Genomic DNA, 57,671 nt, shown 5'->3' on the forward strand with positions numbered 1-57,671 from the left:
TCGAAGACGTACTGAAAAACATGTGTGTTGAACGCCGCATCAGCCTGCATGTACCGCACTTCTCGGTGCTGTCGAAAATCATTCCCAGCACTGACCTGCTGGCGGTGCTGCCGGCACAAATTGCCCGGTTGTTCATCCACGAGGGCGACCTGAAGATGCTCGAACTGCCATTCCCGGTGGCCGAGTTCGCTGTGTCCCTGAACTGGCACCCCAACAGCGACAGTTCCGCCGCCCTGCGCTGGTTCTGCGACACAATCACCGACGCGATCATCAGCGGCCAGGGCCTGCCCTCTAATTAGACGTCGACTGCGTTTGCAATCGCTGGGGCTGTCCGCTGCTCCCCCTTTGACCGAAGCCGAGATGTGCAATTGTCATATCGAGCCGGATAGGGGGCGCTGAGCGGCGGTGGCAGGCTTACGTTGGTTTTTGGTTCCATTGCTCCAAACCCCACCACCATCAAGGCCAGGCTCAATAAGCTGTTTCGCCAGCGAACATCTGTCAGTTTTTGTGCACTGCCTAGTGCGAACGCAAGCCTGTAACATGTCCCGAGATTGCCGCCCGTATCGGAGCTCCCACCTTGCCCGTCCTCGATGAAATCGACCGCCAATTGATCGCCGCCCTGCAGATCAACGCCCGTGAAAGCGTGGCCATGCTTGCCCGGCAGCTTGGTATCGCACGCACCACCGTGACCTCACGCCTGGCACGCCTGGAGAAAACCCAGGTGATTACCGGATACGGCGTGCGCCTGGGCCAGCGGGTGGTGGATGGCGGCTTGCAGGCTTATGTGGGAATTACCGTGCAAGCGCGCTCGGGCAAGGAAGTGCTGCGCAGGTTGAGCGCCATGGCGCAGGTCCAGCAGTTGTGTGCAGTGAGCGGGGAGTTCGATTACGTGGCTTGGTTGCGCACCGATTCGCCGGAGCAGCTTGACCAGTTGCTGGATCAAATCGGCAGCGTCGACGGCGTGGAGAAAACCACCACGTCGATCATCCTCAGCAACAAATTGGATCGTGGACAGCCAATCTGACCAACCAATTCGTCATTTTGACTAAAAACAATTCAATACGACGACACTTTGCGTCTTATTAACGAGCGCAACGCTCCCTAAACTGGCTGCCATCTTTTCCTATACTCAACGGGACGTGCCCCGCCGAGTTGCCAGCCAGGTCAGCCATGAACGCATTCAACAAAAACAATCGCCACCCTGCAGACGGTAAAAAACCCATCACTATCTTCGGCCCGGATTTTCCGTTCGCCTTTGATGACTGGATCGAACACCCTGCCGGACTGGGCAGTATCCCGACCGCCAATCATGGTGCTGAAGTGGCAATCGTCGGCGCGGGGATTGCTGGTTTGGTCGCCGCTTATGAGCTGATGAAGCTTGGCTTGAAGCCCGTGGTGTACGAAGCCTCGAAAATGGGCGGTCGCTTGCGCTCCCAAGCGTTTGAGGGCGCCGAGGGCGTCATCGCCGAGTTGGGTGGTATGCGCTTTCCGGTGTCGTCCACCGCGTTCTACCACTATGTGGACAAGCTGGGCCTGGAAACCAAACCCTTCCCTAACCCGCTGACCCCGGCTTCCGGCAGTACCGTGATCGACCTGGAAGGCCAGACCCACTACGCACAAAAACTCTCCGACTTGCCGGTGCTGTTCCAGGAAGTCGCCGACGCCTGGGCCGATGCCCTGGAGGCCGGCTCGCAGTTCGGCGATATCCAGCAAGCCATCCGCGACCGCGATGTGCCACGCCTCAAGGAACTGTGGAACAAGCTGGTACCGCTGTGGGACGACCGCACCTTCTATGACTTCGTTGCCACCTCCAAGGCCTTCGCCAAGCTATCGTTCCTGCACCGCGAAGTGTTCGGGCAGGTCGGCTTCGGCACCGGTGGCTGGGACTCGGACTTCCCCAACTCCATGCTGGAAATCTTCCGCGTGGTCATGACCAATTGCGACGACCATCAACACTTGGTGGTGGGCGGTGTGGCGCAGGTGCCCATGGGCATCTGGCGTCATGTGCCAGAGCGCTGCGCCCACTGGCCGGCAGGCACCAGCCTCAGCTCGCTTCACCGAGGTGCGCCACGGGCCGGCGTGAAGCGTATTGCCCACGCTGCTGATGGTCGTTTTGCCGTTACGGATAACTACGGCGACACCCGCGAATACGCCGCTGTGCTCACCACTTGCCAAAGCTGGTTGCTGACCACTCAGATCGAATGCGATGAAACCCTGTTCTCGCAAAAGATGTGGATGGCCCTCGACCGCACACGCTACATGCAGTCGTCGAAAACCTTCGTGATGGTCGACCGTCCGTTCTGGAAAGACAAAGACCCGGAAACCGGCCGCGACCTGATGAGCATGACCCTCACCGATCGCCTGACCCGTGGCACTTACCTGTTCGACAATGGCGACGACAAGCCGGGCGTGATCTGCCTGTCGTATTCATGGATGAGCGATGCGTTGAAAATGCTGCCGCAGCCCATCGACAAGCGCGTGAAGCTGGCCCTTGATGCTTTGAAGAAGATCTACCCGAAAGTCGACATCAAGGCACGCATCATCGGCGACCCGATCACCGTGTCCTGGGAAGCCGACCCGCATTTCCTCGGAGCCTTCAAAGGTGCGTTGCCCGGCCACTATCGCTACAACCAGCGGATGTATGCGCACTTCATGCAGAAGGATATGCCCGCCGAACAACGTGGGATTTTTATCGCCGGCGACGACGTGTCCTGGACACCGGCCTGGGTGGAAGGTGCGGTACAGACCTCGCTGAACGCAGTGTGGGGCATCATGACCCACTTCGGCGGCAGCACTCATCCGGAAAACCCAGGCCCGGGCGATGTGTTTGACGAAATCGGGCCGATTGCCCTGGCGGATTGAGGAGTTGAGCATGCGCGTTGCCTTGTACCAATGCCCACCACTGCCACTGGACGTGTCCGGTAATCTAAAGCGCCTGCACCACTTGGCACATGAGGCGACGGACGCCGATGTGCTGGTGCTGCCGGAGATGTTCCTCAGCGGCTACAACATCGGCGTCGAAGCCGTCGGTGCGCTGGCCGAAGCTCAGGACGGGCCGTCGGCACAGGTCATTGCGGCGCTGGCAAAAAGCGTCGGACTGGCGATTCTGTACGGCTATCCGGAGCGCGCCGAGGACGGGCAGATCTACAACGCCGTGCAATTGATCGACGCCAACGGCCAACGCGTGTGCAACTACCGCAAGACTCACCTGTTCGGTGATCTGGACCACTCGATGTTCAGCGCCGGGGAAGATGATTTCCCACTGGTGGAGTTGAATGGCTGGAAGCTGGGGTTCCTGATCTGCTACGACTTGGAGTTTCCGGAAAATACCCGGCGGCTGGCCCTGGCCGGTGCCGAGCTGATCCTGGTGCCCACCGCCAATATGGCGCCGTTCGACTTTGTCGCCGACGTCACCGTGCGGGCGCGAGCCTTCGAAAACCAGTGCTATGTGGCCTATGCCAACTATTGCGGGCATGAAGACGAGATCCACTACTGCGGGCAAAGCAGCATTGCCGCACCGAATGGCCAGCGGATCGCCCAGGCGGGCCTGGATGAGGCGTTGATTGTCGGCACGCTGGATCGGCAGGCGATCATCGATGCCCGTGCCGCCAACCACTATCTTCAAGACCGTCGCCCCGAACTGTACAACACGCTGAATAAACCCTGATCCGACCGGTTTGTTAACATGGGCACATCCTACGTTTCGGAAGTGCCCATGCCTGCGCCGGCTCACCCTCATCACCTTCAACTGACCCTGGCCAACGGCCTGTGCGTTTCCCTGCGCCACGCGCCACGCTTGAAGCGTTGTGCTGCTGCCTTGCGGGTAGCTGCCGGTAGTCATGACGTGCCATTGGCGTGGCCGGGGTTGGCACATTTTCTTGAGCACTTGTTGTTTCTGGGCACCACATGCTTTCCTGCCAGCGAAGGCTTGATGGCCTATGTGCAGCGTCATGGCGGGCAGGTCAACGCCAGCACTCGCGAGCGCACCACGGACTTCTTTTTTGAACTGCCTGTTTCGACCTTTACCGACGGGCTTGAGCGACTGGCCGATATGTTGGCTCATCCGCGCCTGGCAATTGAAGATCAACTGCGCGAACGCGAAGTGCTGCACGCGGAGTTTATTGCCTGGTCCCAGGATGCCAAGGCACAACAGCAGGTCGCGCTGATGCAAGGCTTGGCGCCTGATCATCCGCTACGAGGCTTTCATGCAGGCAATCGTGACAGCCTGCCGGTGGAGCGTGAGGCCTTTCAGCAGGCATTGCGGGAATTCCATACCAGGTTCTATCAGAGCGGGCAGATGACATTGAGCATTGCCGGCCCGCAGCCGCTGGAAGCACTCGAAATCCTGGCGCGACGCTTCAGCGATCAACTGATCTCGGGGGCTTGGCATCCCCAAGTCGCTCCGCCTGCGCTGATGCCTGGCCAGACAAGGCGCCATCAACATACTGCCAATGGCCACCTGCATCACATCATTGCTTGCGATGCACCACGCGAAGCCCTGGGTTTTCTCTGCACCTGGCTCAACAGCTCGGCACCGGGCGGGTTGCTGGATGAGTTGAAAACCCGAAAGCTGGCCAACGCACTGCATGCCTCTGTGCTTTATCAGTTCGCGGGACAGGCACTGCTGGATATCGACTTGACCCTCGACGCCGAAGGCGACTCGGCGGCCCAGATCGAGGCGTTGCTGCACGACTGGCTGAGCTTTTTCGCGCACAGTGACTGGACTTCGTTGCGCGAAGAGTTCGCCCTGCTGACGGAACGCCAGCTCCAGGTCCAAGGTGCCCTTGCCTTGGCCCGGCATGAAAGCGAGGAACTCACGGAACAGAGCGTCGCAAGCTTGAAGGCATTGCTTGACTCACTGCACCTGAAACCCGCTCAACACACTTGGCGACTGCCCCCCAACAACCCCTTCCTGCGTCCGCCCGTCAAAGAAGAACGCGCCGGCCTGATTCGCGGCCAGACCAGCGCCCACCGAGGCTTGCGCACCTTTGCCCAGGACCGCTCGCGAGGACGACGCGAAGTCTCGGCGCTGACCTTCAGCAAAGCCTTGGCGGATGACACCGATGAAGGCGCGCTGTATTTGCATTGGCGATTTGATTCAAGCGTACCTGTCGGTCTAGAAAACGCGTTGCAGGCGTTGCGGGAGAACGCCCATCAGGCGGGTGTCGAGTTGTCGTTCGAAACCTTCGCCAATGATTGGCGGGTGAAAATGGTCGGCCTTCACGAGCCGATGCCGGCCGTGCTCGAAGCCTTGGCGCGCGACCTGAGCCTGCCCGTAGAACCCTTGGCTCCCAGCAACGCAGCGCCGATGATCGCCATCCGAGAACTGCTCAAGGCGCTGCCGGCCTGCTGTACGGGTACTTGCTCCGAGACCCGCGAGACGCCAGCGTCGTGGGCCACCGCACGTTGGCAAGGGTTGGGCGTGGGTTTGCCTGCTGCGTGCGAAGCCGCCATCAAAACCGCCGCCGCCCGCTTGCCCGGGCAGTCGGCAAACATCGAGCGCCAAACCCAGGCCATCGGCAGCCAACACCTCTGGCATGAGGTGAAAATCGACTCCAGCGAAGCCGCCTTGCTATTGCTTTGCCCAACGCCAACGCAATCACTGGCGGATGAGGCGGCATGGCGCCTGCTCGGGCACCTGCTCCAGGGGCCGTTCTACCAACACCTGCGCGTCGAACAACAAATCGGCTACGCCGTGTTCAGTGGCATCCGACAGATCAACGGGCAAACCGGGCTGCTGTTTGGGGTGCAGTCCCCCAGTGTTTCCCTCGCTGGAATCGTCGATCACCTGCAAGCCTTCCTGAAGCAGCTACCGTCGTTGATCGAGCATAGCGCCGACCTGGGCGGCCAGAAGCTGGCTCAGCAATTCACGGCATTACCGGTCGCACAGGTCGCCGACCTGCTCTGGCATGCCCAGTTGGCCGGCCATCCATCGGATTATCTGGAACAGCTTCAAATACTGATCCAAACCTGCACGCGCGAGGACTTACTGCACGCCGCCGAGCAGCTCAACAACGCCACAGGCGGCTGGCGCTGTGTAGCCAACGGCTCACGCATCAACGACTCCTGGCAAACGGCGGACTGATCATTGCCAACCCTGCAACAGGCTTTTTCCTTCGAGACAGCGCTAACTTGAAAAGAATTGCGTAATATTCATACGCAGTACCTGAACATCTCCGATAGGAGGTGGACTATATGTATTACTTGGTAGTGAACGCCCATCCCTTGGTAGGAGTATGAATATGACCTGGTCCAAACCTGCTTACACTGATCTGCGCATCGGTTTCGAAGTCACCATGTACTTCGCCAGCCGTTAATCCGCTGGGTAATACAACGCCTCGGTTCGCCCGGGGCGTTTTTGTTTTGAGCTTTGCTTGATGGAGCGACCATGTTTGTCCAGATTCTAGGTTCCGCCGCCGGCGGTGGCTTCCCGCAGTGGAACTGCAACTGCGTGAACTGCGCGGGTTTTCGTGACGGCAGCCTAAATGCCCAGGCACGCACCCAGTCGTCCATCGCGATCTCCGACGATGGCGTGAATTGGGTGCTGTGCAATGCCTCGCCGGATATCCGCGCGCAACTGCAAGGCTTCGCGCCAATGCAGCCTGGCCGCGCCCTGCGTGATACGGGCATCAGCGCAATTATCCTGATGGACAGCCAGATCGACCACACCACTGGCCTGCTGAGCCTGCGCGAAGGCTGCCCGCACCAGGTGTGGTGCACCGACATGGTCCATGAAGACCTCAGCACCGGCTTCCCGCTGTTCACCATGCTCACCCACTGGAACGGCGGCCTGGCCTGGAATCGCATCGAGTTGGACACTAGTTTCACCATACCCGCCTGCCCCAACCTGCGTTTCACACCGCTGCCACTGCGCAGCGCGGCGCCGCCTTACTCGCCGCATCGCTTCGACCCGCACCCGGGTGACAACATCGGCCTGATCGTCGAAGACCTGCGCACCGGCGGAAAACTGTTCTACGCACCTGGCCTGGGTAAGGTCGACGCACCGCTGCTGGAGATCATGGCCGGCAGCGACTGCCTGTTGGTGGACGGCACGATGTGGGATGACGATGAAATGCAGCGCCGTGGCGTCGGCACGCGCACGGGTCGCGAGATGGGCCACCTGGCGCAGAACGGCCCCGGCGGCATGCTCGAAGTGCTGGAACAGCTGCCCGAGCAACGTAAGGTACTTATCCACATCAACAACACCAACCCGATCCTCGATGAAGACTCCCCCGAGCGGGCCGAGTTGGTGCGACGCAATGTCGAAGTGGCTTACGACGGCATGAGTATCGAATTGTAGGAGCAACCGAAATGACTGACACGCCGTTGACCACCGCTGAATTCGAAGCCGCCCTGCGGGCCAAGGGCGCCTTCTACCATATCCATCACCCGTATCACGTGGCGATGTACGAAGGCCGCGCCACCCGTGAGCAGATCCAGGGCTGGGTCGCCAACCGTTTCTACTATCAGGTGAACATCCCCCTGAAAGACGCCGCGATCCTGGCCAACTGCCCGGACCGCGAAATCCGCCGCGAGTGGATCCAGCGTCTGCTCGACCACGACGGCGCTCCGGGTGAAGATGGCGGCATCGAAGCCTGGCTGCGCCTGGGCCAAGCCGTCGGCCTGGACCCAGACCAACTGCGTTCCCAGGAACTGGTGTTGCCCGGCGTGCGGTTTGCGGTGGATGCCTACGTCAACTTCGCCCGTCGTGCCAGTTGGCAGGAAGCGGCCAGCAGTTCGCTGACCGAGCTGTTCGCGCCGCAGATCCACCAGTCGCGCCTCGACAGCTGGCCACAGCATTACCCGTGGATCGACCCGGCTGGCTACGAGTATTTCCGCACCCGCCTGGGCCAGGCCCGTCGCGACGTGGAACACGGTTTGGCGATCACCCTCCAGCATTACACCACCCGCGAGGGCCAGGAGCGCATGCTGGAAATTCTCCAGTTCAAACTGGATATTTTGTGGAGCATGCTGGACGCCATGAGCATGGCCTATGAACTCAACCGCCCGCCCTATCACAGCGTGACCGAGCAACGGGTGTGGCATAAAGGGATCACCCTATGAGCTTTGATCGCAGCAAGAAACCCACCTGGCGCCAGGGCTATCGCTACCAGTACGAGCCCGCACAAAAGGGCCATGTGCTGCTCTATCCCGAAGGCATGATCAAGCTCAACGATAGCGCCGCCTTGATCGGTGGCTTGATCAACGGCGAGCGTGATGTGGCCGCGATCATCGCCGAGCTGGATAAACAATTCCCCGGCGTGCCTGAGCTTGGTGAAGACATCGAGCAATTCATGGAGGTCGCCCGTGCTGAGCACTGGATCACCCTTGCCTGAAAAAACCGCGGTCGGCCTGCCACTGTGGCTGCTCGCCGAACTGACTTACCGTTGCCCGTTGCAGTGCCCGTATTGCTCCAACCCGCTGGATTTCGCCGAGCAAGGCAAGGAGCTGAGCACCGAGCAGTGGATCAAGGTGTTTCGCGAAGCGCGGGAAATGGGCGCCGCACAACTGGGGTTTTCCGGCGGTGAACCGCTGGTGCGCCAGGACCTGGCAGAGCTGATCGCCGAAGCTCGCAAGCTTGGGTTCTACACCAACCTGATCACCTCCGGCATCGGTCTCACCGAACAGAAGATCAGCGACTTCAAGAAGGCCGGCCTGGACCATATCCAGATCAGCTTCCAAGCCAGCGACGAACAGGTGAACAACCTGCTGGCCGGCTCGAAAAAAGCCTTCGCGCAAAAATTGGAAATGGCCCGGGCAGTGAAAGCCCACGGCTACCCGATGGTGCTGAACTTTGTCACCCATCGGCACAATATCGACAAGATCGACCGCATCATCGAGCTGTGCATCGCGTTGGAAGCCGACTTCGTGGAGCTCGCCACCTGCCAGTTCTACGGTTGGGCGCAACTCAATCGTGTGGGGCTGTTGCCGACCCGGGAGCAGTTGGTGCGCGCCGAGCGCATCACCAACGAATACCGCGCCAAACTGGAAGCCGAAGGCCACCCGTGCAAGCTGATCTTCGTTACTCCGGATTACTACGAAGAGCGCCCAAAGGCGTGCATGAACGGCTGGGGCAGCATCTTTCTGACAGTGACACCAGACGGCACCGCCCTGCCCTGCCATGGCGCCCGACAGATGCCGGTGCAATTTCCCAATGTGCGCGACCACAGCATGCAGCACATCTGGTACGACTCATTTGGCTTCAACCGTTTTCGCGGCTATGACTGGATGCCCGAACCGTGCCGCTCATGCGATGAAAAGGAAAAGGACTTCGGCGGCTGTCGCTGCCAGGCGTTCATGCTCACAGGGGATGCCAGCAACGCCGACCCGGTGTGCAGCAAGTCCGAGCAGCACGGCATTATCCTTCAAGCCCGGGAAGAAGCCGAACACGCCACCCAGACCATCGAGCAACTGGCCTTTCGCAACGAACGCAACTCCCGGCTCATCGCAAAAGGCTGACGGACTCAGCGCTTGGCGATGATGTATACCGCGTGGATGATGCCCGGGAAGTAACCACACAAGGTCAGCAGGATGTTCAGCCAGAACGCGCCGGCGAACCCCACTTGCAGGAAAACACCCAGTGGCGGCAACAGAATGGCGATGATGATACGAATGAAGTCCATGGGGTCAGCTCCAGAAAGTCGGCTCGTGTGAGCCGTGTAGCTAATCGACCTTGGGGGTTCGTGAGGGTTCAGTGGGATCTGGCATTGGGCCACTGTCAGGCGAGAATCTCCAAGCCGTGCTTCTTCACGATGCTCAGCAATTTGAGCGCCATGCCGCTGGGTTGTTTCTCGCCAGATTCCCACTTTTTCACTGTGGACGCGCTGGTGTTCAGGTAGCGGGCGAACACAGGTTGGCTCACATGGCTGCTTTCACGAAGCTGTTTGATCTGTTCGGCTGGAATTTGCGCCGGGACCGTTGCAAGGCACATCTCGTCGAACTCACGTAGAGTGGTTTTGCTGATTGCACCTATCGAGTACAACGCCTGTGCCGATTTATGAACAGATTCCAGCGCTTCACTTTCATACTTTTTGGTCATGATGTATCTCCACAAGCTCCTTGAGATCCAGTAGTTGCTGGACTTGTGCCTCGTTTAAAGCTTCATAGCTCTTTGCAATCGCCCGAAACGCAATCAAATCCTTTTGACTGATATTGCTTTGGTCCTGCTTCGCGAATAGAAACTGATAAACCCAGTAATGCCTGCCTTTGGCCAGAACAATGGAGCGATGCCTGTTCTGATTAAGACGTTTCTTCCAAACACCTCCCCCCAAATTGTCGGCCTGGCCGTTCAGCATCTCACCAAACGCCGCCCTCAACTCCGAGTCGCAGATCCAGGCCTTGCTGGCTGAATGGGTAAAATCCCGAGTTTTGAACAGTCGAAGCCTCATGGATATCCCTTCCCACAAACATACCACTTGGTGGTATAGATTAGAAATGAGGGCATGCAAAAACTCTTCGCCTCCCCCGTCGGCAGTCCTTGCCGGCGCCCGCTAAAAAGCCATTGTTTTCACTGATGCTCAATCAACAATGTCAGTCCAAAAATTTCGCAGACAAAAAAACGCCCCCAGCCAAAAGAATCAAGCTGGAGGCGCCGCGTATGCCGCGAGACGGTTCAGGAATGAGGGTTTAAACGGCGATGCCCTTGCGGCATTGCAGTTGTGCGGTGCGCACGCGGGAGAAGGCACGGGCCAGACGCAGGAGCATTTCGTCGATATTGCTTTTGCTCACCGTCAGGGCCGGGGTGAAACGCAGGCAATTGGGCTGCGGGGCGGTAAGGATCAAGCCTTCGTGCAGGGCTGCCTTTACCACGGCATCCGCCGAATCATCCGACAATGTCAGTCCCCACATCAGTCCCTGACCGCGTAATTGACCGTGGTCATAGCGGTAGGCCAGCCGAGCGAGCCCTTCGCCGAGATAAAGACCGGACTCATGCACATGCGCCAGGAAACCGTGCTCCAGCACAGTATCGAGCACCGCCAGTCCGGCGGATGCCATCAGCGCGCTGCCATGATGGGTGCCCTCCAACTCGCCGACGTCGAAGCAGCAGGCTTTGCCGCGCGCCAGCAGCGCCGCCAATGGCACGCCGCCGCCCAGGCCTTTGCCGAGGGTGATGATGTCGGCACGCACGCCGTATTGCTGTTCGGCGAGCAGAGTGCCGCAGCGACCGATACCGGTTTGCACCTCATCGAGAATCAACAGAATGCCCAGCTCACGGCACAGGCGCTCCACGCCTTTGAGGTAATGCTCGGTGGCCGCGATCACACCGGCTTGGGCCTGAATCGGTTCGAGCATGATGGCGACAGTCTGAGCATCCACTGCCGCATGCAGGGCCGGCAGGTCGTTGAAGGGGACATGGCTGAAGCCCGGCAATGACGGCTCGAAGCGGTTGCCGCCAGTCCCCGTCGAGGCCGCCATGGCCGCGAAACTGTGGCCATGGCGACCATTGCTGGCGGTAATGATGTGATAGGCGCCACCACGATGCAGCTGGCCCCATTTGCGCGCCAATTTGATTGCAGCTTCGCAGGCCTCCGAACCGCTGTTGAGCAGGTACCCCTGGTCACTGCCAGTACGCTGGCACAGGCGATCGACGAGGTTGAGCTGGGTGCGGTTGTACAGACCAATACCCGGATTGATCAGCGCTTGAGTCTGATCGGCCAGTGCCTGGATCAGTACCTGCGGGCTGTGGCCGAGGCTGTTGGCCCCGTTGCCTTGACTGAAATCCAGATAGGCCCGGTCATCGCTGTCCCACAGCCAGGAACCCTGGCCGCGTACGAATACCTGCGGCGGGCGCGCAACGGTGGGCATCAGGCATTCGCTGGAAGGATTATTGCCGGTAGCGTCCAGAATCAGATCGTCCAGGCTCGGCGCGGGGCGACGGAACAGGTTCACAGCTCACCTCCAATAGCAACCGGACCTTGGTCGGTGCAGCGAGCCAACACTGCATGAAGGTTTTTTGTCTTGCCTATGCAAACGCTATCAACATAAACACTGTTCATTGCCCGATTCGGCCCTGTAAGCCCTGCGAATAGGCGCTAGACTAGGCGCCTCAGGGGCCAACGGCCATTTCGATTTTCCAGCTTTTTCGATAAGTAAGTCTTATGGATTTCAAGCAACTGCGTTATTTCGTCGCGGTGTATGAGGAAGGCCATGTAGGCCGTGCCGCAGAGCGACTATCGATCTCTCAGCCGGCGTTGTCGCAACAGATTCGCCAGTTGGAACAGAACCTGGATGTGAGCCTGTTCGAACGCAGCAGCAAGCGCCTGTTACCCACCCTTGCCGCTCATACGTTGTACAACCATGCCTTGCCGTTGATCGATGGCATGCAACAAGCTGTCGAAGCCCTGGGCAACTTCAAGGGTCAGGCGATGCGCACCTTGGCCATTGGCGTGCTGCAGACGGTGCACACCAGCCTGGTGCCGCAAATGCTGGAGCGTGTGCGCAAGGCGCAGCCCCACTTGGTGGTGCAAATCTACGAATTGACCGGGCTTGAGATTGAACGTCGCCTGCTCAACGGGTCGCTGGACATTGGCATCAGCTACCTGCCGCCACGCCAGCCGGGGCTACATGGCGCACTGTTGTATGAAGATGAATTGAAGGTGGTCATCCCCGACGACCATCCCCTGCGCGAATTCAAGAAAGTCTCGCTGAAGCAAGCCGCGGAGTTACCGATGTTGCTGTTGGGCGAAGAGTTTCAGGTGCGGCAGATCTGGCAGGGCCAACTGTCCAACCTCGGGCGACGTCCGCAAGTACAGGCAGAGCTCAACACCATGGCGGGCATTCTTGACAGCTTGCCCCACACCAAACTGGCCACGGTGCTGCCGGGACGCTCACAGGACGAACACAACAGCAAGGCGTTGCTGTGGAAACCCTTGAGTGAGCCCAGAGTCCCATTGAAAGTGGGGTTGGTGTGCCGTGATCTACAGCGCCAGCAGGCGACCGTGGCCTTGTTGCGCACGTTACTGGAAGACGTGATGAATGCCCCGCAGGCCAGCGCCTGACTTTTTCGCGGGCAAAAGAAAACCCCGCCGAAGCGGGGCTTTGCAGACTGTTTCCCTGACATCCATTTCACTCCGCCGTCCTGGCAGAATCCTACGTGTCCGTGTTGTTGCTTTGCGCTTCCTGCGCGACGTCCATGTGAAGTAGATTATCCGTGGATCCAATATGGCGATAGAGGACGAATAGCAGCACGTCATGTAAGAGAATGCTTACACGCCCTCATCCCCCTTAGAACAGTGCCTCATCCAGCAAAAACAGCGATTCGCTACCGGCTTTAACCGACGCACTCAGCGAGTGGATGCGTGGCAACAAGCGCGCGAAGTAGAAGCGTGCGGTGCCCAGTTTGCTGGCGTAGAAGTCTTCGTCAGCCTCCTTGCCCAACGCGGCCTTGGCCATGCGCGCCCACATATAGGCATAAGCCATGTAGCCAAAGGCGTGCAGGTATTCCACCGAGGCCGCACCGATTTCATTCGGGTTGGTCTTGGCGCGATCCAACACCCAAGCGGTCAATTCATCCAGGTTATCCACCGCTGCGCTGAGTGGGAGGGTGAACTCGGCCAGGTCGACATCTGTGGTGGCGATGAACTGGCGGATTTCTTCGGCGAACAGGGTGTAGTACTTGCCACCACTGCCCACGATCTTGCGCCCCATCAAGTCCAGCGCCTGAATGCCGTTGGTACCTTCGTAGATCTGGGTGATACGCACATCGCGCACTAGTTGTTCCTGGCCCCATTCACGGATGTAGCCATGGCCGCCGAACACTTGCTGCCCAAGTACGGTGGTTTCCAGGCCCAGGTCGGTGAGGAATGCCTTGGCCACCGGGGTCAACAGCGCCACCAGGTTATCGGCGCGCTCGCGGGTAGCGGCATCTTCGCTGAACTTGGAGATATCCAATTGCGTCGCCACGTAAGTGGAGAACGCACGGCCGCCTTCGTTTGCAGCCTTCATGGTCAGCAGCATACGGCGCACGTCCGGATGCACGATGATCGGGTCAGCCACTTTGTCCTTGGCTTGGGCACCGGTCGGTGCGCGGCTTTGCAGGCGGTCGCGCGCGTATTCAATTGCGTTCTGGTAAGAGCGCTCACCGGACGCCAAGCCCTGGATGCCAACCCCCAGGCGCTCGTAGTTCATCATGGTGAACATCGCCGCCAGACCACGGTTAGGCTCGCCCACCAGGAAGCCGACGGCTTCGTCGAAGTTCATCACGCACGTAGCGGATGCCTGAATACCCATCTTGTGTTCGATCGAACCGCAGCTCACCGGGTTACGTGCGCCCAGGCTGCCGTCGGCATTGACCATGAACTTCGGCACCAGGAACAGCGAAATGCCCTTTGGACCTGCCGGCGCATCCGGCAGCTTGGCCAGCACCAAGTGGATGATGTTTTCGGTGAGGTCATGTTCGCCACCGGTGATAAAGATCTTGGTACCACTGACCTTGTAGGAACCGTCCACCTGAGGCTCGGCCTTGGTGCGGATCATGCCCAGGTCGGTGCCCGCATGGGCTTCGGTCAGGCACATGGAGCCGGCCCACTCACCGGAGTACATCTTGGGCAGATAAGTGGCCTTGAGCTCTTCGCTGGCGTGGGTATTGATCGACACGCAGGCGCCGGAGGTCAACATCGGGTAAAGGCCAAACGCCAGGCTCGACGAGTTGATCATTTCCTCAACTTGCGCCGATACAGCTTTGGGCATGCCCATGCCGCCAAAGAGCGGATCACCACCTACGCCCACCCAACCGCCTTCGGCGTAGGTTTTGTAGGCTTGGGGGAAGCCATCCGGCGTGCTGACTGCGGTATCCACCCAGCGACAGCCTTGCTCATCGCCATTGCGGCTGAGCGGGGCGACGGATTTGGCGGTGACCTTGCCGGCCTCTTCGAGAATGGCCTCAACGGTCTCGGCATCCACGGTGTCCGCCAATGCCGGCAATTGGGCCCATGTGTTGGCGACCTCAAAAACTTCGTTGAGGACGAAGCGCATATCACGCAACGGCGCTTTGTAATCAGCCATGGCAAACCTCGTGAGAACGTGAAAAGTGATTCGATAGGATCGGATTTACAGACTCCGAGTGTACCCGAACAACTTTTCAGACACATAGGGTCAACTTGTGACCGTTTGGTATTTTAAAGTCACTGCAGCGCAAATGCCTCCGCAGGCAGACTCATCAGGCACTCGCTGCCGGCTTCCACAGCGGCGTGATGAGTGGCCGTACGCGGCAGCAAACGCTTGAAATAGAACTCGCAGGTCGCCAGTTTGGCCTTGCCGAACTCGGCGTCGTCTTGCCCTTGCGCTGCGATCGCCATGCGCAGCCACAGATAAGCCAGGATGATGTAGCCGCTGTACATCAAGTAATCCATGGCCGCCGCGCCCACTTCGTCGGGGTTTTTCATCGCCGCCATGCCGACCTTCATCGTCAGCTCGCCCCATTGCTGGTTCAGTTGGTTGAGCTGCTCCACATGGGCCTTGAGTTGAGGATGCTCTGCATTCGCCGCGCAGAACTTATGCACGATCTTGGTAAACCCACGCAACAACTTGCCTTGGCTGCCGAGTACCTTACGACCCAGCAAGTCGAGGGCCTGGATGCCGTTGGTGCCTTCATAGATCGGCGCGATCCGCGCATCACGCGCCAGTTGCTCCATGCCCCATTCGCGAATGTAGCCGTGGCCGCCGAACACCTGCAAACCGTGATTGGTCACCTCCAGCCCGGTTTCGGTCATGAAGGCCTTGCAGATCGGGGTGAGAAAGGCCAGCAGGTCTTCAGCTTCCTGGCGCTGGGCGGCATCGCTGCCCAGGTGCGCGGTGTCGAGCAATTGCGCGGTGAAATAGGTCAGCGCTCGATTGCCTTCGTTGAACGCCTTCATGGTCAATAGCATGCGCCGCACGTCGGGATGCACAATGATCGGGTCGGCAACTTTGTCCGGAGCCTTGGCACCGGTCAGCGAGCGCATTTGCAAACGGTCGTTGGCGTATTTGATCGCACCCTGGAAACTCGCTTCGCCATTACACAATCCCTGCATGCCCGTGCCCAGGCGCGCGTGATTCATCATGGTGAACATGCAGTTGAGGCCTTTGTTCGCCTCGCCAATCAAGAAGCCCTTGGCGCCATCGAAGTTCAGCACACAGGTGGCCGAGCCCTTGATTCCCATCTTGTGCTCGATGGAACCACAGTGCACGGCATTGCGCTCACCCGAGTCCGCATGGAACTTGGGCACGATAAACAACGAGATGCCTTTGGTGCCTGCTGGCGCATCCGGCAGCTTGGCCAATACCAAATGGATGATGTTTGCGCTCATATCGTGCTCGCCGGCCGAGATGAAGATCTTGCTGCCGGTGACTGCATAACTGCCATCCGCCTGGGGCACGGCGCGGGTTTTGATCAGGCCCAGGTCGGTGCCGCAATGGGCCTCGGTCAGGCACATGGTGCCGGTCCACTCGCCGGCAGTGAGCTTGTTCAGGTAAGTGGCTTTCTGTTCCTCGGTGCCGTGGGCGTGGATTGCCGACATGGCGCCGTGGGTCAGCCCGGGGTACATGCCCCAAGAGGTATTGCTGGAGCCGATCATTTCGCTCAGTACCAGGCCCAATGAATGGGGCAAGCCCTGACCACCGTAGGCCGGGTCCGCCGCTACGCCGTGCCAGCCACCTTCCACGTACTGGGCGAAGGCTTCCTTGAAGCCTTTGGGGGTGGTGACCACGCCATTGTCGAAATAGCAGCCTTCTTCATCACCGTTGCGGTTGAGCGGTGCGAGCACGTTTTCGCAGAATTTCGCGCCTTCTTCGAGAATCGCGCTGACCATGTCCGGCGTGGCGTCCGTAGCGCCCAGCGCCGCGTAGTGACCGTGGAAATCGAACACGTTGTCGATCAGAAAGCGCATGTCGCGCAGGGGAGCTTTGTAGTCAGGCATGGCAATGTCTCCGGCAGCAGATGGTTTCAACCTACTGCCGGCCACGGCCCCGAACAATCACTGTAGAACCGCTGAATACACCGCCATCACTCAACCGGCAGCGCTCTCCATGCGCACCGCTCCACGCCGGGTCTGCCCGGCCGCAACCACGCAGTTACGCCCGGCGCCTTTGGCCGTGTACAGCGCCTGGTCAGCGGACTTGAGCACTTCTTCCGGTGTGCGCTGATCGGCCTGGCGTTCGGCCACGCCAATGCTGACGGTTACCGACACACTGGACGCCCCGCTACCCGCCCGCCGCTGGCGGCCCTGATGATCGTCATGGGGACGGTCCGGGTTGCGCAGCTTGATGTCGTAGCTGGCAATGATCTCGCGGATTTCTTCCAGGTGCGGCATGCATTCATCAAGCGTCTTGCCAGCGAACACCACGGCGAACTCTTCACCGCCATAACGATAGGCGCGCCCGCCGCCGTTGACTTTGGACAGCTTGCTGGCAACCAGACGCAACACCTGGTCGCCCACATCGTGGCCATGGGTGTCGTTGAAGCGTTTGAAGTGGTCGACATCGCTCATCGCCAGCACATAATTGCGCCCCAGCCGCTGCATGCGTTCGTTGAGCGCACGACGCCCCGGCAGGCCGGTCAGCTCGTCACGAAACGCCATTTGGTAGGCCTCGTGAGCCACACCGGCGGCAATCATCAGCATCACCTGACTGCACATGATGTTCAGGGTGAACGGCAGGATGAAGGTTTGCGGCAACATCCAGAAAATCCCCAACAGTCCGACCAACTGCGCGGCGTGTAGCGGGCGCGGCTGATACCAGTATTGGGCGGCCAATGTCAGGAAGCCGATGAGGAACATCGGGTAGGAGAGTTGGATCAGGCTCATCCAATTGCCATGCAGCGCCGGCCAACGAATCTCCGCCAGCCAGTTCAGCAAGGCCTGGGGATAACTTTGCTCCAGCGCCAGCGCGATGCTACCCACGGCGAAGAGCACCGCACAACGGGCGACGAAGTCGCGGAACAAGTGGGTCCTCTCCTGCCACAACGCGTAGACACTGAACAACAACGGTAACAGCAGGCTACACAGATGAAACACCACCGCAGCGTCTTCGCGCACGCGGCCATTGTCGCGGTAGAAATCCGTCTGAGCGTCCAGCAGGAAGTAGGCGACATACACCGTGATCATCAGGAACAGTTCACGCTGGCGCCTATACACCGCGCAGTATGAGCCGCCGAGCAACAGCACCAAGGTCGGCAGCACATTGAACAGCGAGGTGAAGAACACGTTGAGATCTTTGACGTACGCAGCCGAGAGCCCGGCCAGCAACAGCAGCAACGAAGGGAGAAAATGGCTGAAACGTACAGCGGACACGCGTGACAAGGGTAAAGCTCCGACCCGCTCAGATAGATAGCACAGTGCCTTCACTGCGGACAGTTAAGCACATTCAATGTGACCTGTATCACATTGCCATCACTGTAACGGCAGCCGATCGCAATCCCTGAGTGCCCTGCTGTGTTTTTTATCAAGCCATAAAAAAACCGCCGCTCCCAAGGAAGCGGCGGTTTTTTGAAGAACCCGGTACGGCTTAGTAAGCCAGGCCGAAGTCTTCTTCTTTCATGTCCATCAGGTTGTTGGCGCCCGACAGCATGGTTGCCACGTGAGTGCGAGTACGCGGCAGGATACGCTGGAAGTAGAAACGCGCCGTCTGCAGCTTGGCGGTGTAGAACGCCGCTTCGGTGGTGCCGGCAGCCAGTTTCTCGGCAGCCAGGCGCGCCATGTCGGCCCAGAAGTAGGCCAGGCACGCATAACCGGAGTACATCAGGTAATCCACCGAGGCAGCACCGACTTCTTCACGGTCTTTCATCGCCGCCATGCCGACCTTCATGGTCAACTCGCCCCACTCTTTGTTCAGTGCGGCCAGCGGCGCAACGAACTCTTTGACGGCCTCGTTACCTTCGTTGGCCTGGCAGAACTTGTGCACGATCTTGGTGAAGCCCTTGAGCGCTTCGCCTTGGGTCATCAGCACTTTGCGGCCCAGCAGGTCCAGGGCCTGAATGCCGGTGGTGCCTTCGTACAGCATCGAGATGCGGCTGTCGCGAACGTTCTGCTCCATGCCCCACTCAGCGATAAAACCGTGGCCGCCGTAGATTTGCACGCCGTGGTTGGCGGATTCAAAACCTACTTCGGTCATGAAGGCCTTGGCGATTGGGGTCATGAAAGCCAGCAGGCCATCAGCCTGTTTCTTGGCTTCGTCGTCAGTGCCGTACTTGACGATGTCCACCTGCTTGGCGGTGAAGTACACCATCGCACGATTGCCTTCGGCGAAGGCTTTCATGGTCAGCAGCATGCGACGCACGTCAGGGTGCACGATGATCGGGTCAGCAGCCTTGTCCGGCGCTTTCGGGCCAGTCAGGGAGCGCATTTGCAGGCGGTCGCGAGCGTACTTCAGGCCACCCTGGAAGCCGATCTCGGCGTGGGACAGGCCTTGCAGCGCGGTGCCCAAGCGAGCGGTGTTCATAAAGGTGAACATGCAGTTCAGGCCTTTGTTCGCCGGGCCGATCAGGAAACCGGTGGCCGCGTCGAAGTTCATCACGCAGGTGGCGTTGCCGTGGATACCCATCTTGTGCTCCAGGGAGCCACAGGTCACCGCGTTGCGCTCACCGATCGAACCGTCTGCATTCGGCAGGAACTTAGGCACGATAAACAGCGAAATACCTTTGGTGCCGGCCGGTGCATCCGGCAGGCGGGCCAGTACGATGTGGACGATGTTGTCGGCCATGTCGTGTTCACCGGCCGATATGAAAATCTTGGTGCCGGAGACTTTGTAGGAACCATCAGCCTGAGGTTCGGCCTTGGTACGCAACATGCCCAGGTCGGTGCCGCAGTGCGGTTCGGTCAGGCACATGGTGCCGGTCCATTCACCCGACACCAGTTTTGTCAGGTAGGCGTTCTGCTGCTCAGGGGTGCCATGCTCGGAGATGGTATTCATCGCACCGTGGGACAGGCCTGGGTACATGCCCCACGACCAGTTGGCTTCACCGACCATCTCGCTGACGGCCAGGCCCAGGGATTCCGGCAGGCCTTGGCCGCCGTGCGCTACGTCGTGGGCCAGGCTTGGCCAGCCGCCTTCGACGAACTGCTTGTAGGCTTCTTTGAAACCAGTAGGGGTCTTAACGCCTGACTCGCTCCAGGTACACCCTTCGATGTCACCCACGCGGTTCAACGGTGCCAGCACTTGCTCACAGAACTTGGCGCCTTCTTCGAGGATGGCGTCAACCATGTCCGGGGTAGCGTCCTGGCAAGCCGGCAGGCTCTGATAGTGCGCTTCATAACCGAGCAGTTCGTCACGAACGAAGCGAATATCACGCAAGGGGGCCTTGTAGTCAGGCATAGCGATAAACCTCTGCTGATGTATCTGGGATGAACAACCGCGTGGATTTGTTATGGCGGTCAAACAGGTGTTTGAAACATACGTTTACGACCTTGGGTTGTCAAGCATCGACCAGTCGCCATTTGTCATGACGCGAATCAATACCGCGCACGGCAAGGCCTGCGGCGGGTTGCCACGTTAAAGGAGTTTAGAAGTTCGAGAGGGAGAAGCAGGGCAAATGTGGGAGCGGGCTTGCCCGCGATGCAGGCACCGCGGGGTATCAGGGAGGCCGAGTCGATGCCATCGCAGGCAAGCCAGCTCCCACATAAAACAAGAGCCGGCGTATCGGGTTTTAAGCGTAGGTGTCGATCAAGGTGCCGAGCATTTCATCCGAAGCCTTGGCGACTTTCGCCCCCAGCTCCACTTGAAACTTGCCTTGGGCCATTTCGACCATGTTGCTCGCCGAGTTGCTCGGTTGGGCACGATCGTTGGCTTGCAGACGGTCGCTCTGTGCGTCCGAGGGCTGGGTCGTCGCGGCGCTGGCAATATTGCCGGCGGCCTGGTCGACACGGTTCTGCCCGGTCTGAATGGTGCTCAGTCCCGAATAAAACGCGCTGCTTCCAGAGATTTCCATGGCGTAAGCCTGCCTTTAGAGAATCGTGAAGGTGAATTGAAGCAGACATCCTGGCAAAAGGCCCGTCAAAAACACTAATGGCATATTGCCTTAGTGATAGCCAAAATCAGTCAAGCAGGTCCAGTTCCAGGTACTCGGCCACGGCTTTGGCCCCGGCCTGCTTGAGTTTCGGCACTCGCCCCAGGCACGGCGCCGGCAAGCGCTCCGCCAGGGTGGCGAGGTTTTCTTCCAGACGAGAGGTCTTGGGATCAATGATATTCGCCACCCAGCCCGCCAGCGGCAAACCATCCCGGGCGATGGCCTCGGCGGTGAGCAACGCGTGGCTGATGCAACCCAGGCGCACGCCCACGACGAGGATCACCGGCAGCTTGAGTGCCATGGCCAGGTCCGACAGGTTGGCCTGATCGGCCAAGGGCACCCGCCAGCCGCCCGCGCCTTCGATCAAGGTGAAGTCCGCTTGTTGCGCCAGTATGTGTTGCATTGGTTTCAACAGCGATTGCACGGTCAATGCAACGCCCGCCTCCCGCGCAGCCAGGTGCGGCGCAATGGCCGGCTCGAATGCCACCGGATTGACCTCGGCATAGGTCAACGGCAACGAGCATTCGGCCAACAGCGCCAGCGCGTCACTATTGCGCAACCCTTTGGGCGTGACCTGGCAACCCGACGCCACCGGTTTTCCAGCAGCGGTGCTTTTGCCCGCGAGCCGTGCCGCATGCAACAGGCCAGCAGCAATGGTGGTTTTGCCGACATCCGTGTCGGTGCCAGTGATGAAGTAAGCGGCGCTCATAGGGGTTTCTCCAGTACGGCGTACACCACTTGATACGTGGCGGGCAGGCCCTGGGCCTGGCGGAACTGCTCGTAAGCGTCCACCAGTGCAACAATCCGCGCGCGGCCCGTCAACCCTCCGGGGCGACCCGGGTTGAGGTTATGCGCGCCCAACGCCTTGAGTTCGTGGGTCAGGCTGCGCACGTCCGGGTAGTGCAGCACATGGGGTTGGCGCTCCAGGCTGACGACGCGCAAACCGCTGGCAGCGCACAGACGTTGGTACGTCTCGAAAGGACGGAACCGGTTGACGTGCACCAGGCCATCCGCAGCGCGCCAACTTTCGCGCAGCTCGTCCAACGTGCCCACACACAAGCTCGCGAACGCCAGCACGCCACCGGGTTGCAACACGCGGCGGGCCTCGCTGAGCACCAAGTCGAAGTTCGCACACCATTGCACCGCCAGGCTGGAATAGATCAGCCCCAGGCTCTCAGCCTTAAGCGGCAAGCGTTCGGCATCACCGGCGATGAAATGTCTTGCACCGCCCAAGGGCCGGGCGTGATTGAGCATACCCTCGGCGATATCCAGCGCCACACCTTGGCTATCAGGCCACCGCTCAGCCAGCACACGACTGAAAAAACCGGTGCCGCAACCCATGTCCAGCCAGCGCTGTGGCCTTGTGGTTCGCGGTAGACGAGCCAACAACTCAGTGCCGACCGCGCGCTGCAACTCAGCGACGCTGTCGTAACTGGCAGCCGCGCGGGAAAAGGATGCCGCCACCTGGCGCTTGTCCGGTAAGCCGCCCGGCAGTGGAGACAGGGATAGATCAGTCATCAACGCACTCATGCAAAAAAGCCTGGATGGCGCCCGCTACACCGTGGGGATCTTCCAGAAGAAAAGCGTGACCGGCTTGTTCAATCAGGCCGATTTCAACGTCCGGCAGCAGGGCCAGGAGATCGCCGGCGGCTTCGGCCGGCACCAGCCCATCGAGGCCGGCAAACAGATGAAGCTGCGGGCCGCGATAGGCCTGCAGGGCAGCACGGGTATCCAGTTGCGCAAGCAGTTCAAGACCGGGCATCAACACACTGGAGGGCGTATGTGGCGCGCCACTGACCAACAGCCGCGACAACCCTCGCGGGTCCTCGGCCCCTTTGGCGCACAACAGGCCGAAGCGCTTGAGCGTGACTTGGGAGTCGGCATGGCAACCGGCAAGGAACGCATCGAAGGTCTCGGCGGGCATCGCGCTCGGCCAGCCGTCATGAGCGACAAAACACGGGTTGCTCGCCAACGTCAGCAGGCCACAACAGCGCTCACCGCGCCGCGCCGCCAACTCGGACGCAAGCATGCCGCCCAAGGACCAACCGCCCAGCCAGACGTTGTCCGGCAGCGTGGCGTCGAGTTCGTCGAGCCAGTCAACGAGGTCGCTGGAGCCAACTGCCGGCAACGGCTCGACGAGCACCTGCAAGTGCTCGTCGAGGCCTTGCAAGGCGGCGGCCAATGGTTCCAGCGGTGACACGCCGAGGCCCCAGCCGGGAAGTAATATCAGTCGATTACGCATGGCCGGGCTCCGTGCTGCTTAACAACCGGAAACTCTCTTCCAATGCGCTTAACAATAGCTGCACCTGCACCTCGCTGTGGGCCGCCGTCAACGTGACGCGCAAACGCGCACTGCCGGCCGGCACCGTGGGTGGGCGGATCGCGGTCACCATCAGGCCGCGCTCGCGCAGCATTTGTGACAAACGCATGGCCTTGGCGCTGTCGCCGATCAGGATCGGTTGGATCGGCGTGAAGCTGTCCATCAAGTCCAAGCCGATCTGCTCGGCGCCCTGGCGGAACTGGCGGATCAAGCCATTGAGGTGCTCGCGACGCCAGTGTTCGGTGCGCAGCAGCTCCAGGCTTTTCAAGGTCGCACAGGCCAGCGCCGGCGGTTGGCTGGTGGTGTAGATATACGGCCGGGCAAATTGAATGAGGCTTTCGATCAAATCTTCGCTGCCCGCCACAAACGCCCCGGCGGTGCCGAATGCCTTGCCCAGGGTGCCGACCAATACCGGTACGTCCTCCTGGCTCAGGCCAAAATGCTCGACGATTCCGCCGCCCTGGGCGCCCAACGGGCCGAAACCGTGGGCATCATCCACCATCAACCAGGCGCCCTTGGCCTTGGTTGCACGCGCCAGCGCGGGCAGGTCAGCCAGATCGCCGTCCATGCTGAACACGCCATCGGTGACCACCAACGTATTGCCAGTGGCCTTTTCCAGCCGTTTGACCAGGCTGTCAGCATCGTTGTGCAGGTAGCGGTTGAAGCGGGCACCGGAGAGCAAGCCGGCATCCAGCAGCGAGGCATGGTTGAGGCGGTCTTCCAGCACCGTATCACCCTGCCCCACCAATGCCGTCACCGCGCCGAGGTTGGCCATATAGCCGGTGGTAAACAACAACGCGCGTGGGCGACCGGTGAGGTCGGCCAAGGCCTCTTCCAGTTCATGGTGCGGCGTGGCGTGGCCGACCACCAAGTGCGAAGCACCGCCACCAACGCCCCAACGGGACGCGCCGGCGCGCCAGGCTTCGATCACTTGAGGGTGATTGGCCAAGCCCAGGTAGTCGTTATTGCAGAACGCCAGCAACGGCTGGCCGTCCACCACCACTTCAGGGCCTTGGGGGCTCTCAAGCAGGGGACGTTGGCGATAAAGGTGTTCGGCACGGCGGGCAGCGAGGCGCGCGGCGAGATCGAAAGACATGCAGGCCTCGGTAGATCAGGTGAACTCGATCCAGTGTGGGATCTGGCTTGCCTGCGATAGCGGTCTGTCGGGCACGTTTATATTGAATGTGCCGTCGTCATCGCAGGCAAGCCAGCTCCCACCGTTGGATTGCATTTCAATCAAACAGCGGCGTTGTAGAACTGCTCGCTGCTTTTCTGCTCCACCAGTGCCTGCTCAATCACCGCCTGATGTACCTCATCCGCGTGCTCTTCGCGGGCTTCGGGCAGGATGCCCAGGCGCGAGAACAGTTGCATGTCCTTGTCGGCCTGCGGGTTGGCGGTGGTCAGCAACTTGTCGCCGTAGAAGATCGAGTTGGCGCCAGCGAAGAACGCCAGGGCCTGCATCTGCTCGTTCATCGCCTCACGGCCGGCCGACAGGCGCACATGGGACTGCGGCATCAGAATGCGCGCCACCGCGAGCATGCGGATGAAGTCGAACGGGTCGATGTCTTCGGCGTTTTCCAGCGGCGTACCGGCGACTTTTACCAACATGTTGATTGGCACCGACTCCGGGTGCTCCGGCAGGTTGGCCAGCTGGATCAACAAGTTGGCGCGGTCGTCGAGGGACTCGCCCATGCCGAGGATGCCGCCCGAGCAGATCTTCATCCCGGAATCACGCACGTAGGCCAGGGTTTGCAGGCGCTCGCTGTAGGTGCGGGTGGTGATGATCGAGCCGTAGAACTCAGGCGAGGTGTCAAGGTTGTGGTTGTAGTAATCGAGGCCGGCCTGGGCCAGGGCTTCAGTCTGGTCCTGGTCGAGACGGCCGAGGGTCATGCAGGTTTCCAGGCCCATGGCCTTCACGCCTTTGACCATCTGTAACACATAGGGCATGTCTTTGGCCGACGGGTGTTTCCAGGCGGCGCCCATGCAAAAGCGGGTCGAACCGATGGCCTTGGCACGGGCGGCCTCTTCGAGGACCTTCTGCACTTCCATCAGCTTTTCTTTTTCCAGGCCGGTGTTGTAGTGGCCCGACTGCGGACAATATTTGCAATCTTCCGGGCAGGCGCCGGTCTTGATCGACAGCAGGGTCGACACTTGCACGCGGTTGGCATCGAAATGCGCGCGGTGCACGGTCTGCGCCTGGAACAACAGGTCATTGAACGGCTGCACGAACAGTGCTTTGACTTCGGCTAAGGACCAATCGTGACGCAGGGTGGCAGAGGTGCTGGCGCTCATGGGCGATTCCTTGATTATGCTTTGGCAAGCGCTGCGGGAAGGGCAATACCCACAGGCACGACACGGATGCTCGGCATATTTAAGGAAGAATCATGCACTGTCAACCAGGATACAAACACCAGGTTTACATCTGGTCAAAAAACAAACAAAAATGTTTAATCTGCGATGAAACCACCGATTCAAGGGATTGCGTATGCAACGTCTGCGAAACCGAGCTGCCGTGGCTGCTGGAGCAGTGCAACGTGTGTGCCCTGCCGCTGCCAATGGAGGGCCTGGTCTGCGGCCAATGCCAGAAACATCCACCTGCCTTTAAACACGTGGTTGCACCCTGGACCTACGGCTTTCCGGTCGACACCTTGATCAGCCGCTTCAAGCACCAGTCACGATGGCCACTCGGCCACATGCTCGCACGCCTGCTGGGGCACCACCTGCAACACCGCTTCGACAACGCCGAACTCACCCGACCCGACTGCCTGCTACCGGTGCCCATGGCGCGTAAACGCCTGCGCGAGCGCGGCTTCAATCAGGCGTTGATGCTAGCCCACTGGCTCAGTGACGCCCTCAACCTCACCTGCGATAAACACCTGTTATTGCGCCCCCATGAAACCGTGGCCCAACAAGCACTCGACGCCAAGACCCGTCAGCACAATCTACGCGGCGCCTTTGCCTTGGCCACCGATGCCGAGGTAGAAGGCCGGCATTTCGCACTGGTAGACGATGTGTTGACGACGGGCGCTACGGCCCACAGCCTCGCACGGTTGTTGATGACGGCCGGAGCGCGCCAAGTCGATGTGTACTGCCTGGCCCGCACGCCAAAACCGGGGACGTAACTTGACTCACAGGCGCCAGGGCGGCAACGTCCGCTCATTCCATCGAAGCGTATCCCCATGTCTTTGCCCACCCTGCTCAGCCAACACATAGTCCGCCGCCCCCAGCGTATCGCCCTGCTGGCGCATATCGCCGAACAAGGCTCCATCACCCGCGCGGCCAAGAGCGCCGGTTTGAGCTACAAGGCCGCCTGGGACGCCATCGATGAACTGAACAACCTGGCGCAAAAACCGCTGGTGGAACGCAGTGTCGGCGGCAAAGGCGGCGGCGGCGCCAAGTTGACGGCCGAAGGTGAGCGGGTATTGCGCCTCTACCAACGCTTGCAAGTGCTACAGGCCCAAGTGCTCGGCTCCGACGAGGCGGCCAGCGACTTCAATCTGCTGGGGCGCCTGATGCTGCGCACCAGTGCACGCAATCAGCTGCATGGCCAGGTCATCGCCATTGAACAGCATGGCCGCAACGATTTGATCCGCCTGCAACTGCCTGGAGGCTTGGTCCTCGATGCACAGATCACGCACGACAGTACGCAACACCTGGAGCTGGAAATGGGTGTAGAAGTGGTTGCCCTGATCAAAGCCGGTTGGCTGGAACTGCTCGCCGCCGAACAAGCTGCAACACCTGGACACAATTGCATGAGCGGTGTCATCGAGACCATTTTTGACGCTGATGACGGCCCCAGCGAGGTGCGCATCACCCTGCGCAGCGGCCAGGTGTTGTGCGCCCTGGCGCAGCCCGCCGCGCTCCAAGCACTGGGGGCCGCCGAAGGCCGACCGATCCAGGTGCAATTCGCCCCGAGCAATGTGTTGCTCGGCACACCGGTATAGCGCTGCGCTCGCCTTCAAACTGCAACAATTTCGTCACGACGGCTCCTTAAGGTGTCTGCAAAAACCGCAGAGGGAGCCTGAAATGAGCCTATTAGAAGAAAACCAAGCCACCGACCTTGAACAGATGGTCGGCCTTACCCGACGCCGCTTTATCGGTGCCGGTGCCCTCTGCGGTGCCGCGATGTTCCTGGGCGGCAACCTGCTCACCCGCAGTGCCCTGGCCGTCAACGCCACCACCGCCAGCCCACTGCTTGGGTTCACCGGCATCGCCGCCGCCACCAGCGACGCCATCACCTTGCCGCCCGGCTACAGCGCTTCGGTGCTGATCAGTTGGGGCCAGCCACTGCACAAGAATGCGCCGGCTTTCGACCCGTCCGGCAACGGTACGGCCAAGGCCCAGGAGCAGCAGTTCGGCGATAACAACGACGGTATGAGCCTGTTTCCCTTCCCCGGCGACAACAACCGTGCGCTCATGGCGATCAACAACGAATACACCAATTACCGCTATCTCTACGCCCATGGCAGCGCGCCGCAATCGGCCGAAGATGTGCGCAAGGCTCAAGCCAGCGAAGGCGTGTCAGTGATCGAAGTACGACGCAAGGGCGACACTTGGCAGTTCGTCCAGGACTCGCGCTACAACCGCCGTATCCACGGCAACTCGCCAATCCGCCTGGGCGGTCCGGCCGCCGGCCACGCCTGGTTGAAAACCAGTGCCGACAAGTCCGGCAAAAAAGCCCTGGGCACTTTCCAGAACTGTGCCAACGGCAAGACACCGTGGGGCACCTATCTGACCTGCGAAGAGAACTTCACTGACTGCTTCGGCAGCAGCAATCCACAACAAAGCTTCGACGCCGGGCAAAAACGCTATGGCGTGGTTGCGGCCAGCAAAGACATCAACTGGCACCAGCATGACCCGCGATTCGACGTGGCCAAGAACCCCAACGAACTCAACCGTCATGGCTGGGTCGTGGAAATCGATCCATTCGACCCGAAGTCCACCCCAGTCAAGCGCACCGCCCTGGGCCGCTTCAAACACGAGAACGCGGCGCTGGCGGAAACCCGCGACGGCCGTGCCGTGGTGTACATGGGCGACGACGAACGCGGCGAGTTCATCTACAAATTCATCAGCCGTGACCCCATCAATCACCACAACCCCAAGGCCAACAAAGACCTGCTCGACCACGGTACCTTGTACGTGGCGATCTTCGACGCGGGCGACGGCAATGCCGACCACCCCAAGGGCAAGGGCCAATGGGTCGAACTGACCCACGGCAAAAACGGCATCGATGCCAGCAGCGGTTTCGCCAACCAGGCCGAAGTGCTGATCCATGCGCGCCTGGCCGCCAGCGTGGTGAAAGCCACCCGCATGGACCGCCCGGAGTGGATCGTGGTCAGCCCCACCGACGGCCAGGTCTATTGCACCCTCACCAATAACGCCAAGCGCGGTGAAGACGGTCAGCCCGTCGGTGGGCCTAACCCACGGGAGAAAAACGTCTACGGCCAGATCCTGCGCTGGAAAGCCGATAAGGATAACCACGGCGCCAGCGAATTTACCTGGGATCTGTTTGTGGTGGCCGGCAACCCGGGCGTACATGCCGGCACGCCGAAAGGCGGCTCCTCCAACATCAACCCGCAGAACATGTTCAACAGCCCCGACGGCCTGGGTTTCGACAAAGCCGGACGCTTGTGGATCCTGACCGATGGCGACTACAGCAACGCGGGCGACTTCGCCGGCATGGGCAATAACCAGATGCTGTGTGCCGATCCGGCCACTGGGGAAATCCGTCGTTTCATGGTCGGACCGGTGGCGTGCGAAGTGACAGGGATCAGCTTCTCGCCGGACCAGAAGACGCTGTTCGTGGGGATTCAGCATCCAGGCGAAACCGGCGGCTCGACCTGGCCGGAACATCTGCCTAACGGTAAGCCAAGGTCGTCGGTGATGGCGATTCGGCGGGATGACGGCGGCATTATCGGCGCCTGATAGGGCCTCTTCGCAGGCAAGCCAGCTCCCACACTTGAATGTGTTCACAGACCCGAATGTGGGAGGGGGCTTGCCCCCGATAGCGTCCGCACAGTCACCGCCTATCTATGCTGTTACCATACCCGGCCGGACGCGGCGCCCTGCTGCGCGCAGGAGTTCGCATGGCCCATCCGTTTGAAACACTCACTCCCGATCTGGTTCTCGACGCTGTCGAGAGCATCGGTTTCCTCAGCGATGCGCGCGTCTTGGCGCTCAATAGCTATGAAAACCGCGTCTACCAAGTGGGCATCGAAGACTCCGAGCCGCTGATCGCCAAGTTCTACCGCCCCCAGCGCTGGACCAACGAGGCGATCCTCGAAGAACACCGGTTCACCTTCGAACTGGCCGAGTGCGAAGTGCCCGTAGTGGCGCCACTTATCCACAACGGCGAAAGCCTGTTCGAACACGAAGGCTTTCGCTTCACCCTGTTCCCCCGCCGTGGTGGTCGTGCGCCGGAGCCGGGTAATCTCGATCAACTTTATCGCCTCGGGCAGTTGCTGGGCCGTTTGCATGCGGTGGGCTCCACCCGCCAGTTCGAACACCGTGAAGCACTGGGCGTGAAAAACTTCGGTCACGATTCCCTCACCACACTGCTGGAAGGCAACTTCATCCCCAAGAGCCTGCTGCCGGCCTACGAGTCCGTGGCCCGCGACCTGCTCAAGCGCGTGGAAGAGGTCTACAACGCCACCCCGCACAAGAACATCCGCATGCACGGCGATTGCCACCCCGGCAACATGATGTGCCGCGATGAGATGTTCCACATTGTCGACCTGGACGACTGCCGCATGGGCCCGGCCGTACAGGACCTGTGGATGATGCTGGCCGGCGATCGCCAGGAGTGCCTGGGCCAACTGTCGGAGCTGATGGATGGCTACCAGGAATTCCACGACTTCGACCCGCGTGAACTGGCGTTGATCGAACCCCTGCGCGCCTTGCGCCTGATGCATTACAGCGCCTGGCTGGCACGGCGCTGGGATGACCCGGCGTTTCCCCACAGTTTCCCGTGGTTTGGCAGCGAGCGATATTGGGGGGACCAGGTGCTGGCGTTGCGTGAGCAACTGGCGGCATTGAATGAAGAACCACTGAAACTTTTCTGACCCTTGTGAATTAAATGTGGGAGGGGGCAAGCCCCCTCCCACATAAAACAAAGCAGGTCCCATCGCCCACCAAATGTACTTACAATCTCGCCTTTGTTAGCTGCCTAAGCAAGGATTCCACAATGCAAGCCGCCAACCCCCGCAAGGGGTACATCCTGGGCCTGAGTGCCTATGTCATCTGGGGTCTGTTCCCGCTCTACTTCAAAGCCATTGCCAGCGTTCCCGCCGCTGAAATCATCGTGCACCGCGTGCTGTGGTCGGCGCTGTTCGGTGGTTTGCTGTTGATGGTATGGAAACACCCGGGCTGGTTCCGCGAGCTGCTCGACAACCCCAAGCGCCTGGCCATCCTGGCGCTCAGTGGTTCATTGATCGCGGCCAACTGGCTGACCTACGTGTGGTCGGTGAACAGCGGGCGCATGCTGGAGGCCAGCCTGGGTTACTACATCAACCCGCTGGTGAATGTGCTGCTGGGTATGCTGATCCTGGGCGAGCGCCTGCGCCGCCTGCAATGGATCGCCGTTGGGCTGGCGGCGGTGGGTGTGGCGCAACAGGTGTGGCAAGTGGGCAGTTTGCCGTGGGTGTCGCTGGTACTGGCGCTGACCTTTGGCTTTTACGGGCTGATCCGCAAACAGGCGCCGGTCAAGGCGTTGCCGGGACTGGTGGTAGAAACCTGGATGCTGGTGCCGATCGCAATCGCATGGCTGCTGTTCAACCCTTCGGCCCACAGCGCGCAAATGGCTTTCTGGAGCACCTCCGAAGCCTGGTGGCTGGTAGCCGCTGGGCCGGTGACGCTGATCCCGCTGGTATGTTTCAACGCCGCCGCACGGCACTTGCCCTACACCGCACTGGGCTTTTTGCAGTACGTCGCCCCGACGTTGGTGCTGCTGGAAGCCGTGCTGCTGTTTGGCGAACATTTGGCGCCAAGCACCCTGATGGCCTTCGCCTTCATCTGGGCGGGGCTGGTGGTGTACAGCCTTGATGCCTGGATGAGCGTACGCAAACGCTGATCAAATAACGTACAATCCTCTGCAAGCCACAGTGCACGTGGCTTGCAGACATCCACCCCAAGGTTATCCACAACCTGATCCCCGCCATTTGTGCACAAGCCCTTGAAACTGCTCGTTTTTTGCTCAAATAGCGGAGAAGCCCAGCCAGTACGGCCTGGCATCGAGTCTCTACAGCTTATCCACAGGCCCATGCAAGATTTCCATGCATAACCTTGTGAGTAGTTATTCCTCGTTGTGCAACTCAACCATCAAATCGTCCGCCAAGCCTTCCAAGGATTGCTGCAAAGCCTCCAGGGACAGCGTTGCCGGCACCTGCAATAACGCCTCGGCGGTAAACAGCGGGTCACCGCTCATGGGAGCCGGGCGCACATCGGTGCTCAGGCTCTCCAGGTTCACGCCCTGCTTGCTCAACAGTGCCGTGATCTCGCGCACGATGCCCGAACGGTCATTCCCCACCAACGTCATCACAATCGACTTGGACGCCGACGCGTGCCCGCTGCTGCCCTCACCCACCAGCACGCGAATGCCGTGTGTGGATAAGTCCTCCAGCGCATTCACCAGGTTCTGACGGTTTTCAGCAGGCACGCTGACCCGCAATATCCCGGCGAACTGCCCGGCCATATGGGCCATACGGCTTTCCTGCCAACTGCCGCCGTGGGTGGCGATGTTGTGTGCGATGCGTTCAACCAGGCCGGGTTTGTCGGCGGCGATAATTGTGAGTACAAGATGGTCCATGGCAGCGCCCTCTGGGATTCAATCTACAAGGTGGACCCGAAGGCCCTCGATAACAAATCGTGTACCATTTTTATATTTATCTGGAACAATCTAATAGTTTTTTGAGAACATCCGGTTCTCCGCTGTGACCGTACGACCAAAGTGGGTCGCTAAACGACGTATTTAGTCTAATTTTCACAACCGCAAGTCATCATGTAGTATGCGCAACCTGGCACTACATAATGAAAATCTAAAAAGCGCTTAAGCTGTGCAGAGTGAGGCAAGCAATGACTGAACACGTTCAAGTCGGTGGCCTGCAGGTCGCCAAAGTCCTGTTCGACTTCGTGAATAACGAAGCCATTCCCGGCACCGGCATCACTGCCGAGCAGTTCTGGGCCGGTGCCGACAAGGTCATCCACGATCTGGCACCGAAGAACAAAGCCCTACTCGCCAAACGCGACGATTTCCAAGCACGGATCGACACCTGGCACCAGACCCATGCCGGCAAGGCCCACGACCCAGTGGCTTACAAAGCCTTCCTGCAAGACATCGGGTACCTGCTGCCAGAAGCCGCAGACTTCCAGGCCACGACTCAAAACGTTGACGACGAAATCGCCCGCATGGCCGGCCCGCAGTTGGTCGTGCCGGTGATGAATGCCCGTTTCGCCCTCAACGCCTCCAATGCGCGCTGGGGCTCGCTGTATGACGCGCTGTATGGCACCGACGCTATCAGCGAAGCCAATGGCGCCGAGAAGGGCCAGGTCTACAACAAAGTGCGTGGCGACAAGGTGATTGCCTTTGCCCGTGCCTTCCTCGATGAAGCCGCGCCGCTGGCGGCGGGCAGCCACGTCGACTCCACCGGTTACAAGATCATCGATGGCAAACTGGTTGTCAGCCTCAAGGGCGGCAGCAACAGCGGCCTGCGCGACGACGCGCAACTCATCGGCTTCCAGGGCGACAGCGCCCAACCGACCGCCATTCTGCTGAAGCACAACGGCCTGCACTTCGAAATCCAGATCGACGCCAGCACCCCGGTCGGCCAGACCGATGCCGCCGGCGTCAAAGACGTGCTGATGGAAGCCGCGCTGACCACCATCATGGACTGCGAAGACTCCGTCGCCGCCGTGGACGCCGATGACAAAGTGGTGATCTACCGCAACTGGCTCGGCCTGATGAAGGGCGACCTGGCCGAAGAAGTCGCCAAGGGCGGCAAGACCTTCACCCGCACCATGAACGCTGACCGCGTTTATACCGGTGTAAATGGCCAGGACGTGACCCTGCACGGCCGTTCGCTGCTGTTCGTGCGTAACGTGGGTCACCTGATGACCATCGACGCGATCCTCGACAAAGCCGGTAACGAAGTGCCGGAAGGCATTCTCGATGGGCTGATCACCAGCCTCGCGGCGATCCACAGCCTCAACGGCAACAGCAGCCGCAAGAACAGCCGCACCGGCTCCGTGTACATCGTGAAGCCGAAGATGCACGGCCCGGAAGAAGCCGCGTTCACCAACGAGCTGTTCGGTCGCATCGAAGACGTGCTGAACCTGCCGCGCAACACCCTGAAAGTCGGGATCATGGACGAGGAGCGCCGCACCACGGTCAACCTCAAGGCCTGCATCAAGGCGGCCAGCGAGCGCGTGGTGTTCATCAACACCGGCTTCCTCGACCGTACCGGCGACGAGATCCACACCTCCATGGAAGCTGGCGCAATGGTGCGCAAAGCGGCGATGAAGGCCGAGAAATGGATCGGTGCCTACGAAAACTGGAACGTCGATATCGGCTTGAGCACCGGCCTGCAAGGTCGCGCGCAGATCGGTAAAGGCATGTGGGCCATGCCCGACCTGATGGCGGCGATGCTCGAACAGAAAATCGCCCACCCTCTGGCTGGCGCCAACACCGCTTGGGTGCCTTCGCCGACCGCCGCTGCGCTGCACGCGTTGCACTACCACAAGGTCGATGTATTCGCCCGCCAGGCCGAGCTGGCCAAGCGCGAGCGAGCCTCGGTGGACGATATCCTGACCATTCCTCTGGCCAGCAACACCCACTGGTCCGAAGAAGAGATCCGCAACGAGCTGGATAACAACGCCCAGGGCATCCTTGGCTATGTGGTCCGCTGGATCGACCAAGGCGTTGGGTGCTCGAAAGTGCCGGACATCAACGATGTGGGCCTGATGGAAGACCGCGCCACCCTGCGCATCTCCAGCCAGCACATCGCCAACTGGCTGCGCCACGGCATCGTCAACGAAACCCAGGTGATGGAAAGCCTCAAGCGCATGGCGCCGGTGGTGGACCGCCAGAACGCCGGGGATAAGTTGTACCGTCCGCTGGCACCGGATTTCGACAGCAACATCGCATTCCAGGCAGCGGTGGAGTTGGTGATTGAAGGGACCAAGCAGCCCAACGGCTATACCGAGCCGGTGTTGCACCGTCGGCGTCGGGAGTTCAAGGCTAAAAACGGTCTGTAAATGAAAAGAGCCCCGGTCGAGAGACTGGGGCTTTCTTCTTTTCAGGAAGGCTATCAATCAAAAATGAAAGTGGCTTCACCTGTGCCGTTAATCGTAACTTCTTGCCCCTCACGCTCAAATTTCAAATTGATGTAGGTAATATAATTTGTATATGTATCCGGAGCGCCCGCGTCTTTGGAAATAACAACAAATTTCCCAGACGTAGGCCTTATAAAATAATCACCATTCTCGTCTCTATAATCGATGTTTCCTCGATGCTGATCTGGATCTCGTGGAAAGTCAAACTCGTACGGTTCATCCTTCGGAAATAACGTATTCCCATACTCAGCGGTCAACGACCCAGCGTTCTCCATGATGACCGAAAAATGTCTCAAACTTGCACCTATATTAGAAGAGTTTAAAAAGCGGGCCTTTCCATCCCTGAGAATAAGAATACTTGAGTGGCCACTATTTGCTTGATCGTTAGGCTTTTGAATAGACATAGCTAGCTCCTTTGGAGGGTATAAGGCCCTGGCTGAAGACCAGAGTTCTCCAGAGCAGTAAGCGATATGGACACCTACTTGCCTACTGTGAAAGTTGACAGTTCGAACAAAAAAAAAGATAAACGGTAGTTACTGCCCCATCCCCAACTCCCGCTTCACCATCTTCGCCAACTTCACGCTATCAATCGGCTTGAGCAAGAAGTCCACCACGCTCAAATGCATGGCATCGATCACGTCCGGCGCTTCGGCATCCCCCGAGATGATGATGATCGGCAACGCTGCGCGTGTGGATTCACGCACCTGGCGGATCAGCTCCAGGCCATTGCTGGGTGCCATGCGCAGGTCGGTGATCAGCAAACCGATGGAGCTGCTTTGCTTCAACAGGTCCCACGCCGTCTCACCACTGTCGGCGGTCATGCAACGAATGCCGTCCAGGCCCAGGATCTCTGCCAGCAGTTCCCGTGCGTCTTTGTCGTCATCGACGATCAACACACGTTGTGGTGGCAGATCAGGCTCCAGCATCACGGCGCTCAGCGCCTCACGTTCGGCATCGCTCAAAATATCGTGGTCGGACATACGTTTCTCAGCAGCTCTCATCAATCTCCCAGCACACTCGTCAGACATCTGCAGAAGGGCGAACAATGTGCACTTCGTCGGAAAGTTTGCCTAGTGGGCTTTCTACGGGGTTTGCACGTGGCCTTGTAAGGTTTTTCCCTAGTCGTGAATCGTTTAACCGCTACCTAGACTTACGTCCAATGGGCACCCGCAGCACGGCAGTTGACCATGCAGGACGATAACGACAAAAAAACTGCGGTCACTGTTATGAGTAAAGCTGATGCTTTCACGCAGGCGGGGAAAACTGCCGTGTTACAGAACATCCACGGCACCCTGCAATTCCTGCAACGCTTTCCCCCGTTCAACCAGATGGAAAATGCCCACTTGGCCTTCCTGGTCGAGCAATGCCAACTGCGCTTCTATGCCCCCGGCGATAGCATCCTCAAACCGTCGGGTGGCCCGGTTGAGCACTTTTATGTCGTCAAGCAGGGCCGGGTCGTGGGCGAGCGACCGGACTCAACCGAAACCACCTTCGAAATCACCACCGGCGAATGTTTCCCCCTAGCCGCCTTGCTGGGTGAACGGGCCACCCGTACGGAACACAAGGCCGCCGAGGACACTTTCTGCCTGCAACTGAACAAGCCGGCCTTTATCAAGCTGTTCGCCCTGTCCAGCCCGTTTCGCGACTTTGCCCTGCGTGGTGTCAGCAGCCTGCTGGACCAAGTCAACCAGCAAGTCCAGCAAAAAGCCGTGGAAACCCTCGGCACTCAATATTCGCTGAACACGCGTCTGGGCGAATTGGCTATGCGTCACCCAGTCACCTGCCGGCCCTTCACACCGCTGCGCGAGGCCGTGACGCTGATGCACGAGCAGCAAGTGGGCAGCATCGTGATTGTGGATGAGCACAAAGCGCCCCTGGGCATCTTCACCCTGCGCGACCTGCGCCAAGTGGTGGCCGATGGCACCAGTGATTTCAACCAGGCCATCGAAGGTCATATGACCCAGGCGCCGTTCTTTCTGACGCCGGACCACAGCGCCTTCGATGCCGCCATCGCCATGACCGAGCGGCATATCGCCCACGTGTGCCTGGTCAAAGACCAGCGCCTGTGTGGCGTAGTGTCCGAGCGCGACCTGTTTTCCTTGCAACGGGTCGACCTGGTGCACCTGGCCCGCACCATCCGCAACGCACCGCGAGTGGAGAACCTGGTAGCGATTCGCGGTGAAATCGGCCAGTTGGTGGAGCGCATGCTGGCCCATGGCGCATCATCCACCCAGATCACCCACATCATTACGCTACTCAACGATCACACCGTGTGCCGGGTGATCGAGTTGACCCTGGCCGACAAAGGCGACCCCGGTGTGCCCTTCAGTTGGTTGTGTTTCGGCAGCGAAGGCCGCCGCGAGCAGACGCTGTTCACCGACCAGGACAACGGTATTTTGTTCGAAGCCAAGGACGCTGCCGAAGCCGCCGCGATTCGTGCCCGGTTATTGCCCTTGGCGCAGCAGGTCAACCAGAGCCTGGCGTTGTGCGGCTTCAGCCTGTGCAAAGGCAATATCATGGCCGGCAACCCCGAGTTGTGCCTGTCCCGGGCCGAATGGGCGCGGCGCTTCGGGGCTTTCATACGCGAGGCGACACCGGAGAACTTGCTGGGCTCGAGCATCTATTTCGATCTGCGGGTGGTGTGGGGCGATGAGCGCGGTTGCGAACAACTGCGCCAGGGCATTCTGGATCAGGTGGCGGATAATCGGCTGTTCCAGCGCATGCTGGCCGAGAACGCCCTGCGCCAGCGCCCGCCAGTGGGGCGTTTCCGCGAGTTTGTGTTGACGCGCAAAGGCGGCGAAAAGGCCACCCTCGATCTCAAGGTGCAGGGCCTGACGCCCTTTGTCGATGGCGCCCGCTTGCTGGCCCTGGCCAACGGTATTCATGCCAACAACACCCTGGAGCGCCTGCGCCAACTGGTGCTCAAGGACGTCATCGAAGCGCTGGACGGCGCCGCCTATGAAGAGGCGTATCACTTCATCCAGCAAACCCGCATGCAGCAGCACCAGTTGCAAACCCGCGAGAACCAGCCGTACTCCAACCGTGTCGACCCCGACAGCCTCAACCACCTGGACCGGCGCATCCTGCGTGAATCCCTGCGCCAGGCCCAACGCCTGCAAAGCAGCCTGACCTTGCGGTATCAGCTGTGAACTGGCTGGGTTGGCTACGCCCGAAAAAGCCCGGGCTCAATGCGCTACAACAACAGCGCCTGGCGCAACTTCCCAAGCCCGCCATTCTGGGCGACAGCACCTTACGCAGCCAGCGCTGGGTAGTGATGGACCTGGAAACCAGCGGCCTGAACCTCAACCGTGACCAGGTACTGTCCATCGGCGCCGTGGTGATCGAGGACGGGGCAGTGGATTTCTCACAGATGTTTGAACGCACCCTGCAAAGGGCCGAGACCAAACTCAGCCCCAGCATGTTGATTCACGGCCTGGGTCCCAGTGCGATTGCAGCTGGCAGCGATCCAGTGGAGGCACTGCTGGACTTCATGGAGTTCGTCGGCGACAGCCCGCTGCTGGCGTTCCATGCCCCCTTCGATCAACACATGCTGTGCCGGGCACTCAAGGACAGCCTGGGTTATCGCCTGCCCCATCCGTTTCTCGACGTCGCCGACATCGCCCCGCTGCTGTGTCCCGAGGCGAATATTCGCGAAGCCGGGCTCGACGACTGGATCAACCACTTCCACCTGCAAGTGGGCGAACGCCATCACGCCAGCGCCGATGCACTGGCCACGGCGGAACTGATGCTCATCCTGTTCAGCCGCGCACGCCAGCAACAAATAGACTCGCCACAGCAGTTGCAAGAGCGTTTGAGCCAATGGAAACGGCGTAAACAAGCGCCATCGTTTTAATAGCACCGTCCGACAGACGCCAATTGCGCCCGCCCCACGCCTCTGACACAATCGCGAATAATTCTCGTTAGTTTAAACCTCTTGTTTATTCGGTGATGCCTTGTCGTCGGTTCCAAACCCACACAGTGAGCTGGTTGGCGCGTTGTATCGCGACCATCGTGGCTGGTTGTTGGCGTGGTTGCGACGCAACGTGGCCTGCCCAAGCCGTGCCGAAGACCTGAGCCAGGACACGTTCATCCGCCTGCTGGGCCGCGACGAGCTGCGCGAGCCCCGTGAGCCACGGGCGTTCCTGGTGGCAATCGCCAAAGGCTTGTTGTTCGACTACTTTCGTCGCGCGGCACTGGAACAGGCTTACCTCACCGAACTGATGCTGATCCCGGAAAGCGCACACCCATCGCCCGAAGAGCAGCAATTGATCCTCGAAGACCTCAAGGCCATCGACCGCCTGCTCGGCAAGCTGTCGAGCAAGGCCCGCGCCGCCTTCCTCTATAACCGCCTCGACGGCCTGGGCCATGCGGAAATTGCCCAGCGCCTCGGCGTGTCGGTGCCTCGCGTACGCCAGTACCTGGCCCAGGGTATTCGCCAGTGCTACGTCGCACTGTATGGCGAGCCGCTGTGACAAGTTCCAAACCGGTTTCGGCCCGTGTGCTGGATGCGGCGATCGCCTGGCAACTGTCCCTCGACTCGGGCGACGGCAGTGCAGTGGAACAGGAAGAATTCGCCAAATGGCTGGCCAGCAATGAAGAACACGCCCGCGCTTGGCGCCAGTTGGGCATGCTTGACCAGCGTTTCAGCGCAGCCTCGGGCCCGGCACGGGCGGCGCTGCTGCAGTCGCGTGAGGGCATTCGCCAGCGTGTGCGCAAACTGGGTAGCGGCTTGGCGAGCATCGCGCTGGTGATTGGCCTGGCGCTGTTTGCCGGTGAGCGCTATGTACCGATCCACTATTGGCTGGCCGACCAACGCACCGCCACGGGCGAGCAGCGCACACTGAAGCTGGCGGATGGCACGTTGGTCAACCTCAACACCCACAGTGCCATCGACGTACGCTTTGATGAAAAACGCCGACTGATCGTATTGCAGGAAGGCGAGATCCTGGTCGAAACCGGCCATAACGATGCGCGGCCTTTCTATGTGCAAACCCGCGACGGCAGCCTGCGGGCGCTGGGTACACGGTTTATCGTCAAGCGCGAAGAAGGCGCCACGCGCCTGAGCGTGCTGCAGTCCGCCGTGGCCGCCCAGCCTGAAGCGCTGCATCAGGAACAGATTTTCAAGGAAGGCCAACAAGTACTGATGCGCAGCGACGGCCTCGGCCCGTTGCTTGCTGTCACACCTGCCACCGACGCCTGGACCCGCGGCATGCTGGTGGTCGACAACGCCCGCCTGGAGGATGTGGTCGAGGAACTCAGCCGTTATCGCACCGGACACCTGGGTGTGGATAAAAATGTGGCTGACCTGCGGATCACCGGCAGTTTCCCGCTGCATGACACGACCCTGGCGTTGAATGCGCTGCTGCCGACGTTGCCGGTACAGATCGAGCAGCGCACGCCGTGGTGGGTGACCGTCAGCGCCAAGCCTTAGGGGCTGTGGTGCCTGGGCTATGGCTATCGGGGGCAAGCCCCCTCCCACATTATTGCATTCACACATTTTGACTTGTGAACACAGCCAGGGTGGGAGGGGGCTTGCCAGCGATGAGGCCCTCAAGAACAGCCCAAAAAAATATTTTCATCCTGCCCTATCACTTTTCGATTCTCATCCGGCACCTAGGCAATTGAGAAATATTTCCATTCAGGAGCCGCCCTATGTCCCGCACGCTAGACACCTTGTTGCGCCCCAGCCTGTTAGCCCTGGCCATCGCCCTCAGCGCGCCGCTGGCCAGCACCTCGCTGATCGCCGCTGAGCAAGCGTCCAGCGTGCGCGCCTACAACCTGCCGGCTGCGCCGTTGGCCACCACCCTGAACCAGATCGCCAGCCAGGCCGGCCTGGCGCTGACGCTCAACCCAGCGCTGGCGTCAGGCAAGACCTCGGCACCGGTCAAAGGCCAGTTCGATGCCCAGCGCGCATTGCGTGAGGCATTGCGTGGCACCGGGCTGCAATTGGAGCAGAGCAGTGCGGGCACGTTTACGCTGGTGCCGGTTCCGGAGGGCGTCGTGGCATTGCCAGAGACCAGCATCATTGCCCAAGGCGACACTGAAAGTGCATGGGGGCCCGTGACCGGCTACCTGGCGACGCGCACCGCCGCCGGCACCAAGACCGATACCGCACTGGTCGAAGCCCCGCGCTCGATTTCCGTGGCCACCCGTGAGCAAATGCAGGACCGCAACGTCCAGAACCTGGATGACGCGGTCAAGTACATGCCCGGCATCGTGTCTGCCAGCTACGGCAGCGACACCCGCTATGACTGGATGCGTGTTCGCGGTTTCGAACCGACTCAATTCCTCGACGGCCTGCCATTGCCCCGTGGCGTCTACGCCAACCCGAAAGCCGAAACCTGGAACCTCGACCGCCTCGCCCTGCTGCGTGGCCCGGCGTCGTCGGTGTACGGCCAGACCCCGCCAGGCGGCCTGCTGGATATGGTCAGCCGCCGCCCCAGTGCGGAATCGAGCAGCGCCATCCAAGTGCAATACGGCAGCGACAATTACCGCCAGATCAACTTCGCCAGCACCGGCAAGATCGATGATGAAGGCCAGTTCCTCTATGGCCTCAGCGGCGTGGTGCGGGATGCGGGTACCCAAGTCGATCACATCGACAACAAGCGCTACAACATCGCACCGAGCCTGACGTGGAACATCGACACCGATACCAAGCTGACTCTGCTCTCGCAGTTCACCCGCGACGATACCGGCGCCACCAGCCAGTTCATGCCGATCCAGGGCACCAAGATCGACTCGCCGCTGGGCAAAGTGTCACATCATAAAAACCTGGGCGATCCGGACTACGAGTACTACGACCGCACCTACTACGCGTTGGGCTATGCCTTTGAACATCGCTTCAACGACACCTGGCAGTTCCATCAAAACCTGCGCTACACCAAGTCGGAGCTGGCCTTCCAGCAACTGACCGTGGGTTCCTTCGCCTACGCCCCGGCCGATGCAGACGGCAATATCAGCCGCTCCTCGACCAATGTGAACGAAAACATCGGCCAGTTCGCGGTGGACAACAATTTCCAGGCTGACTTCGCCACCGGCGACATCTCCCATGCGCTGTTGCTGGGCCTGGATCACCAGCGCACCGATACGTCCTATCTGTCGATTTTCGGCACGGCCGGGACGATCAACATCTTCAACCCGATCAACACCCAGCCGGTCGAGCGCCCGGCGCGCTCCACGGCCTATTACGACTACAACCAGAAAACCGTCCAGACCGGCCTCTACGTCCAGGACCAGATGGCCTTGGACCAATGGCGCCTGACCCTGGGCGGGCGTGAAGACTGGGTGCACCAAGGCACCACCTACTTCAACAAGAACGATGCGACCAACACCGACCGCAGCAAGAACTTCAGTGGCAACGCCGCGCTGAGCTATGTGTTCGACTCGGGTTTTGTGCCGTACCTGTCTTACGCCGAGTCGTTCCAACCCGCGAGCAACGCCGATGTCGACCCGCTCAAGTCGTTCAAGCCCACCGAAGGCAAACAGTGGGAACTGGGCATCAAGTACCAGCCGCCGGGTTCCAACACCCTGTTGAGTGCTGCGGTGTACGACCTGACCCAGAAGAACGTGCAGGTCACCAGCTTCCAGTCCGGAGGCGTGTCGGTCACCGACCAGACTGGCGAAGTGAAGGTCAAGGGCCTGGAGCTGGAAGCGGTGTCTGACGTGACCGAGAACCTCAAGGTCATCGCCGCCTATACCCTGGCCAAATCCGAAGTGCAAAAAGGCCAATACAAAGGCAATCGCCTGCAACTGATGCCCAACCAGCAAGCCTCGTTGTGGACCGACTACACCTGGCACAGCGGCATGCTCGACGGTTTCGGCATCGGTTTCGGCGCGCGCTACACCGGCAACACTTATGGCGACCAGGCCAACACCTGGGCGGGCAAGGCGAATGCCTACACCGTGTTCGACGGCTCGGTGCACTACGATCTGGGCCGTCTGGATAACAGCTTGAAAGGTGCTTCGGTAAAACTGAACGCCACCAACCTGTTCAACAAGGACTACCTGTCCACCTGTGACGCCAACTATTGCTACTTCGGTGACCAACGCAGCGTGGTCGCCAGTGCCACCTACCAGTGGTAATCGGCTGAGTTAACCCGCGGGCCGCCCTCAGGGGCGGCTTTGGCGTGTCTGAAGGCTAGAAAAATGAAAAGCAAAACCATCCGCCGCTGGTCCTTCATCCACACCTGGACCAGCCTGATCTGCACGGTGTTCCTGCTGCTGCTCGCCCTCACCGGCCTGCCGCTGGTGTTTCACCATGAGATCGACCACCTGCTGGGCAACGAACCGGAACTGGCGCAGATGCCCACCGATACGCCACAGCTGAATCTGGAGCAATTGGTCGCCAAGGCCCAGGCCCATCGCCCCGGCGAAGCCATGCAATACCTGGCCTGGGATGAAGACGACAAGAACGGTGTGATCGCGATCATGGCCGCCACGGCCGGCACCGAGCCCAACTCATCCCACACCTTCATGCTCGATGCCCGCACGGGTGAAGCCGTGGAAACCCCGGCGGCCAACGGCGGGCTGACGCTGTTCCTGCTGCGCCTGCATGTGGATATGTTCGCCGGACTGCCGGGCAAGCTGCTACTGGCGTTCATGGGCATTTTGTTCGTGGTGGCGATTGTCTCCGGCACGGTGCTGTACCTGCCTTTTATGCGCAGGTTGAAGTTCGCCACCGTGCGTCAGGACAAATCCACGCGCCTGCGCTGGCTCGACCTGCATAACCTGATCGGCGTGGTCACCCTGACCTGGGCGCTGGTGGTAGGCGTGACCGGTGTCATCAGCGCCTGCGCCGACCTGATCATCGCCGCCTGGCGCCAGGACAGCCTCAGCGCCATGATCGAACCGTACAAAAACGCCCCGCCGCTGACCCAGCGCGCACCCGCCACCGACTTGCTGACCATCGCCGCCAACGCTGCGCCCGGCATGGAGCCGGACTTTATCGCCTTCCCCGGCACGCGCTTTTCCAGCGAGCACCATTACGCCGTGTTCATGAAAGGCAGCACCCACCTGACGTCACACCTGCTCACACCGGTGCTGATCGACGCCAGCAACCTGGCCGTCACCGCTATTGCCGAACGGCCGTGGTACATGGACGCCATGGGCATGTCGCAGCCGCTGCACTTCGGTGACTATGGCGGCCTGCCGATGAAGATCCTATGGGCTGTGCTGGATGTGCTGACGATCATCGTGCTGGGCAGCGGGATTTACCTGTGGATCGTACGGCGCAAGGCGGCCAAGTCATGAAGCCGCGCCAGTCGAGTTTCTGGAAGGTGTTTGGCATTCCGCTGGGGATTGGCCTGCTCAGTGCCGCCGGGTTGTTTGCAGCGTTGCTGGGGGATGGGCTGTGGGATTCGTTGAGTTGGGTGGGGCTGGGTATTCCGGCTGCCATTGGTATTTGGGCGTTGGTAAAGCGGCGCGACTGAAGAGGCTATCGGGGGCAAGCCCCCTCCCACACTTGGTTGGGTTCACACAGTCAAAATGTGGGAGGGGGCTTGCCCCCGATGAGGCCTTCAAAAACACCCTCAATGCCTCTAGGCTAGCCACTGCCCACATTGAGGAATACCCATGTCCGCTCCCAGCATGACCTTGTTTCACAACCCCGCCTCGCCGTTCGTGCGTAAAGTTCGCGTCCTGCTGGCTGAAACCGGCCAACAGGACCGCGTTGCCCTGCATGGCTGCATGCCGACACCGGTCAATCCCGATGCGCAACTGGTGCAAGACAACCCCGTGGGCAAGATCCCGGCCCTGCGTCTGGCCGATGGCTCGGTACTGCACGACAGCCGGGTGATCCTCGATTACTTCGATCACCAGCACAGCGGCCTCCCGCTGATCCCTCGCGACGGTGCAGCCCGCTGGCGCCGCCTGACCCTGGCCTCGCTGGCCGACGGCATCATGGATGCCGCCGTGCTGGTGCGTTATGAGACCGCCATGCGCCCGCTGGAAAAGCATTGGGACCAATGGCTGGATGAGCAGCGCAACAAGATCCGTCGCGCCGTTGCCGAGCTGGAAGCCGAAGCTGTTGCTGAACTGACCAGCCGCTTCGACATCGCCGCCATCAGCGTCGCCTGCGCCCTGGGCTACCTCGACTTCCGCCACCCTGACCTGCAATGGCGGTTGGATAACCCGAAGCTTGCCCAGTGGTATGCCGAGGTCAGCCAACGGCCTTCGATGCAGCAAACCCTCCCCCCGGTTTGACAGTCACCACCGTCCAATGTGGGAGGGGGCTTGCCCCCGATTGCAATCTGTCAGGCACCGGGTCTGTGACGGATGTACCGCTATCGGGGGCAAGCCCCCTCCCACACAGGCCCGTGGCGTAGTTGAGGTAGTCGATAATTCGCGCCTTCATTTGCTGATCCTCCCGCAACCCAATCATTGCACCGCCTCCAGATCAAACTGCAATGGCTCCACCGCCTTGCGCTTGCCCACCCCATACCAATCCAGTTTGCGCGTCAGCACCATCACCGTGCCCAGCAGGCCGAACAGCAACAGCGAGCCCATCAGCAGCGCATAGTCTTCAGCGCTCAGCAGTCCGTACAACAAGCCGTACAAGGCAGCCAACCCCGCCGAGAACCCCAGGCCATGACTGACACTGCGCAACACATGGCACACGTAGAAACCGATCAACAACACGCAGGCGCTGGCAGAGATGAGATAAGCCATCGCAAACCCTATATGTTCGGATAACGACAACAACAGCAGGTAAAAGAACGCCAGGGCAAAACCCACGAGGGCGTATTGGATGGGGTGCACCGCCAGGCTCTTGAGGACCTCGAACAGGAAGAACCCGGCAAAGGTCAGCGCGATAAACAGCAGCGCATATTTGATCGCACGATCGCTCTTGAGGTACTGGTCCACCGGGTCGATGAAGTTCACGCCGAAGCTGCGATTGTTGAAGTCGCTACAGCCTTGGCCATCCAGGCAGGTTTGCAGGGCTTGCTCGAGGTTGGTGGAAAAAAACGAGGTCTGCCAGTTGGCGGTAAAGCCTGTGTCGGTGACGTCACGCTGAACCGGCAGGAAGTTGCCGATGAAACTCGGATGCGGCCAGTTGGACGCGAGGGACACCTGGCTGATCTTGCCCACCGGCACCACCTGCAATTGTTCGGTGCCTTGCAGGCGCAGGTCAAAAGCGAAATCCACCACGCTTGGTTTTTTGCTGTCCAGCGCCGATAGCACCACGTGGACGCCCTCCCCCAACCAGTCGACTTGGGTGCCTGGCGAGAACTCCAGACGCTGGCTGCCCAATTCCAGATTCAGCGCGTTTTCAATGCCGCGAATATCGCTGATACCCACCGCCAGAAACGCCGGCTCAAAACGGTAATCGGCAAAGTCTTCCGTGATGCCCAACTGCGCAGGCAGCTCGAAACGCCCACTGATGCGGTTGTCGGCATGGAACAGCCGCGCCTGATAGATCCCCCGTGCACGCAGTTCGGTCTGCACCTTGCCGTCGAGCTCAAATCGGTCCGGCAGGAAATACAGACGACCGCGCTCTTCACGGGTTTCTTCGTAGCGTTTATTGAGCTTTTCATTGAGCTTCCACTCGCGCACGGTCTTGCGATAGGGCACCACCATCACCGGGCCGGTGACGCGCTGGCTGTAGCTGGAGCTACGGGCGATGTCCATCAACACGCCGTCGCGCAGTTGCTGGCGGTCGCTGATGATGCCGTTGATCATCAGCAACGGAATCAGCAACAACAAAATCAGCAGCGCAATCGCGCCAAGTTTGAAAAGCAGACTGCGGTTCATGGGTTTCTCCCTGTTTTTGATGGGGAGAGACTGCACCGCGGGTGTGGGAAGTTTATGTGGGTAATGTGGAGACTGTGTGGAGATGCAGCACCACCTGCACGCCGCCCGGCACATTGCCGATCTGCAACGCGCCGCCGTGCAGCTTCATCACCTCTTCGACAAAGTTGAGGCCCAGGCCGGTGCTTTTGCGCCCGCTGCTTGGGCGTGGCAGCGAGTAGAAGCGCTCGCTCAGGCGCGGCAGGGCGTAGTCGGGAATCGGTGCCGCCTGGTTGAACAGGCAGACCTGCACGTCGTTGTGCCGCGTCTGTGCGCTGAATTTCAGCACACCTGCGGGGGGTGTGAAGTCCAACGCGTTTTCCAGCAGATTGCCCAAGGCCTGACGCAACAGGAAGGGCTCGCCGAACACCTTCACATCGGCGCCAATCTGCTGCTCGACGTGCAAGCCTGCGCCTTCGATTCGCGCGCATTGCGCCTTGAGCACCTCGTCGACCATCGCCGCCAGCGAGAGGCTGGCCTGCTCTTCCAGCCCCTGGCGTTGCTCGACTTGCGCCAGGTTCAACAGGCGTTCGATCAGCTGTTGCAGGCGCGTACTTTCACTGTCGATATTGCCCACGAAACGCTGCTGCTGCTCGCGGGTCATATCGCCCTGCAACAGTTCCGCCGCGCCACGAATCGCCGCCAATGGGCTTTTCAATTCATGGGTCAGGGTGTGCACGTAATGTTCGACGTAGGCTTTGCCTTCCAACTGCGTGCGCATATGTTCAACGGCGGTGGACAGTTGCTTGAGTTCGCCACCGCGGTAATGCGGCAATTCTGCCCGCCGACCTTCACTCACCGCCTCTGCGTAGGCCGTCAAACGGCGCAGGGCCACACTCAACCACCAAGACAGCACGGCGCCAAGCATCAGGCCCAGCACCACCAAGCCGGCGCCGTACCACAGCAAGCGGCGTTCAGTACGGTCGACATAGGGCTGCAACGAACTGTTGGGCTTGGCCACAGTGACCACGCCGATGATCTGACCGTTGTCGCGGATCGGCGCGCCGACGTGCATCACCGAGGAGTTCGGGTCGTCCAGCTCACTGCGGGTGGAGCGGGCGCCGTACTCACCGCGCAGGGTCAGGTACACGTCGTTCCATTGCGAATAATCCTGGCCCACCGCTTCGCCGCTGGAATCGAGCAGCACGGTGCCCTTGGCATCGGTCACGTAAATGCGGTGGTTGACCTGATTCTTAGGCAAGCCCCAGATGGTCGCGCCCGGCTGACGATTGCCATAAGCCTTGAGCAGCTCCGGCCAGTGGCTTTGGCCGAGGGTACCGTTCTTGACGTCATCGCGCAGGATCTCGGCCAGCAGGTTAGCGGTGTCCACCAACGTCTCTTCAGTGGACTGGCGCACACCCGGGCGGATTTCCTTCATCACGGTGTTGAGCACGAAGTAGCCGGTCAGGCCGATAAACAACGCGTACACCAGGAAGATCCGCAGCCCCAGGCGCATCAGCTATTGCTCGGGCTGTAGCTGTAGCCCAGGCCGCGATGGGTCTGGATCGGTTCGGCATCCGCCGCGATGCTGCGCAATTTGCTACGTAGGCTTTTGATATGGCTGTCGATATTGCGTTCGTAGCCGGCATCGGCAGGCACGCCCACCGCATCCAGCAACTGCTCGCGGCTGAAGACACGCTCGGGTTGCTCCAGCAGGCTTTGCAGCAGGCGAAACTCGTGGCGCGTCAGGCCTAACGGCTGGCCGCGATACTGGATCTGCATACGCTCCAGATCCACGTGAAAAGATGCCGGCGCGACACCCGGCCCAACGCGTTTGAGGATCGCCTTGACTCGCGCTGCCACTTCCCGTGGGCTGAACGGCTTGACCACATAATCGTCGGCGCCGATCTCCAGCCCCACCACCCGATCGATTTCGCCATCCCGGGCGCTCAGAAACATCACCGGCACTTCCGTGAAACGGCGCAGTTGCTTGCAGGTTTCAAAGCCGCTGATGTCTGGCAGGCCGATGTCGAGGATGATCAAGTCCGCTGGAGTCTGGCGTTGGTGAGCCAGCGCCTCCTGGCCGAGGCTCAGCCAGGTGGTGCCGAACCCCTCGCCCTGCAAGGCGAATATCAGCGTGTCGGCAATCGCCGCTTCGTCTTCGACAATCAGAATGTGGGGCATGGGCTCGATCAGCAGTCCGGTTTGTCGGCAGTGTAACGGCGCGCCGGGTTCACCGCTGCGCCGAATTCGCGCAACGCCTTGGCACCGATCAACAGCGGATAGTTGAAGCTGCTGCGGTCGGTGAGGTTCACCTCGACGGTGCGCTTGATGTTGCCCAGGCACATCTCCAGGTCGATCACCGGGCGCTTGGCCACAGTGGCTTCGTCCTTGTCCTCGTCTTCATCGGCGCGGCTCTTGATCTTGCTGATGCGCGACACCTTGTGCTCGAAGACTTTGTCGCTTGCGTCCTTGCCGCCGAGGCGGAAGCGTACCCAGTCATCGCCATCGCGCTTGAAGGTTTCGATGTTGCGCGCCGACAGCGACGCGGTCAGCGCACCGGTGTCCATCTTGGCCTTGAAGGTCTGACCGATCTCCGGCAACTGGATGTATTCGTAGCGACCGTAGAGGGTCGGTTCGGCGGCCATGACAGGCAGGGCGACCAGGGCGAGGGAGGCAAGGAGCAGTTTCACGACGTGATTTCCTCGAAAGAAGTAGGCGGATTCTAGACCGCAAAAGTCCTGCTTAGTTAGCTCACTCAACCATACCGGGCACATTGTGAAACATTCGTCCGGTAATTTGCGATTTGGCCTCTAGACTCAGCTTGCTTATCATTGCCCGCCCACACGATCCCAAGAGTTGCTTATGCGCCGCCTGCTCACCGGCTGTTTTGTCACACTGCTGCTATTGCTCAACACCCTGGTGCTGTTCGGGCCGTTAATGGTGTTTGCCCTGCTCAAACTGGTGGCCCCCGGTCGCTTTCGCGACCACGCCTCATGGGCGGTCATGTGGATTGCCGAAACCTGGGCCGAGATCGACAAACTGATCTTCTCGCTGTGCATCCCGACTCAGTGGGATATTCGTGGCGGCGATGACCTGCGCGGTGACACCTCCTACCTGGTGATCAGCAACCACCAATCCTGGGTCGACATTCCGGCGTTGATCCAGACGTTGAACCGACACACGCCGTTCTTCAAATTCTTCCTCAAGAAAGAGCTGATCTGGGTGCCCTTCCTGGGACTGGCCTGGTGGGCGCTGGACTACCCGTTCATGAAGCGCTACACCAAGGCGTTCCTGGCCAAGCACCCGGAGCTGGCAGGGCAGGATCTGAAGATCACCAAAGAGGCCTGCGAGCTGTTCAAGCGCCAGCCGGTGACGGTGGTCAATTACCTGGAAGGCACACGGTTCAGCGAGGCCAAGCGCAAGCAGCAGGATTCACCCTTCACCCGGTTGCTCAAGCCCAAGGCGGGTGGCGTGGCGTTCGTATTGGCAGCGATGGGCGAACAGCTGGACGCGATCCTCGACGTGACCGTGGTCTATCCGCAGCAGAAGATTCCGGGGTTCTGGGACTTGATCAGTGGCGCGGTGCCGAAGGTGATCATTGATATCCGCACCCGTGAACTGGACCCGGCATTGTGGCAAGGGGATTACGAGAACGATCCGGCATTTCGCCAGACTGTCCAGAACTGGGTGAACCAGCTCTGGACAGAGAAGGATGCGCGCATCGAACAACTGCGCACAGAGCGCTAGTTAGCCGCCAGTGCCCCAGGCCGAGGCCAGTTTGCCCAGCACTGACTGATTGGCGCCCTGGCCGCCCAGGTATTGCAGGATCACTGGGGCAAATTTGCCGACCATGCTGTTGTCCATGCCCAGTGCGCTGAAGGCGGTGTTCAGGTCGCTGGTGTTCTTCACGTTACCCAGCACGCTGTCCAGGCCGCTGGTTTTGCTGCCGCCGCTCTGGCCGAGCATGCCGCTCAACGCACCCAGGCTGCCCAGGGAGTTGGCGCCCGACAGCTTGTCCAGGCCCGGCACGCTTTTACCCAGTTGCGAATAGTCCGTACTGCTCAGTTGGTTCTTGGCCAGGCCCAGCATGGCGCCGGTGCCGCCAACGGCTTGTTCTGGAGTGACGTTCAATTGCGAGGTCAAAGCGCTCAGCAGGCCGGCGGTCTGGGAGCTTGGCGCTGCGGCAGCCGCCTTGTTGTTGCCTTGGGCGCCGGAAACGGCGTTGGCCACATCACCCAAGCTGAAACCTGCGGCAAACACCGGGCTGGCGGCCACGGTCAACAGGCAGGACAGGGCAAAACCGCGTGAAATCTTCATCAAGACAACCTCTGAGATGTAGGAGCTAAAAAGCAGGCGTTTGACTGACATTCCCGAAGGAATGTTCCCACCTACAGATTAGTTCAGAAAATACTGCATCCGAATCACCCGCGCGCGGACATCACTGGAACCTGGCGGCTCGCCGACCCTGTGCCGAATTAAGGCCAATTGACATCATTTTGACGACGATCGCTGGCAATGAGCCCAGGAACCCATCGCCATTGGCAAGGTCCATGAACTGACTACAAAATTTGTCAGGAACAGACTTATGTCCGCGAACCAACCCCAAGTCATTGAGCACAAACCCTCATTCTGGAGCGGCCCTCGCCTGTTCATCGGCGCCTGTGCTGTGGTGATTGCCGGTATCGGCGGCGCTCTGTATACCCAGGATAGCGTCAGATCCGCTGCCACCCTGGTCACCACCGAACAACAGCCGGCCGCGCAAATCATGGCGCACAAGGATTACCTGGAAGTGCAACCGATTGCCTCCACCGCTCCCGCGCCGGATCAAAGCCTGGAGCTTTGGGCCGTTCCCGAAGGTGGCACGCCGGTGTCACTGGGCCTGTTGCCGGAGGACGGCAAAGGCATCATCGGGCTCAATCCACGTCAGCAAGAGTCAATCCGCAAGCCAGTGGAATTGATGGTGAGTGCGGAAACCAAAGGGGGCTCGGTAAGCAAGCAGCCGACAGGGCCTACGGTTTACCAGGGCGCACTGGCGATTCGCTGATACGAGGCGCCTGTATTGGAATGAAACATGAGTGTTCTAGTCGAACTTGGTCTAGAAAACTGTCAACTCTGACAGTAGTCACATAGTCCCCCCCACCCCACCCTTGAGCCTCCTGTCCAAGTCAAGGATTCACGACATGATGCTCAAGACACTGGCTGCAGGCACTGTGCTGTTCTCAGTACTCTGCAGCAATGCGTTGGCAGACACAGCTGAGTGCCCTGCAACCGCCGGCATTACACAAACGCCATTGTCACAGGGTGGATATAGCTATGAGGCTCTGGGGCCGAATGGTCGTAAGTGGGTAGGCGAAAATCCCAAAGCCCAGCCAGGCGACTTGGCAACATTCAAGTTCACGGCAGCGGCTTACCGAAAAAAAAGCTCACAGGGCAATGAGGATGTCGTTTCTTGCGATTTCGAGGGTACCGCACAAGACGCTTTCGCTCGTATGACATTGTTCGCCTTCAGAGACTGGTCCGGCGTCTCTGGCTCAAAATGGCAAAATCAGAGCCCCCCACCCAATCAAGTGGATTATTGCAACTCTGGAAAGCAGGCAGAGTGCAGGTTTGATTACAGCAAGCTGAATTGACAGTCAGCACTACTAGTGTCATCGACTGACTATAAAAAATGGGCGACTCACGAGCCGCCCATTTTTTGGTTCGCACATTTACGCAGCACTGAACAACTTATGCGGATCAATCACAAACTTCTTCGGCACGCCCGCATCGAACTCGCCGTACCCACGCGGCGCATCATCCAGGCTGATCACCTGCACACCGACGATCTCGGCAATGTTGATACGGTCCCACATGATCGCCTGCATCAGTTGGCGGTTGTACTTCATCACCGGCGTTTGCCCCGTGTGGAAGCTGTGGGATTTGGCCCAGCCCAGGCCGAAGCGGATGCTCAGGCTGCCCATTTTCGCGGCAGCATCCACAGCACCCGGGTCTTCGGTCACGTACAGGCCTGGAATACCGATCTTGCCCGCCACGCGTACCACGCCCATCAACGAGTTGAGCACAGTGGCCGGAGCCTCGGCCTTCACGCCTTCATGACCATGGCCACGAGCTTCGAAGCCAACGGCGTCGACGGCGCAGTCGACTTCCGGTTCGCCCAGCAGTGCGGCGATCTGTTCGTGCAGTGGAGTGTCCTTTGACAGATCAGCGATTTCAAAACCCTGGGCCTTGGCGTGTGCCAGGCGCACTGGGTTGACGTCACCGATGATCACCACCGCTGCGCCCAACAGACGTGCGGATGCTGCTGCAGCCAAACCGACTGGGCCAGCGCCCGCAATGTACACGGTGCTGCCTGGACCAACGCCAGCAGTAACGGCACCGTGGTAGCCGGTGGGCAGGATGTCGGAGAGGCAGGTCAGGTCGCGGATTTTCTCCATGGCCTTGTCGCGGTCCGGCAGTTTCAACAGGTTGAAATCGGCATACGGCACCAGCACGTATTCAGCCTGGCCACCGGTCCAGTCGCCCATGTCGACGTAACCGTAGGCGCCACCGGCACGGGCTGGGTTGACGGTCAGGCACACGCCAGTGTGTTGCTCTTTGCACGAACGGCAGCGGCCGCAGGCAACGTTGAAGGGCACGGAAACCAGGTCGCCGATCTTCAAGTTTTCGACGTCGCTACCCTTCTCGATCACTTCGCCAGTGATCTCGTGACCGAGTACCAGGCCGGTTTGGGCAGTGGTACGGCCACGCACCATGTGTTGGTCGGAGCCGCAGATGTTGGTGGAAACCACGCGCAGGATGACGCCGTGCTCAATCTTCCTGCCACGGGGGTCCTGCATTTTGGGATAGTCGATTTTCTGTACTTCGACCTTGCCGTTGCCGAGATACACGACACCACGATTACCAGACATGCTTTCACCTCGCTGTTGTTTTTATGGAACCGCGTTGCCCGTTGGGTGGGCAGCGCGTTTAAGTGCTCGGGTACAGATGCTGTTTCTTGTGTTGTTTGTCAGGGCCTCATCGGGGACAAGCCCCCTCCCACATTTTGATTTGCGAACACCTTCAAATGTGGGAGCTGGCTTGCCTGCGATGGCGGCCGTCAGAGCACCACCGTGCGATTGGCGTTAAGGAACACCCGCCGCTCAATGTGATACCCCACCGCCCGGGCCAACGTCAGCCCTTCGATATCCCGCCCCTTGGCAATCAAGTCCTCGGGGTAGTGGCTGTGATCCACCACCTCCACACCTTGGGCAATGATCGGGCCTTCATCCAGATCGTTGTTGATGTAATGCGCCGTGGCGCCCACCAGTTTCACGCCCTTGTTGTAGGCCTGGTGATACGGCTTGGCGCCCTTGAACCCCGGTAGCAACGAGTGGTGAATATTGATGGCCTTGCCATCCAGCTTGCGACACAGCTCCGGCGACAGCACTTGCATGTAGCGCGCAAGGATCACCAACTCCGCGCCCGTGTCTTCCACCACTTGCCACACCTGGCGCTCCTGGGACGGTTTGTCGTTGGGATCGAGGGGGAAATGGTAGTAGGGAATCTGGTGCCAGTCGGCCAACGGTTTCAGATCAGGGTGGTTGGACACCACCGCGACCACATCCATCGACAGTTGGCCGATGCGCTGGCGGTACAGCAGATCGTTCAGGCAGTGATCGGCCTTGGAGACCATGATCACCACTTTGGGCCGGTAGTTCGGTGCCGTCAGTTCGAAGATCATGCCGAAGGCTTCACCACGCGTGGCCAGGCCTTCACGGAACGCCTGTTCGTCAAAACCGTCGGGCTGGCGGAATTCCACACGGATAAAGAACCGGCCCGAAAGCCGGTCGTCGAACGAGTGATGTTCGGTAACGTAGCAGCCTTGTTCAAACAGATAGCGGGTGACCGCGTCCACCGTGCCGAGCACGCTGGGGCAGTCGGCGGTCAAAATCCATGTATCGGGTGCGCGGCTCATGGGGTATTCCTCAGGCGTGGACGCTCAGGCCGAATTCAGCAGATGCATCCTGCAGCCACAACCACCAGTAGTCCGAGAAGCTGCGACGAATCACCAACTCCCAGGTGTCTTCGGCGGTATGGCGGATCACCAGTTGCGACTTGGCGAACACCGTGCCCACCGCCTTGCCCACCGGGAAGTTGTTGGGGTGCACGTCATAGCTGGTGGACTTCATCAGTACATCGCGCACATTCGGGCCGCTGAGTTCCAGGATCTGCTGGCCGCCGCTGACGTTGACGACCTGGATATGCAAATCACCCAAAGCAGCACGCAGGTTTTGCTCGGCGGCGAACTCTTCACCGCTTGGCACAACAAGCAGCCACTCATCCGGGCCGAGCCATTGCAGGCTCGTTTCGCCTTTGACGACGACTTGCAGGGCACCGGGCAACTCAATGCCCAAGGCTTTGTGCACACCGGCAGCAAAGGCGGCGTCATGGCCATCGCCACGAAGGGTCAGGTGGCCCAGGAGTTTCTTTTCACGCACGGTCACGCCGGCGTTCTTGCGACCCTTGCCGACCAGGCTGGCAAGGTCGGCATGGTGCAGCGACGACTCGGCCTTGGCGCCAGTGGTTGGGCGTTGTTGGTAAACATTGGCTGCTGTCATAAAGCACCTGTTCTGAATTCTGTTGTGAGGCTGCTGGCCTCATCGGGGGCAAGCCTCCCTCCCACATTTGGAATGCATTCCCCTGTGGGAGCTGGCTTGCCAGCGATGCGGTCTATCAGATGTTCTGGCGATCGCCTTTCGGGTCAAAGAACACCGAGGAAACAATCTCCGCCTCGATCACGCTGCCATCCGCCTGCGGTGAGAACACCCGCTCGCCGATGCGCTTCAAGCCGCCCTTCACCACCGCCATCGCGAACGAATAACCGAGGGAGTTGTGGGCGTAGCTTGAGGTGACGTGGCCGACCATCTTCATCGGAATCGTCTGCTTCGGATCGAACACCAGTTGCGCACCTTCCGGCAGCCAAACGGTCGGGTCGATCGGCTTCAAGCCCACCAGTTGCTTGCGTTCTTCACGTACGCAGTCTTCGCGGTTCATGCCGCGCCAGCCGATCCACGAGAACGGCTTGGTACGGCCGACGCACCAGCCCATGTTCAGGTCGTCCGGGGTCATCGAGCCGTCGGTGTCCTGGCCGACGATGATGAAGCCCTTCTCCGCCCGCAGTACGTGCATGGTTTCCGTGCCATACGGGGTCAGGTTGTACTTCTTGCCAGCCTCGACAATTTTCTCCAGCACGCCCATGGCGTAGTCGGCCTGCACGTTGACTTCGTACGACAGCTCACCGGTGAACGAGATCCGGAACACGCGAGCCGGTACGCCGCCCACCAAACCTTCCTTCCAGGTCATGAACGGGAAGCCGTCCTTGTCCAGGTCGATGTCGGTGACTTCCGCCAGCAGCTTGCGGCTGTTGGGGCCGGACAGGGTCATGGTCGCCCAGTGGTCAGTGACCGAGGTGAAATACACCTTGAGGTCTGGCCACTCGGTCTGTTGGTAGATTTCCAGCCACTGCAGCACACGTGCAGCGCCGCCAGTGGTGGTGGTCATCAGGAAGTGGTTGTCGGCGAGACAGGCGGTCACGCCGTCGTCGAAGACCATGCCGTCTTCCTTGCACATCAGGCCGTAGCGCGCCTTGCCCACATCGAGCTTGGTCCAGGCGTTGCTATAGATGCGGTTGAGAAACTCGCGGGCATCCGGGCCTTGAATGTCGATCTTGCCGAGCGTGGACGCATCCAGCAGGCCGACGCTGTCGCGCACGGCCAGGCATTCGCGTTTAACCGCGGCGTGCAGGTCTTCACCATTGCGCGGGAAGTACCACGGGCGTTTCCATTGGCCGACGTCTTCGAACTCGGCGCCGTTCTTCACGTGCCAGGCCTGCAGCGCGGTGTAGCGCACCGGCTCGAAGATGTGCCCACAGTGACGGCCCGCGACAGCACCGAAAGTCACCGGCGTGTAGTTGGGACGGAACATGGTGGTGCCCATCTGCGGGATGGTCACGTTCAGCGAACGCGCAGCAATCGCCAGGCCGTTGACGTTACCCAGCTTGCCTTGGTCGGTGCCGAAACCCAGCGCGGTGTAGCGTTTGACGTGCTCAACCGACTCGAAACCTTCGCGGGTCGCCAGTTCGATGGCGGCGGCGGTCACGTCGTTCTGCAGGTCGACGAATTGCTTGGGTGCACGTGCCGTGGCTTTTTCGTGAGGCACTTGGAACAGCGCCAGGGTCGGCTCTTCCAGACGGCTCAAGGCTTTTGGCAAGGTGCCTTCCACCGGGGCGAAACCGGCTTCGCTGGCAGCGCGCACGCCACCTTCAAAGCCATCCGCCAGGGAATCGCCAAGGCCGTACACACCGTTGATACCGCCGACACATACGCGTTTCTGCGGTGCTTCGCCCGGTACGAAACCGAGGATGTCTTCACGCCAGGTCGGCTTGCCGCCCAGGTGCGAGGCCAAGTGAACGACCGGGCTGTAGCCGCCGGAGCTGGCGACCAGGTCGCAGTCCAGCCACTCGCCGGGGCTGGTGACTTTGTGGGCTTTGACGTCGATGGCCGCCACACGGGCGCCGGTCACGTGCTTGCTGCCACGGGCTTCGATCACGGCGCTGCCGGTGAGAATACGGATGCCTTTGGCGCGGGCTTCTTCAACCAAAGCGCCGCGTGGATTGTGGCGGGCATCGGCCACGGCAACCACGGTCAGACCCGCATCGAACCAGTCCAGCGCCACGCGGTAGGCGTGGTCGTTGTTGGTGGACAGCACCAGTTTCTTGCCCGGTGCCACGCCGTAGCGACGCACGTAGGTGGAGACCGCGCCGGCGAGCATGTTGCCCGGCACGTCGTTGTTGCCGTACACCAACGGACGCTCGCAGGCACCGGTCGCCAGCACCACACGCTTGGCGCGCACACGGTGGATACGCTGACGCACCACACCAATCGGGGCACGGTCGCCGAGGTGATCGGTAAGGCGCTCGTGAATGGTCAGGAAGTTATGGTCGTGGTAGCCGTTGACGGTGGCGCGGGGCAGCAGCACCACGTCCGGCAAGGCTTTCAATTCTGCGATAACGCTGGCAACCCACTCGGTGGCCGGCTTGCCGTCGAGGCTTTCGCGGGAATCGAGCAGCGAGCCGCCGAACTCTTCCTGCTCATCGGCAATGATCACCCGAGCGCCACTGCGCGCAGCGGCCAAGGCTGCCGACAGACCGGCCGGGCCTGCACCGACAATCAGCACGTCGCAGTGACGGTTCATGTTGTCGTAGGTGTCCGGATCGTTCTCGGTCGGCGAGCGGCCCAAGCCAGCCGCCTTGCGGATGTACTTCTCGTAAGTCATCCAGAACGA

At 60.2% G+C, this 57,671-nt stretch carries 54 protein-coding genes (2 of these 54 cut by a window edge); 28 read left to right on the forward strand and 26 right to left on the reverse strand.

Translation table 11 applies throughout. The annotated features are described in order from the left end of the window. The 10 genes from AC07V4_RS22210 to pqqE all read left to right on the forward strand — a co-directional run. A protein-coding gene (locus AC07V4_RS22210) for a LysR family transcriptional regulator (protein ID WP_492634848.1) crosses the window boundary here: on the forward strand, positions 1-299 show its final stretch. The gene continues 610 nt to the left of window position 1, outside the view; the window shows 299 of its 909 coding nt (coding positions 611-909); its start codon lies off the left edge, out of view; it ends in the stop codon at positions 297-299. Between the two features lie 278 nt (positions 300-577). Beyond that, on the forward strand, positions 578-1,024 hold the full coding sequence (locus AC07V4_RS22215) for an Lrp/AsnC family transcriptional regulator (RefSeq protein WP_078734923.1): 447 nt from the start codon (positions 578-580) through the stop codon (positions 1,022-1,024). Positions 1,025-1,170: 146 nt separating this feature from the next. Continuing rightward, on the forward strand, positions 1,171-2,862 hold the full coding sequence (locus AC07V4_RS22220) for a flavin monoamine oxidase family protein (RefSeq protein ID WP_492634849.1): 1,692 nt from the start codon (positions 1,171-1,173) through the stop codon (positions 2,860-2,862). 10 nt (positions 2,863-2,872) lie between these two features. Then, positions 2,873-3,667, forward strand: a complete 795-nt coding sequence (locus AC07V4_RS22225) for a carbon-nitrogen hydrolase family protein (RefSeq protein WP_492634850.1) — start codon at positions 2,873-2,875, stop codon at positions 3,665-3,667. Between the two features lie 48 nt (positions 3,668-3,715). Beyond that, on the forward strand, positions 3,716-6,085 hold the full coding sequence (gene pqqF / locus AC07V4_RS22230) for a pyrroloquinoline quinone biosynthesis protein PqqF (protein ID WP_492635282.1): 2,370 nt from the start codon (positions 3,716-3,718) through the stop codon (positions 6,083-6,085). A 157-nt stretch (positions 6,086-6,242) separates the two neighbouring features. Then, positions 6,243-6,317: a pyrroloquinoline quinone precursor peptide PqqA gene (gene pqqA / locus AC07V4_RS22235; RefSeq protein WP_003194766.1), complete on the forward strand. Its 75-nt coding sequence runs from the start codon at positions 6,243-6,245 to the stop codon at positions 6,315-6,317. Between the two features lie 71 nt (positions 6,318-6,388). Next, on the forward strand, positions 6,389-7,300 hold the full coding sequence (gene pqqB / locus AC07V4_RS22240) for a pyrroloquinoline quinone biosynthesis protein PqqB (protein ID WP_492634851.1): 912 nt from the start codon (positions 6,389-6,391) through the stop codon (positions 7,298-7,300). Positions 7,301-7,311: 11 nt separating this feature from the next. Next, positions 7,312-8,064, forward strand: coding sequence for a pyrroloquinoline-quinone synthase PqqC (gene pqqC, locus AC07V4_RS22245; RefSeq protein ID WP_010207005.1), 753 nt, complete (start codon positions 7,312-7,314; stop codon positions 8,062-8,064). Further along, complete coding sequence (pqqD, locus tag AC07V4_RS22250; protein WP_492634852.1) at positions 8,061-8,336, forward strand: pyrroloquinoline quinone biosynthesis peptide chaperone PqqD; 276 nt, start codon at positions 8,061-8,063, stop codon at positions 8,334-8,336. Before pqqC ends, pqqD begins: the two co-directional genes overlap by 4 nt. Further along, positions 8,329-9,459: a pyrroloquinoline quinone biosynthesis protein PqqE gene (pqqE, locus tag AC07V4_RS22255; protein WP_492634853.1), complete on the forward strand. Its 1,131-nt coding sequence runs from the start codon at positions 8,329-8,331 to the stop codon at positions 9,457-9,459. Before pqqD ends, pqqE begins: the two co-directional genes overlap by 8 nt. Positions 9,460-9,464: 5 nt before the next feature. On the opposite strand, the gene AC07V4_RS22260 is transcribed toward pqqE, so the two are convergent. The 4 genes from AC07V4_RS22260 to AC07V4_RS22275 all read right to left on the reverse strand — a co-directional run bounded on the left by AC07V4_RS22260 (position 9,465) and on the right by AC07V4_RS22275 (position 11,889). After that, positions 9,465-9,623 carry a YqaE/Pmp3 family membrane protein gene (locus AC07V4_RS22260; RefSeq protein ID WP_024077743.1) on the reverse strand — a complete coding sequence of 53 codons (159 nt, stop codon included), beginning with the start codon at positions 9,621-9,623 and terminating at the stop codon, positions 9,465-9,467. A 95-nt stretch (positions 9,624-9,718) separates the two neighbouring features. Beyond that, positions 9,719-10,039: a helix-turn-helix domain-containing protein gene (locus tag AC07V4_RS22265; protein ID WP_492634854.1), complete on the reverse strand. Its 321-nt coding sequence runs from the start codon at positions 10,037-10,039 to the stop codon at positions 9,719-9,721. After that, positions 10,023-10,388 (reverse strand): type II toxin-antitoxin system RelE/ParE family toxin, encoded by a 366-nt coding sequence (locus AC07V4_RS22270; protein ID WP_492634855.1) that lies wholly within the window; start codon positions 10,386-10,388, stop codon positions 10,023-10,025. The genes AC07V4_RS22265 and AC07V4_RS22270 overlap by 17 nt, the downstream gene beginning before the upstream one ends. Positions 10,389-10,626: 238 nt before the next feature. Then, a complete protein-coding gene (locus AC07V4_RS22275) occupies positions 10,627-11,889 on the reverse strand; it encodes an aspartate aminotransferase family protein (RefSeq protein ID WP_492634856.1) in 1,263 nt (420 codons plus the stop codon). 209 nt (positions 11,890-12,098) lie between these two features. On the opposite strand from AC07V4_RS22275, the gene AC07V4_RS22280 reads away from it, so the two are divergent. Then, on the forward strand, positions 12,099-12,998 hold the full coding sequence (locus AC07V4_RS22280) for a LysR family transcriptional regulator (protein WP_492634857.1): 900 nt from the start codon (positions 12,099-12,101) through the stop codon (positions 12,996-12,998). A gap of 226 nt (positions 12,999-13,224) precedes the next feature. Here the strand turns inward: AC07V4_RS22280 and AC07V4_RS22285 are convergent, their stop codons facing one another. The 10 genes from AC07V4_RS22285 to bioB all read right to left on the reverse strand — a co-directional run bounded on the left by AC07V4_RS22285 (position 13,225) and on the right by bioB (position 25,589). Further along, entirely contained in the window at positions 13,225-15,003 is a 1,779-nt protein-coding gene (locus AC07V4_RS22285) for an acyl-CoA dehydrogenase C-terminal domain-containing protein (protein WP_492634858.1), read from the reverse strand. 119 nt (positions 15,004-15,122) lie between these two features. Next, positions 15,123-16,895, reverse strand: coding sequence for an acyl-CoA dehydrogenase C-terminal domain-containing protein (locus tag AC07V4_RS22290; RefSeq protein ID WP_492634859.1), 1,773 nt, complete (start codon positions 16,893-16,895; stop codon positions 15,123-15,125). 90 nt (positions 16,896-16,985) lie between these two features. Beyond that, positions 16,986-18,275, reverse strand: coding sequence for a GGDEF domain-containing protein (locus AC07V4_RS22295; RefSeq protein WP_492634860.1), 1,290 nt, complete (start codon positions 18,273-18,275; stop codon positions 16,986-16,988). 205 nt (positions 18,276-18,480) lie between these two features. Further along, entirely contained in the window at positions 18,481-20,286 is a 1,806-nt protein-coding gene (locus AC07V4_RS22300) for a phenylacyl-CoA dehydrogenase (RefSeq protein WP_492634861.1), read from the reverse strand. A 331-nt stretch (positions 20,287-20,617) separates the two neighbouring features. Next, complete coding sequence (locus tag AC07V4_RS22305) at positions 20,618-20,899, reverse strand: pyrroloquinoline quinone biosynthesis protein PqqE (protein ID WP_431749885.1); 282 nt, start codon at positions 20,897-20,899, stop codon at positions 20,618-20,620. A gap of 106 nt (positions 20,900-21,005) precedes the next feature. Then, positions 21,006-21,686, reverse strand: coding sequence for a dethiobiotin synthase (gene bioD, locus AC07V4_RS22310; RefSeq protein ID WP_431749884.1), 681 nt, complete (start codon positions 21,684-21,686; stop codon positions 21,006-21,008). Then, positions 21,683-22,495, reverse strand: coding sequence for a malonyl-ACP O-methyltransferase BioC (gene bioC / locus AC07V4_RS22315; protein ID WP_492634862.1), 813 nt, complete (start codon positions 22,493-22,495; stop codon positions 21,683-21,685). Before bioC ends, bioD begins: the two co-directional genes overlap by 4 nt. Then, positions 22,488-23,219, reverse strand: a complete 732-nt coding sequence (locus AC07V4_RS22320) for an alpha/beta fold hydrolase (protein ID WP_492634863.1) — start codon at positions 23,217-23,219, stop codon at positions 22,488-22,490. Before AC07V4_RS22320 ends, bioC begins: the two co-directional genes overlap by 8 nt. Then, positions 23,212-24,393 (reverse strand): 8-amino-7-oxononanoate synthase, encoded by a 1,182-nt coding sequence (bioF, locus tag AC07V4_RS22325; RefSeq protein ID WP_492634864.1) that lies wholly within the window; start codon positions 24,391-24,393, stop codon positions 23,212-23,214. Before bioF ends, AC07V4_RS22320 begins: the two co-directional genes overlap by 8 nt. A gap of 140 nt (positions 24,394-24,533) precedes the next feature. Then, on the reverse strand, positions 24,534-25,589 hold the full coding sequence (gene bioB / locus AC07V4_RS22330) for a biotin synthase BioB (protein ID WP_492634865.1): 1,056 nt from the start codon (positions 25,587-25,589) through the stop codon (positions 24,534-24,536). 92 nt (positions 25,590-25,681) lie between these two features. Between bioB and AC07V4_RS22335 the strand changes: the two genes are divergently transcribed. The 5 genes from AC07V4_RS22335 to rarD all read left to right on the forward strand — a co-directional run bounded on the left by AC07V4_RS22335 (position 25,682) and on the right by rarD (position 31,365). Beyond that, complete coding sequence (locus AC07V4_RS22335; protein WP_492634866.1) at positions 25,682-26,419, forward strand: ComFC family protein; 738 nt, start codon at positions 25,682-25,684, stop codon at positions 26,417-26,419. A gap of 57 nt (positions 26,420-26,476) precedes the next feature. Beyond that, complete coding sequence (locus AC07V4_RS22340; protein WP_492634867.1) at positions 26,477-27,241, forward strand: TOBE domain-containing protein; 765 nt, start codon at positions 26,477-26,479, stop codon at positions 27,239-27,241. A gap of 82 nt (positions 27,242-27,323) precedes the next feature. Then, positions 27,324-29,222: a PhoX family protein gene (locus tag AC07V4_RS22345; protein WP_492634868.1), complete on the forward strand. Its 1,899-nt coding sequence runs from the start codon at positions 27,324-27,326 to the stop codon at positions 29,220-29,222. Positions 29,223-29,383: 161 nt separating this feature from the next. After that, entirely contained in the window at positions 29,384-30,358 is a 975-nt protein-coding gene (locus tag AC07V4_RS22350) for a serine/threonine protein kinase (RefSeq protein WP_492634869.1), read from the forward strand. Between the two features lie 122 nt (positions 30,359-30,480). Beyond that, on the forward strand, positions 30,481-31,365 hold the full coding sequence (gene rarD / locus AC07V4_RS22355; RefSeq protein ID WP_492634870.1) for an EamA family transporter RarD: 885 nt from the start codon (positions 30,481-30,483) through the stop codon (positions 31,363-31,365). A gap of 222 nt (positions 31,366-31,587) precedes the next feature. On the opposite strand, the gene AC07V4_RS22360 is transcribed toward rarD, so the two are convergent. After that, the gene (locus tag AC07V4_RS22360; protein ID WP_492634871.1) at positions 31,588-32,100 is read right to left on the reverse strand and encodes a glycine cleavage system transcriptional repressor; all 513 of its coding nucleotides are present in this window, start codon (positions 32,098-32,100) and stop codon (positions 31,588-31,590) included. 266 nt (positions 32,101-32,366) lie between these two features. Here AC07V4_RS22360 and AC07V4_RS22365 point away from each other — a divergent pair, with 266 nt between their 5' ends. Next, complete coding sequence (locus tag AC07V4_RS22365) at positions 32,367-34,544, forward strand: malate synthase G (protein ID WP_492634872.1); 2,178 nt, start codon at positions 32,367-32,369, stop codon at positions 34,542-34,544. 53 nt (positions 34,545-34,597) lie between these two features. Here the strand turns inward: AC07V4_RS22365 and AC07V4_RS22370 are convergent, their stop codons facing one another. Next, positions 34,598-35,026: a hypothetical protein gene (locus AC07V4_RS22370; protein WP_492634873.1), complete on the reverse strand. Its 429-nt coding sequence runs from the start codon at positions 35,024-35,026 to the stop codon at positions 34,598-34,600. Between the two features lie 129 nt (positions 35,027-35,155). Beyond that, on the reverse strand, positions 35,156-35,602 hold the full coding sequence (locus AC07V4_RS22375; RefSeq protein WP_492634874.1) for a response regulator: 447 nt from the start codon (positions 35,600-35,602) through the stop codon (positions 35,156-35,158). Positions 35,603-35,848: 246 nt separating this feature from the next. Here AC07V4_RS22375 and AC07V4_RS22380 point away from each other — a divergent pair, with 246 nt between their 5' ends. The 8 genes from AC07V4_RS22380 (at position 35,849) to AC07V4_RS22415 (ending at position 44,822) form a co-directional block, all read left to right on the forward strand. After that, positions 35,849-37,771, forward strand: a complete 1,923-nt coding sequence (locus tag AC07V4_RS22380) for a putative nucleotidyltransferase substrate binding domain-containing protein (protein ID WP_492634875.1) — start codon at positions 35,849-35,851, stop codon at positions 37,769-37,771. Continuing rightward, positions 37,768-38,475, forward strand: coding sequence for a 3'-5' exonuclease (locus AC07V4_RS22385; protein WP_492634876.1), 708 nt, complete (start codon positions 37,768-37,770; stop codon positions 38,473-38,475). The genes AC07V4_RS22380 and AC07V4_RS22385 overlap by 4 nt, the downstream gene beginning before the upstream one ends. Before the next feature lie 100 nt (positions 38,476-38,575). Further along, on the forward strand, positions 38,576-39,094 hold the full coding sequence (locus AC07V4_RS22390) for an RNA polymerase sigma factor (protein WP_492634877.1): 519 nt from the start codon (positions 38,576-38,578) through the stop codon (positions 39,092-39,094). Further along, positions 39,091-40,053, forward strand: a complete 963-nt coding sequence (locus AC07V4_RS22395) for a FecR domain-containing protein (RefSeq protein ID WP_492634878.1) — start codon at positions 39,091-39,093, stop codon at positions 40,051-40,053. The genes AC07V4_RS22390 and AC07V4_RS22395 overlap by 4 nt, the downstream gene beginning before the upstream one ends. Positions 40,054-40,274: 221 nt before the next feature. Next, a complete protein-coding gene (locus AC07V4_RS22400; protein ID WP_492634879.1) occupies positions 40,275-42,704 on the forward strand; it encodes a TonB-dependent siderophore receptor in 2,430 nt (809 codons plus the stop codon). A gap of 63 nt (positions 42,705-42,767) precedes the next feature. Further along, entirely contained in the window at positions 42,768-43,871 is a 1,104-nt protein-coding gene (locus AC07V4_RS22405; RefSeq protein ID WP_492634880.1) for a PepSY-associated TM helix domain-containing protein, read from the forward strand. Continuing rightward, the gene (locus AC07V4_RS22410) at positions 43,868-44,050 is read left to right on the forward strand and encodes a hypothetical protein (protein ID WP_492634881.1); all 183 of its coding nucleotides are present in this window, start codon (positions 43,868-43,870) and stop codon (positions 44,048-44,050) included. Before AC07V4_RS22405 ends, AC07V4_RS22410 begins: the two co-directional genes overlap by 4 nt. Positions 44,051-44,192: 142 nt before the next feature. Further along, entirely contained in the window at positions 44,193-44,822 is a 630-nt protein-coding gene (locus AC07V4_RS22415) for a glutathione S-transferase (protein ID WP_492634882.1), read from the forward strand. 174 nt (positions 44,823-44,996) lie between these two features. Here the strand turns inward: AC07V4_RS22415 and creD are convergent, their stop codons facing one another. Genes creD through rloA2 form a run of 4 tightly spaced genes read right to left on the reverse strand, consistent with a single transcriptional unit; the run spans position 44,997 to position 49,039 of the window. Next, positions 44,997-46,370, reverse strand: coding sequence for a cell envelope integrity protein CreD (gene creD, locus AC07V4_RS22420; RefSeq protein ID WP_492634883.1), 1,374 nt, complete (start codon positions 46,368-46,370; stop codon positions 44,997-44,999). A gap of 52 nt (positions 46,371-46,422) precedes the next feature. Further along, a complete protein-coding gene (gene creC / locus AC07V4_RS22425; RefSeq protein ID WP_492634884.1) occupies positions 46,423-47,862 on the reverse strand; it encodes a two-component system sensor histidine kinase CreC in 1,440 nt (479 codons plus the stop codon). Beyond that, positions 47,862-48,530, reverse strand: coding sequence for a two-component system response regulator CreB (gene creB / locus AC07V4_RS22430; protein ID WP_492634885.1), 669 nt, complete (start codon positions 48,528-48,530; stop codon positions 47,862-47,864). Before creB ends, creC begins: the two co-directional genes overlap by 1 nt. Positions 48,531-48,538: 8 nt before the next feature. After that, the gene (gene rloA2, locus AC07V4_RS22435) at positions 48,539-49,039 is read right to left on the reverse strand and encodes a retropepsin-like aspartic peptidase RloA2 (RefSeq protein ID WP_431753678.1); all 501 of its coding nucleotides are present in this window, start codon (positions 49,037-49,039) and stop codon (positions 48,539-48,541) included. 172 nt (positions 49,040-49,211) lie between these two features. Here rloA2 and yihG point away from each other — a divergent pair, with 172 nt between their 5' ends. Beyond that, the gene (gene yihG / locus AC07V4_RS22440; protein WP_492634886.1) at positions 49,212-50,096 is read left to right on the forward strand and encodes a 1-acylglycerol-3-phosphate O-acyltransferase, YihG family; all 885 of its coding nucleotides are present in this window, start codon (positions 49,212-49,214) and stop codon (positions 50,094-50,096) included. Here the strand turns inward: yihG and AC07V4_RS22445 are convergent, their stop codons facing one another. After that, positions 50,097-50,666, reverse strand: coding sequence for a DUF2780 domain-containing protein (locus AC07V4_RS22445; RefSeq protein ID WP_431753680.1), 570 nt, complete (start codon positions 50,664-50,666; stop codon positions 50,097-50,099). Between the two features lie 268 nt (positions 50,667-50,934). On the opposite strand from AC07V4_RS22445, the gene AC07V4_RS22450 reads away from it, so the two are divergent. Both AC07V4_RS22450 and AC07V4_RS22455 read left to right on the forward strand, forming a co-directional pair. Continuing rightward, the gene (locus AC07V4_RS22450; protein WP_492634887.1) at positions 50,935-51,393 is read left to right on the forward strand and encodes an anti-sigma factor domain-containing protein; all 459 of its coding nucleotides are present in this window, start codon (positions 50,935-50,937) and stop codon (positions 51,391-51,393) included. Positions 51,394-51,529: 136 nt separating this feature from the next. Continuing rightward, on the forward strand, positions 51,530-51,979 hold the full coding sequence (locus AC07V4_RS22455) for a DUF3757 domain-containing protein (RefSeq protein WP_492634888.1): 450 nt from the start codon (positions 51,530-51,532) through the stop codon (positions 51,977-51,979). Positions 51,980-52,057: 78 nt separating this feature from the next. Here the strand turns inward: AC07V4_RS22455 and fdhA are convergent, their stop codons facing one another. The 4 genes from fdhA to AC07V4_RS22475 form a co-directional block, all read right to left on the reverse strand. Further along, on the reverse strand, positions 52,058-53,257 hold the full coding sequence (gene fdhA / locus AC07V4_RS22460; RefSeq protein WP_016972852.1) for a formaldehyde dehydrogenase, glutathione-independent: 1,200 nt from the start codon (positions 53,255-53,257) through the stop codon (positions 52,058-52,060). Between the two features lie 188 nt (positions 53,258-53,445). Continuing rightward, positions 53,446-54,303: a formyltetrahydrofolate deformylase gene (purU, locus tag AC07V4_RS22465; protein WP_123717262.1), complete on the reverse strand. Its 858-nt coding sequence runs from the start codon at positions 54,301-54,303 to the stop codon at positions 53,446-53,448. A gap of 10 nt (positions 54,304-54,313) precedes the next feature. Beyond that, complete coding sequence (locus AC07V4_RS22470) at positions 54,314-54,946, reverse strand: sarcosine oxidase subunit gamma (protein WP_492634889.1); 633 nt, start codon at positions 54,944-54,946, stop codon at positions 54,314-54,316. A 115-nt stretch (positions 54,947-55,061) separates the two neighbouring features. After that, a protein-coding gene (locus tag AC07V4_RS22475; protein WP_431753683.1) for a sarcosine oxidase subunit alpha crosses the window boundary here: on the reverse strand, positions 55,062-57,671 show its 3' portion. 408 nt of this gene lie beyond the right edge of the window; only the last 2,610 of its 3,018 coding nucleotides appear in the window; the start codon falls outside the window, past its right edge — the gene reads right to left on this strand; its stop codon occupies positions 55,062-55,064.

The sequence above is a fragment of the Pseudomonas sp. GW821-FHT03A09 genome (assembly GCF_059421065.1).

Bases quoted from the DNA above. Each gene is read 5' to 3' on its own strand.
- AC07V4_RS22290 (WP_492634859.1), bottom strand. From the start codon at position 16,895: ATGCCTGACTACAAAGCTCCCCTGCGCGACATGCGCTTTCTGATCGAC.
- bioF (WP_492634864.1), bottom strand. From the start codon at position 24,393: ATGTCTTTCGATCTCGCCGCGCGCCTCGCTGCCCGCCGTGCCGAACAC.
- fdhA (WP_016972852.1), bottom strand. From the start codon at position 53,257: ATGTCTGGTAATCGTGGTGTCGTGTATCTCGGCAACGGCAAGGTCGAA.
- creC (WP_492634884.1), bottom strand. From the start codon at position 47,862: ATGCGCCTGGGGCTGCGGATCTTCCTGGTGTACGCGTTGTTTATCGGC.
- AC07V4_RS22380 (WP_492634875.1), top strand. From the start codon at position 35,849: ATGAGTAAAGCTGATGCTTTCACGCAGGCGGGGAAAACTGCCGTGTTA.
- AC07V4_RS22335 (WP_492634866.1), top strand. From the start codon at position 25,682: ATGCACTGTCAACCAGGATACAAACACCAGGTTTACATCTGGTCAAAA.
- creD (WP_492634883.1), bottom strand. From the start codon at position 46,370: ATGAACCGCAGTCTGCTTTTCAAACTTGGCGCGATTGCGCTGCTGATT.
- pqqC (WP_010207005.1), top strand. From the start codon at position 7,312: ATGACTGACACGCCGTTGACCACCGCTGAATTCGAAGCCGCCCTGCGG.
- pqqD (WP_492634852.1), top strand. From the start codon at position 8,061: ATGAGCTTTGATCGCAGCAAGAAACCCACCTGGCGCCAGGGCTATCGC.
- bioC (WP_492634862.1), bottom strand. From the start codon at position 22,495: ATGACTGATCTATCCCTGTCTCCACTGCCGGGCGGCTTACCGGACAAG.
- yihG (WP_492634886.1), top strand. From the start codon at position 49,212: ATGCGCCGCCTGCTCACCGGCTGTTTTGTCACACTGCTGCTATTGCTC.
- AC07V4_RS22320 (WP_492634863.1), bottom strand. From the start codon at position 23,219: ATGCGTAATCGACTGATATTACTTCCCGGCTGGGGCCTCGGCGTGTCA.
- AC07V4_RS22225 (WP_492634850.1), top strand. From the start codon at position 2,873: ATGCGCGTTGCCTTGTACCAATGCCCACCACTGCCACTGGACGTGTCC.
- AC07V4_RS22340 (WP_492634867.1), top strand. From the start codon at position 26,477: ATGTCTTTGCCCACCCTGCTCAGCCAACACATAGTCCGCCGCCCCCAG.
- AC07V4_RS22405 (WP_492634880.1), top strand. From the start codon at position 42,768: ATGAAAAGCAAAACCATCCGCCGCTGGTCCTTCATCCACACCTGGACC.
- AC07V4_RS22360 (WP_492634871.1), bottom strand. From the start codon at position 32,100: ATGGACCATCTTGTACTCACAATTATCGCCGCCGACAAACCCGGCCTG.
- AC07V4_RS22375 (WP_492634874.1), bottom strand. From the start codon at position 35,602: ATGTCCGACCACGATATTTTGAGCGATGCCGAACGTGAGGCGCTGAGC.
- AC07V4_RS22365 (WP_492634872.1), top strand. From the start codon at position 32,367: ATGACTGAACACGTTCAAGTCGGTGGCCTGCAGGTCGCCAAAGTCCTG.
- AC07V4_RS22285 (WP_492634858.1), bottom strand. From the start codon at position 15,003: ATGGCTGATTACAAAGCGCCGTTGCGTGATATGCGCTTCGTCCTCAAC.
- AC07V4_RS22370 (WP_492634873.1), bottom strand. From the start codon at position 35,026: ATGTCTATTCAAAAGCCTAACGATCAAGCAAATAGTGGCCACTCAAGT.
- AC07V4_RS22450 (WP_492634887.1), top strand. From the start codon at position 50,935: ATGTCCGCGAACCAACCCCAAGTCATTGAGCACAAACCCTCATTCTGG.
- AC07V4_RS22265 (WP_492634854.1), bottom strand. From the start codon at position 10,039: ATGACCAAAAAGTATGAAAGTGAAGCGCTGGAATCTGTTCATAAATCG.
- bioD (WP_431749884.1), bottom strand. From the start codon at position 21,686: ATGAGCGCCGCTTACTTCATCACTGGCACCGACACGGATGTCGGCAAA.
- AC07V4_RS22260 (WP_024077743.1), bottom strand. From the start codon at position 9,623: ATGGACTTCATTCGTATCATCATCGCCATTCTGTTGCCGCCACTGGGT.
- creB (WP_492634885.1), bottom strand. From the start codon at position 48,530: ATGCCCCACATTCTGATTGTCGAAGACGAAGCGGCGATTGCCGACACG.
- AC07V4_RS22445 (WP_431753680.1), bottom strand. From the start codon at position 50,666: ATGAAGATTTCACGCGGTTTTGCCCTGTCCTGCCTGTTGACCGTGGCC.
- pqqF (WP_492635282.1), top strand. From the start codon at position 3,716: ATGCCTGCGCCGGCTCACCCTCATCACCTTCAACTGACCCTGGCCAAC.
- AC07V4_RS22305 (WP_431749885.1), bottom strand. From the start codon at position 20,899: ATGGAAATCTCTGGAAGCAGCGCGTTTTATTCGGGACTGAGCACCATT.
- AC07V4_RS22350 (WP_492634869.1), top strand. From the start codon at position 29,384: ATGGCCCATCCGTTTGAAACACTCACTCCCGATCTGGTTCTCGACGCT.
- bioB (WP_492634865.1), bottom strand. From the start codon at position 25,589: ATGAGCGCCAGCACCTCTGCCACCCTGCGTCACGATTGGTCCTTAGCC.
- pqqB (WP_492634851.1), top strand. From the start codon at position 6,389: ATGTTTGTCCAGATTCTAGGTTCCGCCGCCGGCGGTGGCTTCCCGCAG.
- AC07V4_RS22345 (WP_492634868.1), top strand. From the start codon at position 27,324: ATGAGCCTATTAGAAGAAAACCAAGCCACCGACCTTGAACAGATGGTC.
- purU (WP_123717262.1), bottom strand. From the start codon at position 54,303: ATGAGCCGCGCACCCGATACATGGATTTTGACCGCCGACTGCCCCAGC.
- AC07V4_RS22455 (WP_492634888.1), top strand. From the start codon at position 51,530: ATGATGCTCAAGACACTGGCTGCAGGCACTGTGCTGTTCTCAGTACTC.
- AC07V4_RS22220 (WP_492634849.1), top strand. From the start codon at position 1,171: ATGAACGCATTCAACAAAAACAATCGCCACCCTGCAGACGGTAAAAAA.
- AC07V4_RS22300 (WP_492634861.1), bottom strand. From the start codon at position 20,286: ATGCCTGACTACAAGGCCCCCTTGCGTGATATTCGCTTCGTTCGTGAC.
- AC07V4_RS22400 (WP_492634879.1), top strand. From the start codon at position 40,275: ATGTCCCGCACGCTAGACACCTTGTTGCGCCCCAGCCTGTTAGCCCTG.
- AC07V4_RS22410 (WP_492634881.1), top strand. From the start codon at position 43,868: ATGAAGCCGCGCCAGTCGAGTTTCTGGAAGGTGTTTGGCATTCCGCTG.
- AC07V4_RS22270 (WP_492634855.1), bottom strand. From the start codon at position 10,388: ATGAGGCTTCGACTGTTCAAAACTCGGGATTTTACCCATTCAGCCAGC.
- AC07V4_RS22470 (WP_492634889.1), bottom strand. From the start codon at position 54,946: ATGACAGCAGCCAATGTTTACCAACAACGCCCAACCACTGGCGCCAAG.
- AC07V4_RS22280 (WP_492634857.1), top strand. From the start codon at position 12,099: ATGGATTTCAAGCAACTGCGTTATTTCGTCGCGGTGTATGAGGAAGGC.
- AC07V4_RS22415 (WP_492634882.1), top strand. From the start codon at position 44,193: ATGTCCGCTCCCAGCATGACCTTGTTTCACAACCCCGCCTCGCCGTTC.
- rarD (WP_492634870.1), top strand. From the start codon at position 30,481: ATGCAAGCCGCCAACCCCCGCAAGGGGTACATCCTGGGCCTGAGTGCC.